The sequence below is a fragment of the Pyrobaculum neutrophilum V24Sta genome (assembly GCF_000019805.1).
GTDB classification, from domain to species: Archaea; Thermoproteota; Thermoprotei; order Thermoproteales; family Thermoproteaceae; genus Pyrobaculum; species Pyrobaculum neutrophilum.
The window spans coordinates 387344-443423 of record NC_010525.1; the positions used below are offsets into that span (position 1 = coordinate 387344).

A 56080-nucleotide genomic window follows, 5' to 3' on the forward strand; every position below is an offset into this window, starting at 1 on the left:
TTATAGGTCGTGGAGAGAACTAGGTACGTGATTTCAAGCTTGATCGCCATGCGTCTTCCTGAAGAAAATGCGGCCTTTCGTGCGGTGCCATGAAGACGTATACGGTAGTGTCGCTGTTTTCTGGGGCAGGTGGTCTAGACCTAGGCTTTGTCCAGTCAGGCAGGTACAGGATGTTGTTTGCGAATGACGTACTCTCATCTGCGCTCACAACCTACGCAAAAAACCTCGATTTGAAGCTGGAGCTGTGCTCATCTCGGCGGACAGAAGCGCGGCCAGGTGTAGCCCTGGTGTGCGATGTGGCTGAAGTGGACTTCGCCCCCCTTGGCGATGTGGATGTCATTGTTGGAGGGCCGCCCTGTCAGGACTTTTCTATAGTGAGGGGGCCATCCTGGGATAGGAGGGGGATTGAGGTTAGGAGGGGAAGGCTCTACGCTCACTTCGTGAGGGCGCTGGCTACGCTCAGGCCTAAGGCCTTTGTATTTGAAAATGTTCCAGGTCTCATCAGCACCAACGGTGGTCTTGCCTACAAGGTCATCCTCGACGATTTTTCAAACTTGAAGCTCCGCTGGGAAGAAGTTAGAAAGGTAGCCGGCGCGGACGGAACCGGCGTCAAGCCAGAGGGCTACGAGATAGTCTTCGCTGACGTTGTAGATTTTGCAAAGCTGGGCGTTCCACAGAGGCGAGAAAGGCTGATTATCGCAGGACTCAGGAGGGATATCGTAAAGAACAGAGACGTCTGGGACATAAGAGCGAAGTTTAGCAGAGCTGTGCACGGCGGAGGGCTTCTCTTCTTTAAGTACCCGCTGACAGCGATCGAAGCCTTTGAAGGATCTACGCTTGAGAATCTCGGCGATGTCTACAGAGAAGTAATGAGGGAGTGGGAAGGCGTGTGGAAGGAGGTAGGCACACCGCGGGCTTACGAATGGAAGGAAAGGGAGTGGGACAGGCTTACCTTTGATATAGTGAAGGACTATCTGACCGTCAGCGGGATAAGAGACGCGTCCGACTTCGACGAAGCCATGGAGCAACACAAGAGGGTGCTCACAGAGCTTGGATACTACGGCGTGCCGGTGTCGAGCCTTAAGCTCCAGGACGGAACCACCGAAGAGCCGAGCGAGGATCCGCGCGTCATTGAAAGGATGAGGATGATACCGCCTGGAGAAAACCACGAATTCGTGCGAGGCACAAAGTGGGAAGTGGAGGGCAGAGGCATCAGCCTAGTCTACAGGAGGCTCCACCCACTAAAGCCTTCATACACGATAGTGGCCTACGGTGGGGGAGGCACCCACGGCTACCACTACCGGCGCAACCGCGCCACCTTGACGCTCAGAGAGCGGGCGAGACTTCAGACCTTCCCCGATACTTTCCTCTTCTACGGCAAAAGGAGCGAAATTAGGGCACAGATTGGCGAGGCCGTGCCGCCCTTAGCCGGGAAAAAGATAGCACAAGCCCTAGCCGAAGTGCTCGACATGCTTTAAAGCTCCTCTACAAGTCTCTCCCACTCCCCCCTCCCACGCTTCAAAGCACCGCTACTTACTATGAAGTGAAGCGTGCGAGTGAAGTCGCCGATACCCTCAAACTCGATTTTTACATTCTCCGGGAGATCTGGATATCTCTCCCTCAACATCTGAAGAAGCTTTCCCCTATACTTTGGAAGCTCCCTTGTGCTCGGGTTCCAAAAACCAACGAATCTGTTTACAATAAACCTCTTCTTCTTCTGCACTCCATCGGCCAGCACTATTTCTTCACGGCTTTTCAGCCTATCGCCATAGACCCTCTTGTCAAAGAAGCCAGCAACGTAAGCCGGTATGTTCTCAAACTCCGGCATCTCTGACCAAAGCTCCTCTAAAAGTCCGCCATCTGCTATGCCAAGTCTAGTAGACATCTCAAATATCTTGTCCCTGATTACGCTTATTTTTTTGAGAAAAGCTAAGAAGTGCCATCTGGTCACCCCCACCCTAACCAGCACAAAAATATCACTGTGCTCTATCTGGGCATAGGGCACATCCAGCCATATTCCGCGCAACTTAGTAGTCTTGATGCTGACGTTAAGGTTTGGTCTTCTTCCATTAACCAGCTTAATATCGGAAGGAAGATAGTTAGAGATGCTACCCAGCCCGTAGTCCAGCTCGGCGTAGATGCCGAATCTCTCCCGCAACCATCGAACGAACGCAATCTCTCCAAGAAGTCCTCTAATGACGTCTGTCCACTGTTGCGCCAGATCCCTCTGTCTTGCTGTGCCGTAGTCAGTTGCAGATAGGCGCGGCGCAATCCTCAGCGCGTGCAACGCGGCTTCAAGATAATCTTTCTCATCCAGCACAATACTGCTCCATGCAAGCCATTGGATCCATTCCTGAACACCACCGAGGGATTCTATATCGCCCCCCTTTACAGCCCCTTCGCACAGAACCTCCACATGGCGTACACCCCTGCGATCCTCACAGCCGAGAAATTCTTTGGGAAGAAGCCCCCTTCCAACCCCCTCCTCTACAGACGCTATGCAGTCATTTACAGAGGCTCTCGTTCTCCCTGTACCTCTGCTAGACACGGTTCTAATACTTCATTAATATAAAAACATCGATTGACAGATACCGCAACTAAAATGGCAAATACTAGGCACTAATTGTTGTAGGGTTATCTTCGCTATACACTCCTGTATATACAAGAGCGCTTTAATGCTTTGGCATACCTTCAAGGTCTGGCACATATCCGCACCTCCCAAAGCGATAGCCGCGGTTTCTTCAACACCGCTTCACTTTCTCTGATCCTGTGCTCAATGTTAAAGATTTAACAAGCCGCTACCCTATCAAGTTGCAAAGATCGATAGAGATCCTCCGTTAATATTCTCTTAGAAAAAGAAAATTCAGTAGGAAATCTATAAATACTAGATTTTACGATTTAATGCTGTGGGCGCCAGATCAATGGCGCAGATAGCTGGTGGAGGCAGATGCGGTTATTTTCATCCAAAAAAGGAGCCAGATCCTCAGCGTCATTCTGAAACGGTAAGAAGATTGAGAGAGCGGCTTGAAGGGGTTGGATGTATATGCGAAGAAGAGGCAGAAGTCAAGTCTGGCCGCGCTGATTTAGTGTGCACATGTGGCGGTGAAATCTACAGGACTAGTCGTATCCGCAGATGTGCTGATGGTTGCCATATCTGCGTGAGGGCTCCGCGCTATGCGTGTGTTCTTCCGCCGGTTCATGAGGGCTTGACGGTGTCTAAAGCGCTGGCATGGAGGCTGGCAGAGAAGCTTGGGCTGTAGCTGTCAAGGCTGTAGCTGAGTGGTGCGTCGAGAGTTGCGACCGCAGTCTGCCGTGGCGCGTGTCGGGTTCGCCGTGGCATGTTCTGCTGGCTGCAGTGCTTTTAAGGAAAACCACGGTGGCTCAGGTTCTTAAAGTCTGGCCCCGCCTCGTGCAGAGGTACAGCTCGCCTTCCGCGCTCGCCGGAGCTGACAGGGAGCGGCTGGAGGAGGATCTCAAGCCGCTTGGCCTCGAGAGGGTCAGGGCGAGGTTGTTGCTGGAGCTGGCTGAGCTCCTCTGTAGCAGATATCGGTGTGAGGTGCCGTGCAGACGTGAAGATCTAGAGGGCCTGCCCGGGGTTGGGCCGTACATCGCAAGTGAGGTTCTGCTGTTGGGATGCGGCGTGCCTGCCCCCCTCCTTGACCGCAATGCAATTAGGGTTCTCGAAAGGGCTCTGGGCCTTAAGTCGGATAGGAGAAGGCCTCACACAGATCCAGCGCTGTGGAGGGCGGCCCAGATGTTGACGCCAGTCGAGCTACGGCTTGCAAGGTGCTTCTGGCTCGGCGTGGTAGACCTCGGGCGGAAGGTCTGCAGACCTAAGAATCCACGGTGCGGCGCATGTCCGCTTAAGGACGTGTGCAGATACAGGGGAGGGAATCGCAATGCTTAAAAGTTTTCAGTAAGTGGGCTGTATGAGGCTTGCTGTTAAGTGGAGGGCACCTGTCTGCGGAAGGGCGCTGGCTCGCTGGAGCCCGAGGGGTGGCCTTCTGGCTCTCATCTGCGAAAGCCTGGACCGGCGCGATAACTATATGGTTGCGGCTTACAGCGAGCAGGGCATAGCGCTGTGGAGGCAGGAGTTTTATTCTGTGGTAGATGCCGCCTTTTCGCCTGATGGTCGCCGCTTGGGAGTGCTCCGTGAAGGAGGCGAGCTAGAGATTCTGGACGCGGAGAGCGGGGCTCGCCAGAAAACTGTCGATCTCTCCAGGTTTATGTGGCAACACAAGCTTGGAACCGTTTTTGACGCCGCTTCTGTTTCGTGGTCTTCAGGTGGCGTAATTGGAGGGGTTTCATATGATGATAAGGTTCTTTTTGTTGAGGCTAAGCCAGGTGGTTCAGGTGGATCAGAGGAGGTGTTCCGAGCGCTGTGGGCGTGGAGGGTAGAGACGTCGGCGTCCTCCGGCGGCACTGGGGTGCCTCTTCTGCGCTTTAGCCCAGCGGATGCTAACTTGGCGGCCGTAGGCACCAGGAGCGGCGAGCTTATTTATGTCAACCTTGCCTCTAAGAGCATACAGAGAATACCTGCAACCGTGAGGTTTCTTGAGTGGAGCCCGGACGGGAGATGGCTTGTCGTAGGCGGTAGCGAAACCCTTAGGCTGTATGACAGTCATGGAAGAATAGCTGGTTCAGCCGCTGTATCTGCAGACGCCGCTGTCTGGATCTCTGAGGATGCTCTGCTTGTCTCCGGCGCCGCATTTACCGTCTACTCCTTGAAGGGGGATAGCCTTAGGCCTGTGAGGCACACTGTAGCTAGGGCTCCTCGGTGCGACTGCGCAGAGGGCGTTGCACATATGGCATACAGCCGCGCGGACAAAGCGCTGGCAGTGGTTTACAGAATTGAGAGATTCGGAAGACTCTGCGTATACAGCTTAGACGGAACAGTCGCAAGCTGAAAAGACGCTCTGGAATCCTACGCCCTGCGTCTGCTACCTCAAAGACTTCTGAGTTTAAGACGCCGGTTGCGGATATCATGAGCTGGCTCGTAAGCCTGCGGCACATGGCTCTGGTCTGCGGCTCCGCTCTGACGTGGATGAAACAGATGAGGCCCGCCGTAGTAAGCAACATGCTGTGGCTCCCCAACCCCACGCGTTAGGAGTCGTGAATATCCATGGGTTGGTAGGGACTGGGGGATGGCTTGAGGTTTCAAGCTGAGCAGGTCCTTGGCGGCACTGGTGACTCCATGTTGTCTGTGTCTTATTTTAACGGGTAGAAGGAGACGCTGAAGTGTGCCGATTTTATGCAGAATCTCTAATGTCTGCTCCAGGCGCGGGCTCTAGGCTAAAACTTTATACCTCCCTAGTTACTAGGGAGGTATGTTGTTTAGGGAGGGGCCTGTGGAGCGGCCCGACGAGCTTTTTGATAGAGAGGCCGAATTGGAAGAGCTGAGGAGGGCGCTGGGGGAGAGGAGGGTGGTGGCGCTTCTGGGGGTGAGGCGGGTGGGGAAGACGTCTCTGGCGAGGGCGGCGACGTGGGATCTGCCTAGGGTCTACGTAGACGTGAGGGAGTTCGAGTGGCGCACCTATGTCACCTGGGACGACTTCTACGGCGTTTTGAGGTCCGCCCTTCCGAGGTCTAGGAGGCTTTTGGAGGCGCTGTCTAAAATCTCCGGCGTCTCTGTGGCGGGTCTGGAGATTAGCTTTGCCGTTGGCAGGGGCAGGCCTCCGCCTGCCGAGTTGCTGAAGGCCTTGGATAGGTGGGCCGAGTCGGAGGGGGCCCGCATCGTCTTTGTCATAGACGAGGCGCAGGAGCTCCATAAGCTGAAGGGCGGCTCCTTCGCGCCTCTCCTCGCCTGGGCATACGACAACTTGTCCAACGTCGTCTTCCTCCTCACGGGCTCCAAGGTTGGGCTTATACACCGCCTCCTGAGGCCGGAAGACCCCCAGTCGCCGATGTACGGCCGCTACATATATACAATACACGTGGGGCCGCTCCCCAGAGATAGAGCTAGGGAGTTTCTCGCAAGGGGTTTAGAGGAGGCTGGCGTGAGATACGCCGAGGAGGCGCTGGAGGTTGCCGTCGATAAGCTAGGCGGCGTCATCGGCTGGCTGGCCTATCTAGGCCTCGAGGCGGTCAAGGCGGGGGGGCTTACAGAGACCCTCGTCGCCGAGGCGCTGGAGAAGGCGGCGCGTCTCGCCTGGGGCGAGTTCTGCAGATTTGTGCAGCTGAGGCAGAGCCGGAGGTACATCTACATAATGCAGGCGGCGGCCGAAGGAGCCGCGTGGTCTGAGATAAAGAGGTATCTAGAGATCAGAGAAGGCCCCCTCTACGACGCAGAGCTCTCCAGACTCCTAAAAACGCTGGTGGAGGAGGGCTGGCTGGAGAAAAACGACGTGTACAGGCCGGCAGATCCACTGCTTAGACACGCGGCGAAGACCGCCGCCTCTTGCCGGTAAAGCGGCTTCGACGCCCGGCCTTTCCGCCGTCCTAGAAAGCCACGTCTTGATCCCAGCCGTCCGCCGCCTCGAGCTCCTCCAGCGCGAGGGCCGTGAGCAGGGCTGTGTTTAGGATGCCGGCGGCGAGCATGAGGGGTATGGCGGGTTCGTAGAGCTGGAGGATCTGCTCCGCCTCCTCCTCCCTGCCCGCTCTTCTCAGCTCGGCGGCTTTTTCCACGTCCTCCCTGGCCTTCTCCCTCCACTGGGCTAGAGTCCTCCACCCCTGGGGGGTTAGGCTGTAGACCGTCTTTTTGGCGAGGAGCCCCCTCTGGGTCTTCTCCACGAGGCCGGCCTCGGCGAGGGCGGCCAGCACCGCCTCGGCGTCGTGGGGCTCGAGGTCGAGCTCCTCGGCCAGCTCCCCCGCGGTTTTGCCGCCCCGAGACAGCGACTCGAGAGCGGCGTAGTATATGGGCTTGAACTCCACGGGGAGAGGGGTCGAGGGATATAAAAAGTTTTAAGGCAGGGCGCAGAGGGGGACGTGGCGAGGAGGTTCCCTCCCCAGGTGGCCGAGGAGAGGCTGGAGAAGATCGTGGCGATGGCGGCTAGAGCTGGTAGAAACGTCCTGTGGCTGTCGAGAGACGCCTTCACGCTTAGGAGCTGGGAGCCGCATGTGAGGTTCCGGGCGAGGTACGTAGACGGGGCCTATGTCCTCGAGGAACAGCTGTAGCTCTGCGGTGGCCTCGCCGGATTAAACGCGGAACTTGAGAGAAGGGGCCTCGGCCGAGTTGTAATCGTAGGCGGCTTCGCCATGGAGCTCTACAGCGGCGGAGTGTATAGGACCGGAGACGTCGACTTTGTGCTAGATACGCACAGCCCCCAGACCGCTTTGGAGGTTTTCACGGCGTTGGCCAACGCGGCGGGTTGGCGGAGGGTGTCCAGAGTGTGGGAGGGGCCGAGCCCTCTTTACCTAGACCTCGTCGGTTTTGAATACTTGGGTAGGGTGAAAGAGCTGCGGGCCTGCGGCTCTAGGCTTTACGTCCAGTCGCCTGAGGACTCCGTCGTCTCAACTCTCGCCGCCTGCGTTTGGCGGAATTCGCCGGCTGACTGCGAAAGAGCGGCGGCTGTGCTCGCGGCCCAGTGGGAGCAGATCGACTGGGGCTACCTGAGGGAGAGGGCAGAGAAGGAGGAGGTCTTGGAAAAGCTCATGGAGTTGGCGGATAAGGTGGCGCGGCTCAGAGGTTAGGGCCGGCGCTTTGTACAGTCGGCGCGCGGGGCGCGGTCAGTTTTCCGCAACACGTCTGTGGACGTTTCAGCGCGGCGGGGGGTATAGAAACGTTTAAATATTTGTATCCTTCTCTTGTTATGGAGAGGTTTTTGAGGGATCTCAGGGAGTTCACCCAGATGTGGAACGAGAGGATCTTCGAGAGGCCTATGGTCTACCTCCCGGCTTGGGCCGGGGTGGACGACGTGTTGGCCATGAGCATCCTGTCCCCGCCGGACTACCTCCGGGTCCCCCTTGAGGAGGCCTTGACAAAATTGAGGAGACCTTCAGCGTTTCTGGGGTACGGGGGGAGGCTGGTGGAGAGGGGCGAGCCCCTCCCCGACGACGTGTTTGTGCTAGACCCGCCTAGGGGGGCGGCCGAGGCGGGCTTGCCCTCGTCGGCGGCCGGCGTAGCCCTCAGAGTTAGAGAGGCCGGCCGCGCCGCCAAGCCCAACAGAGACCTCAAACGGTGGGTTCAGGCGCTGGAGCTGTACAAGGCGGGGAGGAGCAACGACCCCGGCTTCACCTACGGCAGGTTACGGGTCTCCCTAGTTAGGTCGGTTCTGCTGGATTTCGCCTACGTCAACCCCAACCTCGACGCCTCAGTCTTCAACTTCTCCTTCAAGGCGGCCAAGGAGGCCGTTAGGGAGGCCCACAACGCGCTGGTCAACGCGGCGTGGGACGCCGCCTCCGACATCCCGTGGGGGGACCTCCCCATCGTCATCACCGAGGCGGCTCTCCACATGTTGACCCACCCCCCCGACGTGGCCAAGCGCCTGAAGCCGAAGCGCCGTCCCTGGGTGGGCCTCCTAGACGTGGTGTTCTACATATCCAAGGGGGAGAAGCTGTTCTACGAGGCGGCGAGGAACGTCTTCGACCTCATCGCCAGGGAGATCCTGAAGTTGCGCTGGAATTGGCGCCGCGCCGCGGCGGAGGTCTGGGTTAGGGGGGCGCCCTCAGCCGTGGAGGCCGTCTTAATACACACGAAGCTGAGACCCCACGTGGCTCTGGAGCTCTACCTAGAGATGGTTGGGCAGCCGGCGCAGCTCTACCTCTTCTACAGCCCCGACCTCCGCGACGAATACATCGCCATTACGCCCCTCCCACTGGACGCCCCCAGGTTGAGAGACGGGACATACGTCCTCAGATACGGGAGGGAGCTCGCCTCTCTGGCGGAGCCATGAAGGCGTGGGTGACCTACGGCGCACCTGACCCGAGAGACCTCTCCCAGCTACTGGGCATTAGGCTGGACCCGGAGAGGTTCCACAAGATGCTCCGCATGCGTCTGGAGGAGGAGCTGGAGCCCGTGGTGGCGTCCATACTGAACGCCCTCGGCGTGGAGGCGGAGGTGGAGTGGGTCCCCGAGCCGGCCTCGCCCGAGCTACCCCACAACCTCCCCGTGGACTACATGGAGAGGTACTGGGCCGTCCTGGGCGCGTATGTGGAGGAGGTGGTGAGACACATGAGGCTGAAGGTATACGACGACGCGCCCATAGCCTCAGTGGAGCTCGGCCACATAATCAAAAAAGATCGCTTCTACAGGTTTGACCTAGAGCTCATACTCTCAACCGCCCTTACGTGGGCAAGCGAAGACTCCACACCAGGTCGTTGAGCCATCCGCGCCACGGCGTAGCTAAGCCCCTCGCCGCCTCCCGCAGAGTCAGAACATGCAGATCCCGGGAAATCCCCGTGCCCACATGGGAGACCCATGAGCAACCACGTAGGGGGCGTCGGCGTCTCCCCTCTCGCCCCGGCGGCGTCGGCCTAAGCCGGCGCAGGTGTCGAATCCCAAAGCTCCCAAGTCGATGACCTCCTCCCCGCCCTAGAGGGCGGGGGCCGCACTGTGGGGGTCTCGGCCGTTGCCCCTCTTCGGGGTTAATCCGTTTGACGTGGGGTAGTACGTCTCTATCCTCCTCGGCGCCGGCGTTTCGAAGCCCAGGTTTGCGGCGATGTTTCTCGCGGCGTTTACATCGGCGTTCAGCGCAACGCCGAACTTCCTGCAGACGTACAGCCCTCTATACACTCTACCGTTTTCATGGATTTCGCCGCAGATGGAGCACGCCCTAGACGTGCTGTGTTCGTCTACAACGTACAGCTTTATCCCGTACTCCGCCAGCACCTCCGCCAGCCTCTGCACAAGCCTTCTGTACCCCCATACGCTGACCACGTACTCGCTCTGCTGATCGTGAGCTATGTCCTCTGGATAGCCGACGTAGACCTCCGACACTCCCGATTCCCACAGCATCTCGGCGAGTCCTCTGACCGCTGTATTTCGATAATGCCTCAGCCTCTCCCTCATCTTCCAGAGAGCCCTCAGATATCTCCTATGCCACTCCGCCCACGGCAGTCCCAAGTTCCTCCTCACATCCCGCACGCTCTGGTAGAGGGCCTTCTGCCTCTTCCACCAGAAGTACTCAGCCTTCAGCGGAGTCCCCTTGATTAGGATTGCCTTATCGCTACCTTCAATTACCACGGCGAAGAGGTTGCTTATGCCGACGTCTATGAACGCTCTTTTGTTGCCTCTGGGCTGCCTTATCTGTATTCTGTCGTATGTCCCCCTCACGTACTGCCTAGGCTTGGCCGGCTTTCCAACCTCCACGGTGAGGTAGGCGAACCACCTCCCCCGCTCGTATACGATCTCCAGTCTGCCCTGCTTCCCGCTCCACTTTATCACCCCGGCGTATCTTACGCGCATGCCGAAGTCCTTAAGGACGATGTAGCCCTCGCCGTCGTTGATGGGCTCCACGTAGTATCGGTCGCTTCTGACGATAAGGCGTTTCACCCTTTTGCCGAGGAGTCTGTCCTTCCAGTACCCCGGCGGCGAGACCTTCTTCATGTGGAGCTCGCCGGCGTTCAGCTTGGCCAGGAGGGCGAAGAAGCTGAGCCACGCCTCGTTGTTCTTGTTGAGCACCTGCCCCACGTTGACCTTCAGGACGTCTCTGTACTTCCTGTATACCTCTCTGTACGTGCCCCTTAGGTCTACGCCCTGCTTTGCGAAGAACTGTTGTCTCCTTAAGTAGTTCACCTCGTTCCACGCTTTGGCCGCGGCGTCTGCCAGCTTGTGTAGCTTCCTCTCCTGTGGAGTCGTGGGGAGGAGGCGCAGGCGGGCCGTCCGCGTGGAGGGCATCTGGGCGGGGTGTCCCCCCGCCGGGGCCATCCCACGCTTGGGTTCACCCCCCGCGCGGCGTCCGCCCCTCCCCCTCTTTTTCTCCGCTTTCTTCACCAACTCTGCCACCAAAAAATATAGATGGTTTAAAACCATCCCCGCCCTGATGGGCGGGGCTTGTTGTTTGCGTTGTCACGGGGCTGAGCCACACCCTCGCCGGCCGTGGCCCTCGCATCTCATCTAGTTACCGCCTCTGTAGCTCGAATAGTGCCGGAGTTTTTAGTAAAACTTTAAATATTGAACTGATGTTGAGATATGGCTGCGGGCTTGGAGGGCTTAAGACTGCTGAGGAGCGGGATTCAGTATCTCATCATCTCGGTTGTTTTATCGCTTGTGTTGTGGCTTCTGGGCCCGGTGTTTGGACTCATCGCCGCGGTGGCCGCGTTCGTCCTCGCGATCCTCGGGTTTGTGAAGATCTGGCGGGGCTTCACGGCGCTGGAGTCCGTGGTCGGTAGCACCACCTTGGGCAAGGTGGGCGTGATCTTGATAGTGACGGTGATTCTGGCGATCGTTGGCGTGGTGCTCCTGGGCATACAGCTCTATAAGATAGGCGCCCACTTCAACGAGGGGACTCTGAAGGCTGGGGGGATCGTAACCGCCATACCCCTCATCTCTTTCATAGGACTAATACTTGCATACGTCGGCCTCGGCAATCTGCTAAGCAGCCAGACCGCAAAAGCTTAACAACCCCCTTTTTACCACACACAGCTCCCCCCGACCTTAACCACGACAAGGTCGCGGTCGGCGTAAGTCCTCTTCGACATCCACAGCCGTCGGAAGACGGCGTTGCAACAGAAAGCCTCCCCTTTAGGGCAGGGGAGTAAGTCATCTGGGGATTGGTATGTAGAAACGGAGCGGTCCTCCCCCGCGCCGGGCAGACACTCGAGCTGCTGTGAGGCGCTCCCCGCGGGACCTCTGGACGACACAGCGCATTAACCCGCTCCATGATCACAATGCGGTTGCGCCGGCCTACCTGCCAGTCAGCTGTATATCCCCGAGCCGGCTTGCACCGCCGGCCCACAGGGCGCCGGGATTGTTTCCCACCTAGTTGGGAAATTTCCATCTTATGTGTCCCAACTTTTTGTGACAAATGCGCGGCGTGGGGGTCGTGGCGGGGGGCTTTAGCAGACGGGGCCGTCGATTGGTATATCTGCAGACGCCTAGCGGAGCTCTTCGAGGAAGGCCGCTCCCAACCTACGGATCTCGTCTACGGCGTCCCGCATCTCCTTTTCGATTTTCTTGAAGAGGGCAGTGCCCCCGATTCTCCTGGCGGTGGCTATCACGAGGCAGTCCGGGAGCGCTATCTTTAGCCTCTTCTTGAGCTCTCCGGCGAAGATCGACGTGTGTATGTCCACATCTACAACGTCGGCCCTCCTCGTGACCCACGTCGCGAAGTTTCTAGCCTCTCCGTTGGGGTCCTCTACGCCGGCCGTGTCGGAGATCCTTGACGCGACATACAGCGTCTCGGCTAAGGTGACGGCGTTTACGTAGAGCTCTAGCTCCCCCCTTGCGGCCCTCTGGAAGATGCTTTCGACGAGGCCCCTGTAGGGGGACCTGGCAACGATGTACTCAACTAGTACGCTAGTGTCAAGTACCAGCTTCTTTCCCAAGCGCATCTAGCCTTCTGTCCCACTCCCCCTTCTCCTCCTCAACTGCTTCTTCCACCTCTTCGGGGCTTACATCCACCACCCTGGGCTTAAGCGGCCTTATCACGATAGCCCCCCCGACGACCTCCGCCACGACCTCCTCGCCCTCTTTAATCCCCGCCTCCTCTCTCAGAGCCTTGGGCAGGACCACAACCCCCTTCTTATAGACCCTGAGCACGGCCCTAGACGCCCCGCGTCTCGCCACGACAAAGTTAAACCTCATATTTATAAGTTTAACTGTGGATATTAGGGCTAGCCGAAGCCGCTTGCTACACCGTTTGCCCCTGGGCCCCCTCCGCTGTTCACTGCTGACTCACGCCCGGGGGCTTTCTCCTCGCCCACGCCTTGGCCGGCGCCTACGGCGCGGGGTCGCCGAACAGGAGAAGCGACGGCGTAGCCCCCTCCTCCGGGTGCCGGCCTGAGTTGGGCTAAGACGCCGCCGTAGATGTGCGCTGTTAAGCCCTCCGCCTACGTCGAAAACGCAGAACTTTCATGACTGCAGCCCAGTTGCGCCGCCGTATTTCTTACGCCGGCGTAGCGTTGGTTTTGGTGTCGTACCTCTGGGCTCTCTAAACTCTGCCGTAGCCTCTGCGTGGGGTTCTGCACGTTGTGCTTGCTGGGGGCTCGGCCGCTCTATCCGCGGCCGCGGTTACTGTTATAAGGCGAGGCGTTTACTGCGGCGTGAGGGTTCTCCTCGTCTCCGTGTGGGGGCACCCGCCGGGGTGGAGGAAGGCGAGGTTTGTGGCTGAGGGGGTGGGGGGGAGGGCATTCCGGGGGAGGGCCCACGCCGGGGTGGGGTGCCTCCCCGCGCAGGTGCTGGCTACCTACCTCGCCAAGTCGGGGCTTGAGGTGGCGACGCTGGTGGTGGGCTTCGACTCCGCCGTGGATCCCGGCGGCGGAGACCTGAGGAGGAGGGCTGTGGAGCAGTACCTCATGTGGGCGGAGGAGGTGGAGCTACAGGCCGAGGTGGTGGCGGCGGCCGGCGTGGGGGTGCACCACGGCTGGCGCTTCGAGGGGACGCCGGAGGCTGTCTTCTCAGATGTCTTCAAGGCCGTCTGGGAGAGGTCGGAGGGGGTTTTCCAGATCTACCTCGACCTAACCCACGCCCCTCCCCACCTCGCCGCGCCTGTCTACTACGCCGCGGCGGCCGCGGCAGCGGGTAGGGGGGCCGAGGACAAGCTGGTGGTGGTGTCCGCCGAGGCGGCCGAGGTGGAGGGGGAGCCCTGTCTCCAGGAGGCGCCGAGGCCGCCGGTGGAGGGCACGCCTGTCCTTAGGCTACTCGACTCGTCTGAGCTACAGTCGGTGGTGCAGAGGGTGAGGGAGGCGGCGTCTCTCCGGTGGCTGTCTGCGCCGGGCCGGGCCAGGTGTAGCCGCCTCGGCCGCCTCGTTTGGCTCCTCTCCAACGGCCTGGGGCCGCTGGTGTATCCAGGCGCCGTCTTCGAGGGGTGGGAGCCTTCCTTCGGACCTCCCGAGGGGCCTCCCAAGCTGGAGGAGTCACGGCCGGTGGTGGAGGGGCGCGCCGTCCGCTACCAACACATGCGTCCCGACGCGGCTGTGGACGCCGCGCTTTATCAAGTGTGGAGGGAGCTGGGCCACCTCTTCCCCGGCGGCGCCCCCCTGGTGGACTTCCTCACGGCGGCGGCTGGGGAGCTGGAGAGGCGGGGCGCCCCGCGGGCCGCGGAGGCGCTGAGAGACGCCGCCCGCGAGGCGGCGCAACTGGAGAAGACCTTCACGGCGGTTAACGGCCCAGACTCCGCCATCTGGCCGGAGGTGTGGCACGCAGCAGAGAGGCTGGGCCCCCCGGCGGACCCCCGAGAGTACGTGGGGGAGCTCGCCGAAGCCCTCCCCCAGGCCAGGCGGGAGCTTGAGGAGGAGAGGCGGCGGGTGGCAGAGAGGGGGCCGGACCCCAGGCTGGTGAGGGACTTTCTAACGCGCGGAGGCCTCGCACCCCTCTTCATAAGGCGGATAGACCTCAGAGGAGGCAGAATAGTCAAGGTGGTGTACGACGGCAGAACGGTGGAGCGCCTCCTCAAACACCTGGAGCAGAAGGCCCCGCCCTGCTAAGCCCCCCCTGCGGCCCCCCGGGCCACCCCGCGGAGGCTCCCAGAGGCGGCCGCGGACGGGTCGTCGAGGGCCGGCGGTGCCAACTAGCCGTTCCCCGGGGGCTGGCTGCAGTGCACGAGATTAAAGCGAGGTCGAGAGGGGAAACGGCTGTTTCTCGAGTAGCCAGCACCTCTTCTTGGCCCCGGCTACGTGCTTCTCTGCGGCTTGAAAAGCCGTATGTTAGACAGCGCAGCCCTCTTTACAGCCATCTCCACGCCTACTCGGCACGGGGGACCGACCACGTCTAGAACCCCAGCGACGAGAGGATCTCCTCGATGCCGCGCAACAGCGTTTCGATGTCTCTCCTCGCCGCCTCGTCGCCCCTGTAGGGGCTCAGCACCCCCTCGGGGTCGGGCCCGTTGTACTGGTGTATCCAGAGCGCCTTGTCTGTTAAGGCGTCTACCCTCCCCCCTATCGCCATGGCCACCTCCTTGAGGTACGTCGTCGGCATAACTGCAATAACCCAATCTACCCTGTCCACCCTCGCCCCCTGCCCCTCAGCTTGACCTTGCCAGGGTAGAGCCTGGCCAGCTCCTCCCTCCTCTCCGCGGCAAGCGCCGCCACTAGAGCCTTCCAGGCCTGAAACGCCTTACCGGCGGCGTTTCGCAATAGACCTTGCTCAAGGAACTTTCTAGCCAACGCGGCCTCAGCCCTAGCCTCCTCAAGCCTCACCCTCCTGTACCCCGCCAGGTCGAGCCAAGGCTTAGGCAGAGCCCCCACGACGCCGCTGTAGTTGAAAATTATAAATCTGGCGCCGGACCTCAGAAGGCGTATAGCAGTCCCTAGAGGCGCTAGCCCGCAACCCGGACCGCGGGCTTGAGACGGCGCCGGTCAAGCGATGGGGGGCGACCCGCCGCACCGCATCTGCTCCGCCCGTTACAGCGGCGCTGTGCGCCACAGGTCGCCGGGGAGTGATGACGAAGACCGTGTATGTCCTCCGACGCGCGGCGAGAGTTAGAGAGACGCGTGGCCGACGTCGTGTATAGGGCAGTGCGCCGGCGGCTGTCGCGGCGTGTTAATGGGGGGCCGGCGCTAGGTGTCGCCGAGGAGCTCGGCTAGGAGGGGGTTTAGGGCTCTGTCTGGGGTGAGTAGGCCTATCGCCTCTAGGTGCTGTACATCGAGGCCTAGGGCTCTGGCGAGGAGCCCCTCGTCTATCTCGCCGCGGTGGAACTTCTTCACTGCGTCTGCGACGTCGAGTGGGGTCATGGGCAGTAGGACGGCCTCTCTGAAGGTCTCGTGTATGTAGGCTACTCCGTTGGCGCCGGCGAGATATGCGGCCGCGTAGGTGGACTCTGGCTTGAAGCCGCCGGTGGCTACTACGTAGGCTAGGGCGCCCCCGGCGCGGGCGGTTCGTACGTCTCTGGCCACCTCCTTGGCCAGGTTGAGGAGGCCCTTTTCGAAGTCTTTCCCCAGCTGCTGTATAACCTTGACCTGTGCCTTGACTTGGATGAGGCGCTCGACCGCCTGGGCGAGGGCCTCGGCGGCTCTCCTCCCATCGTCTGTGTCTGTGGCGTACAGCGCCGCCGCGGGCCTGGAGAAGAGGGCGGGCCACCTCTCTCTTAGGGAGAGGAGGGTGTTGAGCTCGGCGGAGGCCCTCCTGGGGTTCTGCACGGCGTACTCCACGATGTCCCGCGCGCCGTCTCTCTGGGCGTTGACCAGGAGGGAGATCCCGACCGTCACGGCGAAGAAGACAGGCCTCATGGCGGCAGATGGAGCGCGTTTTGAATAGTTGCCGCCGGGGTAGCACTTAAATAGTCCTTTCGGGTTTTTGCTATGCGGGTGACGATTCTCGTGGATAACTACCTCACGGATGTCAAATCCATTAGGCACAGGCTGAGGGGGGAGTGGGGGTTCGCGGCATATCTCCACGACCTCAAGATCCTCTACGACACCGGCCTCTCGGGGGATGTCCTCCTGCACAACATGAGGGAGCTGGGGATCGACCCGGACGAGCCGGATGTCCTCGTGCTCAGCCACCGCCACAGCGACCACACAGGCGGGGTGCTGGCTTTCCTAAAGGCGCGGAGGAGGCCCATCACGGTGTACGCCCACCGGCTGATCTTCGAGCGGGCGGCCGTGAGGGACTCGAAGGGGGAGGTGGACATCAGCGCGCCGTTTGACCTCCCGTTTCTCCAGAGACACGGCGCTAGGCTTGTGGCGGTGGAGGAGCCCCGGGAGATACTCCCCGGGGTCTACGTGTCGGGGGAGATCCCCAGGAGGTGGGGCCCCTCCCACGTGGGCGGCGTCTCCGACTTGGTGAGGGACGACATGGCGCTGTATATCTCCAGCGGCGGCCTGGTGGCTTTAACCGGCTGCGGCCACTCGGGGGTCGAGAACATCGTGGAGTACGGCCTTCAGGTGACGGGCGCCAAGAGGCTTAGGGGGGTCGTGGGGGGCCTCCACTTCATGGGCCTCCAGGGGGATAGGGTGGCGGAGGCCGCGAGGTACCTCGCCTCAAAGGGGCCGGAGCTCGTGGTGGGGACCCACTGCACCGGCGTGATGGGGGTTGCCAAGCTGGCGGAGGCGCTCGGCCCCGCGGCGCGGGTGGGGGGCGTCGGCGTGGAAATAGATATTTAGGGGGGCCCCCAGCCTCAAGTGTCCGAGGTAGACCTAGTACTGCTTGCGGTACTCCTCTTCGCAGGGTGGTACCTCGGCGCGTCGCTGGCGGCTAGGTGGATAAACAGGAGGGCGGTATCCCGATGCGGCTGCGAGGCGGCTAGGTGGCTAGGCGGCGCCTCCTCCCTCTACGTCGACTTGAGGTGCGGGGGGAGGCGGGTGGAGGTGTTCATCAACAGACTACCCTGGGACAACCCCCTCAACCTGGCCGCATCACTCGTCGCACGCAGGAGAGGCTACACGGCGGTTAGGCTTAAGGCGGACGCAGACCTCGGGGTCTTCGACGCGTCTAGGGTGGGGTCGGGGCGGCGGATAGGCGCCTTCTACGTCGTAAACACGTCGGGCCCCCGGTGGGCGGTGGAGGCGGCGGCTAAGGCGGGGGAGGAGGCGGGCGCCTGGAGGGTGACCGCCTCCGGCGGCGTCCTACAGCTACTGTTCCCCCACACTGACTGCGGAAGGGCTGTCCAGTCGGCGTTGACCTTCCTTGAAAAGCTACCGCGGGGCCCGCCCGCGGGCGGCTGAACTTCGGCGTCTGTCGAAACAACACTTTATTAGTCCATATTGCTGGGGGGATATGTTTAACACCCCCGCACCATACATACTCCTGGGCCTCGTGCTCTATTTTTTGACATACCGCTTCTACGCCAGGTGGGTAGATAAGAAGATTTGGGAGACCGACCCCAACAGACCCACCCCGGCGAGGCTCTACTTCGACGGCGTTGAGTTCTTCCCCGTCTCTAAATACGTCCTCTTCGGCTACCAGTTCAAGTCCGTAGCCGCGCTCGGCCCCATAGTTGGACCTGTCGTAGCTACTCTGTTTTTTGGCTGGGCGCCGGCGCTCTTGTGGGTTATATTTGGTAATATGTTCATCGGCTGGGTTCAGGACTACTCAGCAATGATGATGTCGATTAGAAGCGAGGGGAGGTCAATGGGCCCCATCACCTACAAGCTACTGGGAGATAAGGCGAGAAAGATCCTACTCATCTATATAATATTCTACCTCATTATCATTACTGCCGTATTTGAGTGGACGATCGTAGACGTGTTCAACCGTGTGCCGGGCACTTTTACAGCGGTATTGTTTGTACTAGCAGGTGGTGTGGTTTTCGGATTGTTGATTTTTAGGATGAGACTCGATGTTTTATTGGCTACGTTGGTTGCTTTAGCTATTGTCCTAGTTGGATATTTCACGGTGGTGCTTTTGCCTTATGCTAGACAGCCTGGGACTAACTTCCTTGATAGCTCTGAGTTTTTTGTTTCACATAATTTCGACAAGAGGTTAACCTATCCAGGCACTTTTACAGTTCTCTTTTGGCTAATAGTTGTATCAATCCTCTATTATATATCATCTATTACCCCAATGCCACGGTTTTTACTTCCGACAGTCTATGTTGGGTATTTGCCTTCAATAATCGCACTTGTATTAGTTCTAATAGCGGCGGTATTTACTCCTATAAGTGGATTAGCTATTCAACAACCTGCGATGAAGGAGTTCTACGTCGATCCTCTGAAGGATCCCCGCGGCGGTCCGCTTTGGCCTATTCTCTTTGTGACAATAGCCTGCGGCGCTATATCGGGCTGGCATAGTCTCGTCTCCTCCGGCTTAACCTCTAAGCAACTGGAGTATGAGACAGATGCCTTACCGGTGGGGGGAGGCGCCATGATGACTGAGGGAGCGGTAGCGCTTTCTTCCATAGCATCTGTTATGGTGTTGGAGCGTGTAACTGGGACAGCGGCAGACTATGTGCAAGGCGCGACTTTGCTCACAACCTCTCTGTACAGGATTCCAGCAGTTTATATGAGTATCCTGTATGGGATTTTCGTCGCCGTTATGGGGCTTATTACATCTATGCTATTTGTGAGGGTATTCAGACTTGTTATGGCTGAGCTGTTTGAAGATACACCGCTTGGCAACAAACATATTTCTACATTACTAATAATCATACTATCTGGGTTTTTGGCGTTTGTAGGTAGCTGGACTAATCTGTGGGTGTTCTTTGGAGGCACAAACCAACTGTTGGCTGCTCTTGCGCTACTTCTAGTCGCTATTTTCCTGGCAAGTATAAAGAAGCCAAATGCGTACGTCTTCATCCCGGGAATTTTCATGACGGTAACTACGCTTGCTGCATTAGCGTGGGAGACCTATGTCTACGGTCTCTACGGAGTTTTAAACACGCCAATGCCAGTGCAGAAGTCCGTAGCTGTACTTTACGGCAATACGCTAGTTCAAGTCGCAAATATTCTGTCAGCGGCCTTCGGTGCCTTATTGCTTGTACTTGGAGTGCTGATGAGCTATTATCTACTAGCCGGCTGGGCCAAGTATCGGAGGGGTCAAAAATAAATATCGGTATCGTTTTTCTGCCATGGGTTTTCTAGACAGGATTAGGGAGGTGGTGGAGGGGCTCACCGTCCATGGCCAATCCACCAGCATTTTGAAGATCAAGGCGCAGATCGACAACTTGTTTATGATTATTACGCTGGGGGACATGTTGGGTATTCCGATCCTCCCGCCTTACTACTCCCTTAGGCTTGTGCCGTATGTCTTCCCCAATATACAGAACTGGAAGAGGTATATGCTTAGGGAGAGGGACTTCACGGATCTGGTGTCATGATCGGCCTCGGCGGTCTCCTTGAGAGGAACCCCCGCCTCAAGGTCTTTATCTACGCGGGGAAGGGGGGGCTTGGGAAGACTACGCTTAGCGCGGCGACGTCGGTTAAGCTGTCTAGCCTTGGGAAGAAGACGCTTGTGTTTAGCACGGATCCTCAGGCGTCGCTGAGCGACGTGTTTGAGCAGAACGTGTTTGGGAGGGGGGAGGTTAAGCTGGCGGAGAACCTCTACGTGATGGAGATCGACGCCGACAAGAAGATTAACGAGTACGTGGCCTCCATCAAGAAGAAGATCGTCGATATGTACCGCCTTGATAAGCTTCCTCCAGACATCGAGGAGTATATCGACAGCGCGGCGGCTGAGCCGGCGATGTACGAAAGCGCTGTTTACGACGCCATGGTGGACGTGGTGTCTGAGGGGAGGTACGACTACTACGTCTTCGATATGCCTCCCTTTGGCCACGGGATTAGGATGATCGCCATCGCTGACGTCATCAGCAAGTGGGTGGAGAAGATCACCGAGCTTAGGAGGCAGGCCTACGAGTACGGCCGTGTGGCGGCTTCGCTTAAGAAGCAGAAGTTGACCTACGAGGACGAGATCTTGAGGGAGCTGGAGTACATCAGGGGGCGTATCCTCAAGTTCCGCGACATAGTTATGAACTCCGAGACGACGGCTTTTATGACGGTCATGACGCCGGAGAGGATGACCATCCTCGACACTGAGAAGGCGCTGGAGATGTTCGAGTCGCTGGGTCTGAGGCTGACGGGGATAGTGGTTAACCAGGTGTATCCGCCTGAGCTGGCTAAGAACCCCGACGCCCCGGCCTACATTAGGCGTAAGGTGGAGGAGCAGCGGAAGTACATGGCCGAGATCGCCGACAAGTTCGGGAAGTACATCATCGCGGTGGTGCCCATGTTGAACAGGGAGCCGAAGGGCCTCGACACGCTTAAGGCCGTGGCGGAGGAGCTCTGGAGGCCGAGCAGGAGGCTGGAGGAGTACATATGAGGCAGCTCCTAGACCAGAGGGTTAAGTACATCTTCTTTGGGGGGAAGGGGGGCGTGGGCAAGACCGTGGTGGCGGCGGCGACGGCGCTCTACCTGGCAGAGTCTGCGGGGGAGAGGACCCTCCTCGCCTCCTTCAACCCCGTGCACTCCCTATCCTCGGTCTTCGGCCAGGACCTCTCGGGGGGCGTAGTTAAGGAGGTTCGGGGGGTGAGGAACCTGTGGGCTGTGGAGGTGCAGTACGACGACATCGTGGAGAAGTACAAGGCGAGGATCTCGAACCTGCTTAGGGAGATGCTTAAGATGGCGGAGCTTTCTGTGGACATCAAACCGCTTATAGACATAGCCACCACCAACCCGGCCTTCCACGAGGCGGCCTCCTTCGACAAGATGATGGACGTGGTTCTCAAGGAGGGGTCGAAGTTCGACCGGGTTATCTTCGACATGGCGGCTGTGGCCAACGCGGTGCGGCTGATCGGCCTCTCCAAGCTCTACGGCGCCTGGCTTCAGAGGACTATAAAGATGAGGATGGAGACCCTCTCCCTGAAGGAGCAGCTGTCTTTCCGCAAGGAGAAGGTTAGGGAGGAGATAGAGAGGGACCCCGTGTTGGCCGAGCTGAAGGACTTATACAGCCGCTATATGGAGGTAAGGAAGGTGCTGACCGACCCGGCCCAGACGCGGTTTGTCTTCGTCACGATACCCACGGTGCTCTCCATCTCGGTGGTGCAGAGGTTTATAGAGATGGTGAAGGCGTACGAGATACCCTTCGGCGGGGTGGTTGTGAACATGGTGATTCCGGGGGAGGAGGCGGCTAGGGACGCCACGGGCTTCCTCAGGAGCAAGTACGAGGAGCAGCAGAGGAACCTCGAGGTGATTAGGCAGTCCTTCTCGCCGCATATCCTCGCCTCGGTTAGGCTTTTCCCCGAGGACATAGTAGGCCTTGAAAGGCTGAGGCAGTTCGTGGCCGAGCTCGTTAGATGAAGGCGCTTAGGGACTTCCTATTTGGGCTCCTCTTCCTCGACCTCTACCACGAGACTGCTAAGTTGAACAGGCAGCTTAACCTCCTCATGTCTATCCTCCTCTTCGGCGACTTCCTGGGGGTCCCCCTCCTCACGAGCTACTACTCCCTGCGTCTTCTGCCCTACGCCTACCCCGCCCTTTCCGAGTTTAGGAAGGAGGCTGTTAAGGAGCACGAGATCTTTGACCTGCTTTCGGAGTACCATGTCCACTGAGTTCAGCTGGCACGCCATTGCGGTGGGGAACAGGGTGCTGGGGCTCTACAACTTCCTGGTGCTGAGCGCCCCCCCGACCTGGCGTATCGTGGTTATGCCCATGGCCTCCGACGTGTTTAAACACAGGGAGGTAGACGGAGTTAAGTGGGTGAGAGATGGGGAGGTTATGCACTTCGTGAGAGACGGGGGGAGGGCCTACGTCCTCAAGATCAAGGCTAGGCCGGGGCGGAGGGTGGGGAAGGGCGAGCCCATCACGGTGGGGGGCCACCAGGGCGTCTACAGGACGTCCAAGGGGAGGGGAGGGCTGAGGCTGGCTGTGGAGTTCTACTGCGACGTAACAGACCGAACCCTCACCGTGGAGCTGGAGGGCCTCGACGGCCTTGACGTCCTCAACTACATAGGGGGGAGCCGGTGCCACTGAAGGTCGTCGTCGTTGCGGTCTTCGGGGGTAGGGCCGGCCCGTGCCGTAGTTGCGTATACGCCGCGGGGGCCGCTGGGGTGGACGCCACCGTGGAGATGCCCGGCGACGACCTCAGCTGGCTCCCCCGCCTCCTGAAGAGGCTGGGCGCCCCGGCGGAGGTCCACCTGGTCCACGCCCTATCGCTACGGGGGCTCTACTTCATGGTTAGGTACCGGACTGGGAAACTACCTCTCGTCCTTGTAGACGGGAGGAGGATAGAGCCGGGGGAGCTGAGGCGGCTCCTCCAGGCGTAAGTTGTTTAAATCGCCCCGGTTTATGTGTGGATCTTGGCGGCTCTGGCGCTTCTAGCTCTCCTCCTCCTCACGGGGGAGGGGGTCCTCGTGGGGCTGAGGTGGGGGGTCCCCGTTTTCCTCCCCCTGGATAGACACGTGGTGGTTCTCGGCCCCACGCGGAGCGGCAAGAGCCGCCTGGCGAAGAAGATAGTGAGGAGGTCCGGCCTGCCGGCGCTTATCCTGGACTGGGTTGGTGAGTACGACCTGGGGCTGAGGGTTGACGCGAGGCACCTGAGGTACGACCTCAGGGGCTTCGACAAGAAGCTCCTCGCCGAGATCATCGGCCTCTCGCTCAACTTAAACGAGCCCTCCATCTACTTCCTCTACAGGGCTGTGAGAAACGCCGAGGTGAAGAGGATAGGGGACGTGTTGGAGGCGCTTGAGAGCTTCCTAGTCACGTCTAGGGCTGAGGTGGAGATGCGGGCCGCCATCGCCAGGAGGCTGGAGTACATCGTGGAGGTTCTGGAGAGGGGGAGGGTGCCTCTGGACCTCCTCCTGAGGCTGAGGAGGACGGTGGTGATCGACCTCTCCAGGCTTAGGCTCTACGAGGAGAAGGTGCTGGTGTCCCTCTTCGTCCTCGCCCTCCTGTACGACAGGGTTCAGAAGGAGGGCGTCTCCCGCCAGCCGAGGAAGCTCCTCGTCGTAGACGAGGCCCAGAACGTGATCAAGAGGGGGGACGTGGTTAGGCACCTTGTGTTCGAAAGCGCAAAGTTCGGGCTGAGGGTTCTGCTCGTGACCAACGAGGTTCCTCCCGACGACGTCCTCGTCCACTCCTACATCATAATCACGAGGCCGCACATGATGTACAAGCTACAGACCAAGAGAAGCGCCCTGGTGATCGACAACAAGGTGGTGGAGATGAAGATAGTATAGGCGCCGTGTTTTTCGTATATTTTCCAGCACAGCCCGGGTCTTCGATGCACATAATCCAGCCAGTCCGCGGGAATTCCGGCGGCCTTTTCTATATATGCGGTGAATCTATGTAAATAGGGTGTCCGAAAAACATATATTCCCTCCATCTCCGCCGTCTATGCAGGTGGAAGGGATTGACGTCTGGAGGGTGCTAAAAGGCGCTGGGGTGAAATACGTCTACTTCGTGATAGTGGACATCTACGGGAGGCCGCGCGTAGACATAATGCCGATCGACATGGCCAAAGACGCGTTTATCGACGGCGTTCCCTACGACGGCTCCTCCATCCCCGCCTACAGCACCGTCAACAGAAGCGACTTCGTGGCGGTGGTTGACCCATCCGCCGTCTATGTGGAGAGCTGGAACGGCGGGAAGGCCGCCTACGTCTTCACCAACACCCTCGACGGCAACGCGCCATCTCCACTGGACCCACGTAACGTGCTTAAGCAGGTCCTCGAGAGGGCGGAGAAACGCGGCTACCAGTTCAAAATCGGCGTGGAGGTGGAGTACTTCGTCGTCAGGGGCAACCCGCCGGAGTTGCCCGAGAAGGCTGGCTACTTCGACGTGCCGCCTGACGCGACGAGGAAGGTGGTGGAGGAGATCATGGAGAACTTCGCCGCGGCGGGCCTCGGCGAGACCAAGACGCACCACGAGGTGGCGCCGTCCCAGTTCGAGGTAAATATCCCATACGGCAACCCGCTGAAGACGGCGGACTCCATACTGATGTTTAAGACCATGGCCAGGGCCGTGGCGGCTAAACACGGCTACACGGTGACGTTTATGCCCAAGCCCTTCTGGGGCATGAACGGAAGCGGCGCCCACACCCACATATCTGTGTGGAAGGACGGCAAGAACCTGATGGCCTCCGTGAAGGAGCCCACCCAGGAGCTCAAGTGGGTGGTGGGCGGCATATTGAACAACGCCATATCTATATCCGCGATCGTGGCGCCCACCGTCAACTCCTACAAACGCCTAGTGCCTCACCACGAAGCGCCCACCCGCGTCGTGTGGGGCCTCGGCAACCGCTCCGCCATGGTACGCGTGCCATACTACGGCGGGAAGATAAACAGGATTGAGTACAGACACCCAGATCCCTCCATGAACCCCTACCTGGCCTTCGCCGCCGTGGTGCTGGCTGGGCTGGAAGGCCTAGAGAACAGGATAGAGCCGCCGCCCCCGGTCCAGGAGGTGGCCTACGACCTCCAGGGCGTTAGGGAGACGCCGCCTAACCTCGGCGCCGCGCTGAAGTACATGGAGGAGGGCAAAATCGCGAGGGAGCTACCAAGCGACTTCGTGAAGGCGTACCTCGGCGTGAAGCAGGCCGAGTGGCAGAGCTACGCCCAGCAGTACCAGTGGGAGAAGACCTGGAACACCATCACGCCCTGGGAGTACGAGCAGTATCTAACCACCGTCTAATGTGTAGAATTCTTTTTTCCCTTGGAAAACCCCCCAGAGAGATCCTCCTCGATTTTGTCCAGGTGTCCAGGAGGGACCGGACAATGGGCTGGAGCCACGGGTCGGGCTGGGGCGCGCTCTGGGCCCGCCCGGGGTCCTACGGCCTGTATAAATCCACGAAGCCCATATGGGAGGACTATGTAGAGCCGCCGGACGGATATATGCTGTATATACTACACAGCAGGTTGGCCTCCGTGGGCGAGCCGGCTCTGGAGAACACCCACCCCATCGTGAGGGGTAGATACGCCATTGCCCACAACGGAACTATAGACAAGGAGAGGTACAGAGCGGCTCTGAGGGAGGCGGGCGTGGAGGTGGGGGAGCTAGACGGCTCCACAGACAGCGAACTGCTGCTCAAGGCCGTGGTGGCGCTGGGCGGAGACGAAGCCGCGGTTAAAAAAGCCGCCGAGTTGGCCAAGCCCCATCTCGACCCCCAGGAGCCAGTGCTCAACTTCGTCTTCGTAGACCTGGCCGGCTTGGCCATCTTCTACACCTACAGAGGGGAGGAGCACCCCCACTTCGTGCCGGTGGAGAAAGACGGCGTGGTCGCCTCGGAGCCCCTAGGCGACGGCGGAGGCTGGAGGCCGCTGGAAAACGGCAAAACAGTGGTGGCGAAATTCTAGGAGAAAAACCGTTTATCCGAGACAAAGTACTTACACACGGGGGGCAGATAGATAGGTGGTGCCTATGGTCAGGCGGCTTCTCTGTACTTTGTATACGTAGTGTAGAAAACGGTGGCTGTGTTGCCCCATATGCTTCCGCTTGCCAAGCTCATCCTTAGGCTTAGGGGGCTCTACTTCGGAATAAGGGGCTTCAAGGAGTTTTTCGAGGACTACCCAGTGGACGAGATAGCCCACCGGGCGCTCCGGGGGAAAGAGGCGGTGTATCCCTTCGGCCTCCTCGCCTCCTATGGAAGCGCCGTGCTCGGCGCTGGGGTACACAGGAGGGGGTGCCCCCGCTTCTACACCCTCGACGACATCCAGCTGATGCCCCCCGCCTTCACCCCCCTTAGGCTTAAGAAAGCCGCCGAGTTGCTCCGGGAGCCGACCTTCGCCGACGTCAGCACCGAGACCTGGGTGGGGGGCTTCCCCGCGTCTATGCCCGTGGCGGTGGGGTCCATGGGCTCCACAGACGTCGCCAGCAAAACAGCCATCGCTATTGCTAAGGCGGCGGCCAAGGCGGGCATCCCCCTCGGCATCGGGGAAAACGTCGCCACAGTGAGGGGGTACTCCAGGAGGATCACCAGAGGCCACCCCTCCTTCAAGGAGCGCCTCCTGGCCTATTTGACCAACATGGGGAAACACGGGGGTGTGTTTATCCAACAGAGCGTGGAGGACGCCTACGACGAGCTGTGGAACAGAGTCTACAGCGATAAGGACTTGGAGCAGTACGTGGAGGAGGGGAGGATCGGCTTCGAGATAAAGGTGGGCCAGGGGGCCAAGCCCGGCCTCGGCGGCGTCATCAAGATCCCCAGGGAGCAGGCGGAAAAGCTGAGGCAGAAGTATCTAATAGATTACGACGGCGGGAAATACGCCACGCGCTACTCCGTCCCAGGCACCTTCACAAGGGAGATACTGGCGGGCGCCATAAGGTTTATGAAGACTGCCTATCCAAAGGCAAAGATCTGGATCAAGCTAGGGCCCTTTAGAGACGCCGCCGAGGTGATAGAGGTGGCGAGCAGAGAGGGGGCAGACGCCGTGGTGGTAGACGGGAAGGAGGGCGGCACGGGGATGGCCCCCACCGTCGCCCTAAAGGACCTGGGCTACCCCACGGTAGTGGGGCTGAAGTACATAAAAGCGGCTAGAGAGGCGGGGGTGAAGACCTCCCTCCTCATCGCCGGCCGGCTCTACAACGGCGGACACGTGGCCAAGGCGGTTGCCCTAGGCGCAACGGCGGTCTACATGTCAAGACCCTTCCTAATAGCGGCGTTGACAAAGGGAGAAGAGGGCGTGTTGAGGTACATAGAGTCGCTCAAGGTGGAGCTCCAGATGGCCGTCTCCGCCCTCGGCAAATACGACGTCAAAGACCTAGCCCCCGAGGACGTAGCCGCCGCTGCCAAGGACCTCGCCGAGATGCTGTCAATCCCCTATATATACGCTAGCCCTCCAAAACCTTTAGAAGCCTTTCAGCAAGCCTAACCCCGTCGAACCTCCTAAGGGCGTACTCCCTATTTCTAGCCCCAAGCTCCGCCGCGTCCGCCGCCAGAGCCCACTCCAGAGCCTCCGCCAGCGCGTCGGCGTCCCCCGGAGGGACAAGCCTAGCCCCGGGCGCGCCCCCCACCACCTCGGGAAGACCTCCGACGTCTGAAGCCACGACCACCCGCCCCCTCACCAAGCCCTCCAGAGCGGCGTAGCCAAAGGGCTCCCACCAGAGGGAGGGGACAGCCACCACGGAGACTGACCTGTGCACCTCCTCCAGCTCCCACGGCGTTAGGTCCCCAAGCGCCACCACGCCAGGGGGGCGGCTTCTCAGAGCGGAGGCCCGCGTCATATACAGCCTCGCCCCCCCGCCGAGGCGCGCCCACGCGCGCAACAGCACGTAGACCCCCTTCCATGGGCTCAGCCCGCCGAAGTAGCCCACCGCCCTACCCCCCGGCGGGAGATACTGCAGAGGAGGCGCCGGGTTGTACACCACGTGGCTCCTGGGCACGTCGCCGAAGTGTTCGGCGAAGAGCCTACGCTGCGCCTCAGATACGAACACCAGCGCATCCGCCCGCCTCACGGCCTCGGCAAACAGCGGGTTGAACAAGCCGTTTAACACCTGCGAGGCAACCGCCCTCCAGAGGGGCCGCCCCAGCCACCTCTCCTGGAGGTGTATACACCCCCAGCAACTCCTCGTCTCAGGGCGGCAGACGGAGCCCCCCCTCGCGTTGTAAAGCGTCCCCACGGGACAGGCTGGGTCGTAGCTGTGTAGGTGGACAACCGCCCTCCTACCCATCCTCTTCGCCAGAGGCACCAGCTCCCAGTAGGCCGAGGCGAAGTAGGCCACGTCGCACCACTCCAGCGCCCTCCTAGCCCCAAGCGGCGGGGCGTGGAACTTCCTCGTCCCCGCGCCCCCCAGCTCCGCCACATCAAGCCCCTCCCACCTCGCGCCCCCCCGCCTCACGTAGACCCTAACTCTGACCCCCAGCTCAGCGAGCAACCTCGCGTAGAGGTACGTGGCGAGCTCCGCGCCCCCCTCCCCCAGCGGCCAGAGGGATTCGGAAAAAACGGCGACCTTCACCCCCTATACAGCGCGGTGCTGCCCCAGCTGGCGACCCTCACGCCCGGCGGCGGGCCCACCTCGCGTATACACGGCATATACCACTGGCGGGGGTCGGGAGGCGTATACACGTAGAAGTCGGCCCGCGTCCACCGACAGGCCGTCAAATTCACCCTAACGTCGGGCCTGTAGGCGTAGGCCAGGGGGAGGAGCCACGGGTCAAGGCTCCACTGCACCTCCACTGTAGAGTTGCTGGGGAGAGCCGCCAGCACGGCGCGGTAGGCGTCGAGCTGGCCCGGCGTGATCCTATCCACCGGCTGGTAAAGCCCAGGCAGAGCCCCGAGAGCCCACGCCCAGCCTCCCGCGGCTGGGAAGGCTGAATACGCCGCAAGGGCCAGCCCCGTCCAGCCGGAAGCCGCCGCCGAGGCCGGCAACAGAAGAGCCGCCACTCTGTACAGCCTCTCCCCGTAGGCGGAGCTCGCCGCCCCAATGACGAGCAACAGAAGAGACGCCGCGGCCAGAGGAGCTACAGCCCTCTTCCTAAGCCCCAGGAGGGCGAGCGGTATTAGGACCGCAGGCGAGGAGCCGTAGAAGGCGTAGACCAACCCCCACCCGGGGTCCCAGGGCATCGGCGGCGCAGAGGCCGCCTGCCCCGCCAGCTCCAGCACTGAGAGGGCCTTGTGCCAGAGGAGCACGGCGACGAGGGCGATGTAGACGGCGAGGGCCAGCCGGGCCCTCCTCCCGCCGTAGACTGCGTACATCACCGAGAGAAGCCCGCCGTAGGCAACGCCGAGGTAGTTGGTAAAGATAGAGGGCGCCAGCGCGGCGACGGCGGCGGCCGGCCGCCCCCTGGCGTAGAGGTAGAGCGACAGCGGGACAAACACCAGGAGGACCGTCTTATCCGCGATCTGGCCGTCGACGAGGCCGGCCAGAGTTCTCACCGAGGCCGTCACGAGGTAGAACGATGCGAGGAACGGCGCCGGGACCCCCGCCGCCTTGAAGTAGAGCCCGTAGAGCGCCACGCCCAGGAGCGCCAGCGCGGCGGCGTATACGGCGAAGGCCCTCCCCAGCGCCAGGGGGTCCCCCCAGAGGAGACCCAGGAGGTGGGGGATGCCGGGGTACTCCCAGGGAGTTGTGAAAACGGCGGCTGGGTCACCCCTGAGGAGAAGGGCGAAGTAGACGTGTATGGGGTAGTCGTCTCCCCGTGGGAGCCATGACGCGTTGAGCCACAGCTGCTGTAAGTAGAAACACAGATAAGGGATATATAGGGGGAGCATTACATAGCCAATGCGGGGCCACCTCATCACGGCAGCCACAGCAGCCGCCTTCACCGCGGCCGCCCTAATAGCGGTCCTAGCGCCGCCCATAGACCTCCTGGAGCGGCTGAGGGCCGGGGTCTACACCGCCTACTTCTCCTGGGGCCTCGTGGCGGCTGACGGAAGCCACGCCTACGGCGTAGTCCACGGCTACAAATTCGCGGTGAACCTCTGGCGGGCTGTGATATGCGACCCCGAGGGCCGCTGCACCTCGCAGGAGATAAACGCCATATCGCTCTACCTCAGCCTCAAGGCCGCGGGGAAGCTCAACATAGAGGACCTCGGCGGTGGGTGCTACAAGGTCCTCCTCAAGCCGACGCAACTCGCCGGGAGAACCATCGCCTTCGACGGGAGGCTCTGCCTCGCCCCAGACGGATCGCCGAGGGAGGTGTCCGGGGTGCTCCAGATAGACGGCCGCCCCCTGGACGTATCCGGCACACCGCAACGGGTTATCCATGACTTCCCTATGTCTGACTTCCTCGCTGTCCACGGCGGCTGACCACCGCGGCGTCGACGAGTAGCGCAACGACGGCGCCCGCCAAGGCGTAGTAGGCCCACTCGGCCAGCTTGTTAGCTGTTGCGGCGTCGCCGACCCCCAGGTAGTACGCCGCTACGGCTAGAAGCGCCATGAAGGACAAGACAAGCCCCCTCCCCACGTGGAGAAGCGGCGTCTCCGCCTCGCTCCCCTCAGCCGAGGCCGGCGCCGCCGGCGGCGCTGGCTCGGGCATGGGAGGGAGGCAGTCGGTGGGGAGGCGTAGATCCCTCCTCCTCACGGCGGCTTGAAGCCTCAACACCGCCGTGGCCAGCGGGAGCAACGCCACAGATAGGGCGCCGAGCATCAACAGGATCAGGGAGAGGAGGCCCAGCATGTAGTGGGGGACGCCTTGGTAGAAGAACCTATACGCCACCCACGACCCCAGCGCGACGCCAGGCACGAGGAGAAGCGCGCCGAGGAGGGATAGGGAAAGGGTGGGGTTGAGGCGGTATGCAAGCGAGAGGGACTTCAACGCGATGGATAGGCCGTGCCAAGGCCTCAGCTTCTTCTTTCCGACCCTCCTCCTGTACCCGATCTCCACCTCGGCCACCCTAGCCCCGGCCGCCAGAGCCTTCGCGAGGAGGTCAACCTCTAGGTCGAAGCCCCTGGCCTCGAGAGCGGCGTCTCTAAGCACCTCCGTCTTGGCGGCGTACATCCCAGTGAGGGGGTCCCTTATGTCTACGCCGAAGAGAAGCCTGAAGAGCCAGCCCAAGGCCCCGTTGCCCAGCTTGTACACAAGGGGCATCTCGCCCCTTCTAGCGCCGAGGACGACGTCGTAGTGGCGGAGGAGGGGCAACAGCTTTTTGAGGTCCTCAGCCGGATATGTATAATCGGCGTCTAGAAAAGCCACGTAGGGGGTGTCGACGTACATGAGGGCCGTCCTCACGGCCATCCCCTTCCCCCTGCCCATCTGGGGGACCACTCTAACGCCAAGCCTCTTCGCCACCTCGACGCTACCGTCTGTGGAGCCGCCGTCTACCACCAAGATGTTGCTGAACCCCGCCGCCCTAAGCTCCTCAACTACCCGGGGGAGGGCCTCGGCCTCGTTTAAAACTGGAAGCACAACGGTTATACACACGTCGTGCCGAAAACTCACCCTTTTAAGTATATAAGCCTGTAGGCCGACTCGACAGGCCCCTCCAGGGGGCAACCGCAGGCGAAGGAGCGGGCGTACCTCAACGCCCACCCCCAGTCTAGGCCGAAGAAGTAGACCTGGATAAGGTACGGAACTGCGGCGAGAAGCGCGAAGGCCCAGAGGGGCCTCAGCCTGGCGAAGGGGAGAACAGCGGCGAAGTGCCTATATACAAACCCGGCGTATTCCTCCGGCGCCCGCGCCGTGAGGAGAGCCCCCAAGACGCCCGCCAGAGGCACCACGCCGGCTCTACCCGCCGAGACCGCGGCGGACAACACAACGGCCAGCTCCAGCGCCAGCTTTATGTACCAGAACCACTCCGCCCTAAAAGCCAGCTTCTCCACGACCGAGAGGAGGTCCGTCCCCGGTATACGCCAGAGGAGCGACGTGAGAACCCAAGACTGGGGAGCCAGGAGGGCCAGAGGCGCCAGGAGCAGCGACCAGGGCGCGCCGTACAGCGCCACGAAGAGCAGAGCCACCGCCCCCCCGTAGATGTGAAACCCGGCGGCAAGAGCCGCAGAGAGGAGGGCTAACCCCCAGCGCCTCTGCTGGGCGAAATACGCCGCCGTCCACGCCAGAGGCATGGCCATGGCGAAATGCCCAAACACCAGGGGCTCCGGCGCCAGCAGAGGCCACAGGACGGCCCCCCTCCCCCACGCCTCCGCCAAAGCCCTAGAGGCCAGGGCCGCTACGCCAACTGCGAAAAGCGTGCCCTCAACCGCCAGCTCAAGCGGCGGCATGTGAGGGAGGTAGGTAAGCGGGGCGTAGGTCCTCCACACCGGCGAAATCTGCGCCGCGTACCAGAGAGCCTCGTAGTAGGGGATGGGGCGGCCCGCCAGATACGGCAGGAGGAGGAATTTGCCGAAAGCCGCCGCGAGGGCGTAGAGGGCAAGTCTGTCGAGCTTAAGGCCGCGCGCCGCCGCCACAGCCGCCAGAGCCGCGGCGGCGCCGAGAGGCGGGCTAAAGCCGTACAGGACGTATAGGAGGTAGGCGGCGAGGACGCCGTAGGCCGCGCCCCACCTCCCCCCGACCGCCAAGCCGCCCAGTAGGGCTAAGACGATCACGGCGCTTTAGACAGCACCATCTTCACCAGACGGGCGTAGTCCCCCACGCGGAAAAGCCCAGATATGTGCAAAACGGCCACCGCCCCGGCCGCCGCCGCAAGCCCCCCCACGGGGCCTAGGAGGTAGGCAAGGGGCGCCAGCGCCGCCGTTAGGACGAGACCCCCCGCGAGGGGCCGCCTGGGCAGAGACCTCAGCGAGAGGAGGAAGGGCGGGAGGAAGCCGGCCGTCAGCGCTATGCCGGGAGGAAGCAGAGCGGAGGCTGTCGCCACCGAGGCCGAGCCAACCGCGCCGAGCACGGCCAGATCGCCCCACCGCCTCTCCACGTTGTACACAGCCGACGCCATAGACACGGCCGTCAGCTCCACCACAGCCGGCATCGCCGCCGCCAGCGACGCCGCCTCCCCCGCATATTCTCTGCCAAGTAGCGACATCAGGAGGGGGGAGGCGCCGGCCGCCGCCACAGCCAGCGGGACGTTTACGCCGAGGGCCGCCCTGAGCCCCCTCTCCGCCAGCGACGTGCCGCCCTCCACCATCACAGGCACGCTGGCCTGGGCCAAGGCGCCGGCCACCGAGGAGGCGGCGAGAACCGCCATGGCGAGGAGATACAAAACCCCGGCCTGCCCAGTGTTCCCAAGCGCCCCCGCCACCACGACGCCCAGCGAAACGGCGAACCCAACCGAGAAGTTCACAGCGTAGTTGCTGAGGCCAGCCGCGAGGAAGTCCCCCCAGCCCCCCGGCCTAGAGAGGCCCACCCGCGCAGCCGCGTAGATCCCCGCCGCAACCGCCGAGGCCAGAGAGGCGGCTGTGAAGGCAAAAAGCGGGGGGGCGGCGAATGGAAGAGCCAACTTCAGCACAGCCCCCACCAGAGCCGAGTAGAAGTACCCCGCAGAGGAGCCGGAAGCCACCAGAGCCCCGGCGGCCGCCCCAAAGAAGAGGGAGGAGGCGAGGAGCAACGGCGCCCAGTCGAACCCCAGCGCCGCCAGGGCCCCGCCCCCCGCCAGCGAGAGGAGGGCAGCGGCCACATAGGCTGTGGCCAAAGCGGAGCCGCCCCTCTCCGGCACAAACCTAAGCGTGTAGCTCTGGAGACCGATGTTCAAAAGCGCAGAGGCCACGTTGGCCGCCGCCACCTCATACGCCGCCGCCCCCAGGCCAGCCCTCCCCCCCAGCCTCGCGGCGATGCTCCAAAACACAAGGCCAGACAACGTAGTAGCCGCCGTGGCTGCCGTGATCCAAGCCGCGCTTTTTACAGCCCTCTCCACGCCCCAGAGACGCCCCCTATATAAATAGGTAGACGAAGCCCGTTGCCGTTATGAGTAGTCCCATGGCGGCGTCTAGGAGGCGCTGGTTTCCGGAGCAGCTGACGAGGCGTTGGCCTAGGAATATCCCCAGCCCCGCCACGAAGCCCCCCATCACCACCCGGTGCTTAAGCTCCACGCTTAACGCCACCTCACTAACCCTAGCCGCCGGGAGGAGAGCCTCAAGCTCTCTAACAAACGCCCTAGCGAGGGCAAAACTAGCCGCTGTTCCAATAAACACATCTAGCACGCCAACTAGGAAGTTTAACGCAACTCGGGCCGCCGGGTGCTTGAGGTGGAACTCCCTCGGCCCCCACGCGGCGTCTGCCAGCAACCTCCCGCCGGTGGCGAACATGGCGGCGGCTACGAGGTATTTGAGGATGGGAAGGGGGAGGAGTAGGAAGGCTAGGAATCCGGCGGCTATGCCGGCTAGCGCCGTGAGCGACCCCACCCGGAATATAGGCCCCTGCACCGCTTTTCGAGACGCGGCTAGGTTCAGCGCTATGGCTACAGCCGCCGCGATGGCGAAGCCAAGCAACACGGCGAAGGGGTCCTCCCCCGCGAAAATCAACACAGGAAAGAGGACGATGCTTGCGTAGGCCCCCTCTCTACTAGCCGTAGAAAGAGCGCCGGCAAAAAACCCAGCGTAAAACCACAAGGCAACCCTCCCCCAATCCACAGCGGCGGGAGAAAACGAATATAAAACAATTTCGCAAAGGTTTTATCCCCGCGACTCTTTACAGAAATGCCGCGGCGGATCGTGGCGGTGGACGTCGGGGGGACCTTCACGGACTTCGTCGCAGTGGACGAGACGGGGGCGGTGAAAACCCTCAAGATGTTGTCCACGCCGAGGGAGCCGGAGAGGGCCGTGGCGGAGGGGCTGTCCAGGCTGGACTTCGGCGAGGTTCTCCACGCCTCCACCATCGGCACAAACGCCCTCCTCGGCCAGATGGGGCTGGAGCTTCCCAAGGTTGCGCTCTTCACCACGAGGGGCTTCCGCGACGTGATAGAGATAGGGCGGCAGAACAGGCCTAGGCTGTACGACCTCTACTTCGCCAAGCCACGCCAGCTTGTGCCAAGGGAGCTCAGGTTCGAGGTAGACGAGAGAACGCTGGCAGACGGCACAGTGGAGAAGGCCGTCGAGCCCACTGAGGTGGAGGCGCTGGCCGCCCGCGCCCGATCCATGGGCGCCGTAAGCGCCGCGGTGGCCTTCCTCCACTCCTACGCAAACCCCAGCAACGAGAAAGCCGCCAAGGAGGTGCTCCAGAGGTGGTTCAGCTACGTCACCGCGTCGCACGAGGCGGCGCAGGAGCCTAGGGAGTACGAGCGCTTCTCCACAGCCGTCGTCAACGCGGCTTTGATGCCGCTGGTAGGACGCTACCTGTCCCGCCTGAGGGAGTTCGTAGAGGGCAGAGGCGGGTCGCTCTACGTCATGTCCAGCTCCGGCGGACTTGTGACAGTTGAGGAGGCCGCCAGGAGGCCTGTGCAACTGGTAGAGTCGGGCCCCGCGGCCGGCGTCGTCGCCGCGGCTGAGCTGGCCAAGCTGGCGGGTGAGGCCAGAGTAATCTCCTTCGACATGGGAGGAACGACGGCGAAGGCCGGCACGGTGGTGGACTTCCAGCCGTCCATCACCACAGAGTACGAGGTAGGCGGGGAGAGCCACAGAGGGAGGCTTGTCAAAGGCTCGGGCTACCCTGTGAGGTTCCCCTTCGTAGATCTGGCCGAGGTGTCGGCGGGCGGGGGGACGGTCATATGGAGAGACGCGGGAGGCGCCCTCAGGGTGGGGCCCATAAGCGCGGGGGCGGACCCAGGGCCCGTCTCCTACGGCAGGGGAGGCACCCAGCCAACGGTCACAGACGCAAACCTAGCCCTGGGCAGAATCCCGGAGGCCTTGGCCGGCGGCGCGCTGAAGCTCAACGCCAAAGCCGCATTAGAGGCGTTGGGCAAGCTGGGCGACCCAGTCGACGTAGCTGCAGACGCGGTAAAGCTTGTGGATGTGGAGATGGCGAGAGCCATAAGGCTGGTCACGGTGGAGCGGGGTCTAAACCCGGGGGACTTCGCGCTTATGGCCTTCGGCGGGGCGGGGCCGCAACACGCCGCGGAGCTCGCCGAGGAGGTCGGCATAAGCCGCGTGTTGGTGCCCCCCCTCCCGGGGGTATTCACCTCGCTGGGCATGCTCATGGCCGACTTCCGGTTCGAGGCCAGGATGGCCTACCCCAGAGACCTGGAGGGCGGGTTTAGACGGCTGGAGGAGGAGCTGGCCCGGTACCGCCCCGACTACTACGTGAGATATGCCGACGTTAGATATGTGGGGCAGGGCTGGGAGCTCACGATCCCACTAGGCCAAGATCTCACGCCACAGGCCGTCAGGCGGGCCTTCGAGGAGAAACACAAGGCGACCTACGGATTTGTCCTAGACAGGCCGGTGGAGGTTGTGACGATACGCGTGTTCGCCGTCGTGAAGAGGCAGAAGCCGAAGCTCCCACAGCCGCCGGAGGGGGGAGACCCCGCGCCGCAGGAGAAGGAGGTCTACTTCGACGGCTGGACTAAAGCCGCAGTTTACAACAGGTCGGAGCTACCGCTGGGCTACCGGGTGAGGGGCCCAGCGCTGATCGTCGAAGACTACTCCACCACGGTGGTGCCGCCGAGGTGGGAGGCGGAGGTGAAGAGGTACGGACTTGAGCTGAGGCTATGAGGTGGGAGATCATCTACAAAGCCACTGAGTACATCGCCGAGGAGGCCGGGATCGCGCTGAGGAACTCCGCATTCTCGCCCAACATCAGAGAGCGCATGGACCACAGCGTCGCTGTGGTAGACGCAGAAGGCCGCGTCGTGGCGCAGGCCGAGCACATACCGGTCCACCTGGGGTCCCTCCACGTCGGAGTTAGAAACCTGCTGGGGGCCGTCGAGGAGCTGGGGGAGGGCGACGCCGTTTTAACCAACGACCCGTACATCGCCGGGACACACCTCAACGATGTCCTCCTGTTGTACCCAGTCCACTGGCGGGGGAGGCTCGTCGCCTACATAGCCTCGAAGGCGCACTACGTAGATGTGGGAGGGCCCCTCCCCGCGTCGCTTAACCCACGGGCGGAGACCATATACGAGGAGGGGGTCGTCATACCGCCCGTGAAAATACTGAGGCGGGGGGAGCTAAATAGGGAGGCCCTGTCTTTCATCCTGGAGAACTTCAAAACGCCGGAGGCCGCGCGGGGCGACCTAGAGGCTCAGCTCGCAGCCTCGCGCGTCGGCGCGGCTAAGGTGAGAGAGCTCTTCGAGCGCTACGGCGAGAGGGTGCTAGACGCCTGGAGAGAGGCCGTGGAATACGGCAGGAGGCTGGCCCTAGGCGAGATTTCCAGGTGGCCCCGGGGGAGGTACGAGGCCGTCGACTATCTCGACTGGAGGGGGGAGCTACTGCCCATTAGAGTTGCGCTCGAGGTGGGAGAGGGCGGGGTGAGGGCGGATTTCACGGGGACGGCGAGGCAGGCCGAGGCCCCCATAAACGCCGTCTTCGGGGTGACCTACTCCGCGGCGGCTTTCGCGGTTAGGGCGGCGCTGGCCGCCGACGTGCCGACAAACCACGGCTTCTACAGCGTTGTGGAGGTGGAGGCCCCCCTGGGCACCATAGTCAACCCCGTGAAACCCGCGGCGGTGGGCGCCGGCAACCTGGAGACAAGCCAGAGGGTGGCGGACGCCGTCTTCATGGCCCTCTCCAGGGCACTGCCGGGGAGGATCCCCGCGGCGGGCTCCGGCACAATGATGAACGTGATGATCGGAGGCGTCTGGAGAGGCAGATACTGGTCCTACTACGAGACAATAGGCGGCGGGACAGGCGGGCGGCCCAACAGCCCAGGCGTCTCCGGCGTCCACGTCAACATGACAAACACCCTAAACACCCCCATAGAAATAGCGGAGAGGACATACCCCATCAAGTTCACCGCCTACAAGATACGCGAGGGGAGCGGAGGCCCCGGCAGATACAGAGGCGGAGACGGAATAGTCCGGGCCTTCAAGACGCTGGCCCCCGCCACCCTCTCGATAATAGCCAGCCGCTTCGACACCCGGCCGTGGGGGCTAGAGGGCGGCTGCCCCGGAAAGCCGGCAAAAGCCCTAGTCAAGAGGCGGGGCGGAGAATTCGCCATAAGGTCAGACACGGTGTACCTCGACGAAGGCGACGAAGTCGTGATAGAGACGCCAGGCGGAGGAGGCTACGGCCCCCCAGACCAGCCCTGCGATTAAGGCTTGACGTATATATAGCCCTGCTGAACCAACTCCACAATTTTCACGATGCCCGCAGGCACAACCTCCGCCTCTGCCACAAGAGACGAGGGGTCAATCCCCAAGTTCCTAAGCGCGTTGCTACAGACGTAGAACCTCACCCCCCTCCTAGCCAGCGACGCGATCCTCTCCCCAAACTGGGACCCCCTAACGAAGTGCCTCACCCCAGGCCCGTTAGCCACCAGAGCCACCTCCCCCCGCCCAACAGCCGCGAGAAAGTTCTCCGCATTAGACAACGCAATAGACATCGGCCCCACATCATCGCTATCCACATGAAGCAACAGCCTATACACGACCCAAAACACCCACACCCAAATAAACGTTACCGCCTACAAAACGCCACCCCCCGAAAAACCCACTACACCCCTCACCCGCCGAAGCCCAACGCCCTCCTTAGGCCGGCCAAAGCCTCCCCAAGCTCAGACGTCCACCCCACCCTCGTCCTCAAACCCTCCACCCCCTTCGCCAGTTCCGATATTAGCAAGACGACGTCTCTCGCCGCCTCCTCCCTAGAAGTGTACTTCGAGAGGGCGCCGTCCGGGTCCGGCCCGTGGTACTGGTAGTCGTGGAGATCGAGGGCTACAGCCGTATAAGGCGAAACGCCAGCGTGCCCCACCTCTTCGAGCATCTGTGAGAGTCTTTTCATTTTGGTTGTGGGGAGGCGGGGGACGGCCGTGGACTCCAGCCAGCGCCTCTCCTCCTCGCTCTTGGCGGCGGCCTTGAGTCTTTCCAGCTCTAGCCTCATGAGAGCCGCCATGTACGCCCTCCACGCCTGGAAAGCCTTCCCCGCCGCATTCCTCACGAGACCGCGTTGTAGGAAGTCAAGGGCTAGCTTGGCTTCGACGAGAGCCTCAAGAAGACGCGCCGCGACGTACCCCTCCTCCGTGGGCCTAGGAAGAGGTCTCTCCAAAAACTCGGCAGACACCACAAAAAGATACACAGCTTTTAAAAAACTATAGACCTAGGACAACTGCGTCACAAGCCCCGATTGGCGCGCTCAGCCACGGCTTGAGACTCACGGGCTGGCGACACATCAACTACAGGGCCGACGCACCTGAACGCCTTAAACCTCAGAGAACTTCCGCATAGCCGGTTATAGAGTCGTTGCAGTATAGTATTCTCAGCTGTGTGCCGCTTGGCTTGTATCTAGAGCGCTCTCTACGCACGAGCGTAGCGACCCTCTGGAACACCTCCATCGGGATCACTACTACGCAGTTCTTGACAACCCCCACCCCCCTCCTACTAGGCGAGTTGAACCTGTTTACCACCTCCTCGGCCCACCTGAGGCAACTCTCGCACTTCTGCCTAAGCGTATCGGGGTTCAGCGCATCATCTGCTTTATTCTTATCGACAGCTATTCTTTTGAGCTCAACTGAGTAGATCTCCACATAGTTGTCTCTTCTAAGGACAACGACGCAGTCGCAATGCGGCCCCTCAGCTACTGCCTCCTCGCCGTCTGCAAACAGAATCGTGACTCCCCTATCCGACAGCGCCACTGAGCAGTCGTTTTCTCCGCAGATGCAACAGCGCCTACCCACGTTGGGCGTCTGAAGGCAGTCAGGCCGCAGACCCGGCATATTTGCTCACCTCCGGCGGCTCGCAAGGCGAAAGGCCCAATCGGTGAGCTCGTCGATTACCCTGCTTATCCCAGGTACCTCCTTGCCGAGCACGTCCTCCGGCCTCACAGCCGCCACCCTGCCCTCTCTTGTGAATTCGTAGATCCTCAGGTCTACGGCGGCCTCCGCCACGGCCCCAGCCAACACGTCAACGCCCTCCTTCACATGGGGCAGAACCCTCGCCAGCAGCTCCACAACCCATTGCCTGTCCGGCCTCTGCACCGCCAGCTGGCTCATGGTGATGGCCAACAGATCGCTGTGTGTGGTAGCCACGACCCTACACCCGCACAGAGCCGGTAGCGAGACTAAGAAGAGCGCCATCGCTATCTGCGCCCCGGGGTGCAACTGGGCCTCGGGCTCCTCGACAAGCACCAGAGATCTACCGCCCACGCTCAGCAGGGAGAAGAGAAGGCCGGCGACCTCGCCCACAAGAGCGGAAGACAGCCGAATCTCGACAAGCGACCCACGCCAGTCCCTGTACATCACCCTCCCTGCGGCGCCCGGCACCAGCCTGCCCTCCAGCAGAGGCGCGGCGGCGTCGAGAACCCTCGCCCCCGCCTCGTCGAGCCACTCCAACAGACGCCTCCGCCCCTCGCTCGCCCAGTAGACATAGCTCGCCAACACGCCTGGATAGAACTCCTCAACCAACCTACGCAGGTACACAGGCCTGGCATACGGCTCCCTAGAGGCGCTCTCCAGCGCCAAGACGAGCACACTTCTGCCAAAAGGAACAAAACGCAGCCCCTCAAAACCAAGGCGGCTCCTCAAAGCGCCGCGGACGCCCCCCACCACAGCACTAGAAAGATAGGCAGCCGACCTGCGCACAACCTTAGACACCAACTCCTCCACATACTCGTCCAACGCCTTGGACAAACCCCCATCGGTTTTCTCCACGCGGCCGGCGCCCCCCGGCGAGAAAGCCCGCGTATCTATGCGGAACTCAAGCCACACACTCGACCTCCCACCCACCCCAACATCAAAGTGAAGACTCACCGAGGACGAGAACAGCAGACGCTCCAACTCATCACCCCCACAACCCAACCTCCTAAGTACTTCACCTGCCTGCCCAAACCACCCCAACGGATACCGGCGCTCCGCCTCAACACGGAGTCTCTGCGCGCCCACAACATCAAGCGGCTCGAGCGGCTCAAGCCGCACCGCGTCCACCCCCCTCACAGGCACAAGCTCGGCCATAAAGCCGTAAAACGCGTCCACAGCCATCTGCCTCAAGACACCCACGTCCACCGCCCACTCCATCGGCGGACCTCTAACGACAACAGAGCCCCCGGCCTCAGCCACCTTAAGACCCACCTCGCCCATCCGCCCCAAAACGGTACGAGCCTCTTCAACCCCACCCGACCTCAAAGCCGCAACCAGCTCAACCACCCCAGAAACCAACCTCCGGACGCTCGACGACGCCTCCGCCCGGAACTCGCGCTCTAGATACTCCGCAATCCTAGCCGACAGCCTCCTCTCCACACGCCCAGCGGCGTACCTGTCAAGAGGCGACAGCTTCGCATAGATTGCCCGCAGAGCGTTTACAATGGGCCTGGGCTCCGCCGTCTGCAAACCGGCGAATCGCCCTCAGAGAGCTACAAAGATATTAATACGTGTAGCGTGGGGAAGTTCAATGTCGGCTCTGACCCTCCCGCGCAACATCGCCGAGCGCGTCAGGGAGGAGGCGAGGAGGCTTGGGATGAGCGTCGAGGAGTACCTCGTCGACCTGCTCACCCAGGGCCTCGACCCCCGATCCCGCGCCGAGGAGTACATAAACGCGGCGAGGGACCTCCTGGAGCAGGCCAGGGAGGAGCTGGAGAGAGGCGACGTGAGGCAGGCCGCTGAGAAGCTGTGGGGCGCCGCCGCCCTAGCCGTGAAGGCCTACGCGGCGTGGAGAGAGGGGCGGAGGCTCGCCAGCCACGGCGAGCTGTGGGAATACAGCACAGTCCTCCGCAGAGACCTCGGCAGGTGGGCCGCAGACGCGTGGAACGCCGGAAACGCCATGCACACGTGCTTCTACGAGGGCTGGTGCAGGAAGGAGCACGTGGAGGACGCCATTGAGGAGGTGGGGAAGCTGGTAAGAGAAGTAGAAACCAGAATCAAGACCGGCCAGACGCAGTAGCGCCAGGCACCCCTCACCCGAAGGCAGACCCCAGCCACCGGCGGCAACCGCCACAAACAACAAACCCAGCTACAGAAACGGCGGAGCCCCCACGAGGCCCCCCTCAGCCACCGCAACCGCCGAGATGCCACCGAGACGACAAGGCCACCGCCCTACAGAACCCCAAACCACCCGGAGCTACCCAACGCCACCCCCCGAAGGCCCCCCAAGGGCCCCCTTGACCTCCTCCAAAGCCCTCTCCAGCTCCCCCGTCCACTTGACCCTTGTCTTCAGGGCCTCCACACGCCTGGCCAGCTCGCGCAACAGCGCCACGACGTCTCTCGCCGCCTCCTCCCTAGAAGTGTACTTCGAGAGGGCGGCGTCTGGGTCCGGCCCGTGGTACTGATAGTCGTGGAGGTCAAGAGCCTTGTCCACAACAAAAGACAAGCCGACATGCCCCACGTCCTCGAGCATCTGTGAGAGCTTTTTCATCTTGGTTGTGGGGAGGCGGGGGACGGCTGTGGATTCGAGCCAGCGCCTCTCCTCTTCGCTCTTGGCGGCGGCCTTTAGCTTCCCGAGCTCAAGCCTTAGGAGGGCCGCCATGTACGCCCTCCACGCCTGGAAGGCCTTCCCCGCCGCGTTCCTCACCAGGCCGCGCCGCAGAAACTCCAGCGCAAGCCCAGCCTCCACAAGAGCCTCAAGAAGACGCACCGCCACATACTCCTCGCCGGTAGGCTTAGGAAGAGGCCGCTCCAAAACCTCCCCAGACACCACAAAAAGATACACAGCTTTTAAAAACTTTAGAGCTCGGCCATCCACCTCATCCACGCACAAGTCGGGAACTGAAAGCCCTGCCCTAGGACGAGGCTGGACTATCTAAACCACCCACTTCTGGCTAAGCCCGCCCCGCCTTCAACAGCTCCACCAAGAGGCGCTGGATCTCCAGCAGGGTCTTCTGCACGTCGTCTATACGGGCGCTTAGGGCGTCAATCCGCCTGTTTGTCTCATCAATTCTCCTGCTTAGGCTCTCCGCCACCGTGTCTATCCTCTTGTTTAGGCTTTCTGCCAGCGCGTCAATCCTCTGGTTTGTGGCGTCGATCCTCTGTTCTAGGCGTGTGATTTCTCCTCTTATCCCTCCCAGCTCGTTTACGATGGTGCCGAGGTACAACAGAAAGATGTCTTCTGTGGAGAGCTTTTTGCCCTCTCTTAGCTTCTCCACCACCTTGTCCACGGCTGTTCTGAGAGCCTCCTGCGCAACGGCGCCATGGAGTCCATAGCACACCCCCCACGGCCACATATAGACATAACGCCGGCGAGGAGGAGGAAGGCCGCCTTTATAAGCCGCTGTAGGACCGGGCTGGCGCGGAGACCGGAAGAGCCAAGCGCGAGGCCCAGGAAGGGGCGAGCGGTCGACGCGGGCGCCTGGAGACTGGCCCGGGGGCACGTATGCGGCACAGAGCCGACGACCTCGCCCGCGATCTGTAGGCCCCGGGCGACGCCCTTGACGCCGTCTTTACGGCAGTCGGTTATAACCGGGGCCGCTTCTCCGCCAAAAACAAGGCCGTCCTTAGGGCTTACGTCCTCTACAAAGCGAGGTTACGTAGACGCTACGGGTAACCCCGCCGCCACAGCGCCCGGAGGCCCCAGGCCCAATGCGGTCAGCCATACTCACCACATCGCCCGAGCCGGCCGCGCCCCCACAGGCGCATCTGCACGGCCACCACTCCTCACACCACAGTTGACAGCTCGAAAAACCGCGCGGGCGTCTATGTGAGGATTCCCAAAGAGCGCCAAACGCTATCCAGAGCCCACAAGCCCCCGAGCGCCTTTAAAAGGATAACCAACCGACCGACGAACAAAGCCCCAGACTCCGCCCTCGCCAAATCCCCATTTTTAAAAACCTCGCCCCCATCCGCCTCAAAGCTCCTCCGATCATTGGCTCCCGCTGAAGAAAAACGAGGCAATTTCGCCGTCACCTAGAGAAATGTCGGAGAAGAGCCTGCCCCTCCCCAAGTTGGCGATGCTGTTTCGGCAACCACTCCTATAGGCGCATCTACAACCACAAGGCATCTCCGCAATTCACCAATTGTTAGACAGGTGGTGGATAGAACCCCCAGTAATTCTCTATATCGGCGTAAAATCTCAATTCTATTATTTTTTCTCTCATTCGTTCATATTCTCCACTCGGTATTGAATGCCAAAGCAGTAGGCTTATGTAATTAGTATAGACGGCAAACGCTCTCGGAGCCCACGTTTTCGCACCATGCATAAACTCGTTTCTCCAATTGCGAAGTATAGCACGCCAATTTGAACCGTAAATATCCCAAATCCCCTCAATAACCTTATTCATTTCTTGGATATCTTCTCGGAGAGTTTGTGGAAGACGCGGCACGACCTTCTCCTCAAATATTGATAGTATTCGCCCCAGAGTTTTCTTTCCCCCGATCTCTCTTTTAGTCTCGTCGTCTCCATACAATTCGATGAGTAGCTTGACAACCGTTTCGAAGGTAGCCGCCGCTATTGGTATTCCAATGACGAACTTATTTGAAATAATCTGTTTGACATGTCTATTTACAACCGAATCTACTACCCTATTAAGGATAACCCCCTCACGTGTCTGCGGCGTATAGCCTAACCTCGATAAACACAAGTGAAATAGAAGGTATAGAAGTTCAATAGACTCTCTTTCACGAAGAGCCTTAAGCAAGGGAGAGCTGTTTTCAAAAAATCTAAACACCTCTGCGCTCCAAGCCCAGTACTCATAATGATCCCAATTGATTTGTATCTCAAGAGTTTTTGTTAAATATATCGCAAGCCTTCTAAGTATACGCAAGGGAAGCAGAGGTATTGCAGGCGGAATAGCTGGGTTTTCCCTATTAAGAACGGGAAGTCTCGCCCTAAGAGTGAATTCATGTTCTATAGGAGTTACATTATCCTCAGCATACATCTGCTCAAAACTTGAAACATTAATGTATCTCTTACCCTCAGTTTTCCATTTTTCAACGTATTCATTACATACACTCCTTATAACAACTTCAAGACCAAAGTCGTCATTCAAACTTCCCATATATAGCTACAATATTTAAAAGCCTCCCCTCCAGCGTCTCTGTGTAATCCACAACAAGCCTGATTGTGTTGGACACAATCACCACAGTAGAGGAGAAAAAGAGTCATATGGGGTATTCGAAGTTGGTCTCTGCCTCCCTAAGCGGCGGGCACCTCCGGTCCTTCTCGCTGAGGATTGCGTCTCCTATGGGCCAGGGGATGCCCACCTCGGGGTCATCCCACCTCACGCAGCGCTCGTGCTGCGGGCTGTACTCCTTAGTCATGAGGTACATGAAGAGGGTGCCGTCTTCCAGCGCCTGGAAGCCGTGGGCGAAGCCCGGCGGAATCCACAGAAGCCTCGGCTCGTCGGCAGACAGCTCCACCGCCACGTACCTCCCAAACCAAGGCGACCCCCTCCTAACGTCGACGGCCACGTCCAGGACCCGCCCCCTGAGGACAGTCACCAGCTTCCCCTGCTCAGCCGGCTTAAGCTGGTAGTGGAGCCCCCTCACCACCCCCCGCCGCGACATGCTCACGCTCACCTGCACAAAGTCGTAGGGCACGCCCCCCGCCAGGAAGTCGGTGCGCTTGTAAAGCTCGGCGAAGAACCCCCTCTGGTCGGGGAAGACCACAGGCTCTATGAGAATTACGTCCGGGATCTCAAGCCTCTTGAAGCTCCTAAACGGCATACTTCACGAAGTGCCTAAGGGCCTCCCTCAGCGGAGGCAGGGACAGCCCCATAGACGCCGCCCTAGACGTGTCCAGGCTGGAGTCCCGAGGCCGCCTAGCCGCCAGCCGCGCCTCAGACAGCCTCGCCGGCTTCACAAGGCCCCTGTCCACCCCCAGGGCCTCCGCCAGAGCCACCGCGAACTCGAACCGGGTGGCGGGCTCCCCAGCGATGTGGAGAACCCCCTCCACATCCCGCTCCAGAAGATCCGCGAGGCGCTCCGCCAGAAACGGCACATACGTCGGCGAAAGCCTCTGATCCACAAAAGCCCTCACCTCCTCCCCCCGCCTGAGCCTCAGAAGAGCCTCAACCCCAAAGTTCCTCTTCCCATGAGGGCTCACCCCAAAGAGCCCGCTCACCCTCACCACCACCCCACCCCTCGCCAACACAGGCCCCTCCCCCAGCAGCTTAGACAAGCCGTAGTAGTTCACGGGGTTGGGGACGTCCCCCTCCCTATACATCCCCCTCTCCCCGTCGAACACGTAATCCGTCGAGATGTACACCACCCGCCTAGCCGCCCTAGCCACCGCCAACGTCGCCAGGAAGTTAGCCCTATACGCCCTCGCCCGATCCACCTCACACCCATCCACGTCCGTATAGGCAGCCGCGTGGACCACCACGTCAGCCTGACGCACCACCTCCGGAACCCCAGCCTCAAGATCAGCCCTCACCCACTCCACCCCCTCCAGCCCCCCGCCCCTCTCCCGGTACACCCCATACACCCTATACCCCCTCTCCGCCAGCTCCCTCGCCACCCACCACCCCAGCAGCCCCCCAGCCCCCGTCACCACTACCTCCATGGCTCATCCGCAAGCACGTACTCGTCCAGGAGGGGGCGCCACCACCACTCGTTCTCCCTATACCACTCCACGGTCCTCCTAAGCCCCTCCTCAAGAGACACCTCAGGCCTCCACCCCAGCCCCCTCAGCCTGTCGCAACGCATGGCGTACCTCATATCCTCCCCCGGCCTCCCCCGCACGTACTTCACAGACCCACCCAGCGCAGAGGCGATCCTCTCCACCACCTCCCGCACAGACGCCGGCTGCCCCGCACAGACGTTGTAGATGCCCCCGTCCACCCCCCGCTCGATGACCACCTCCAGCGCCCGCACGAAATCCCCCACATAAAGCCAATCCCTCACCTGCCGCCCATCCCCATAGATCGTGGCGGGCCTACCCAACAGGAGCCGCACAATGGTGCGGGGGATCAGCTTCTCCGGATGCTGAAACGGCCCGTAGTTGTTACAAGGCCTAACAATCCTAAACCTAACCCCATACGTCCTCCCATACGCCTGCACCAGCAGGTCCCCAGCGGCCTTAGAGGCGGAGTAGGGGCTACTGGGCCTCATAGGCCAAGACTCGTCCGCCTCGCCGCCGCCTGCGAGATCCCCATACACCTCGTCCGTAGAGATGTGGACATAGAGAAAGCCAAGCCTCCGCGCCGCCTCCAGAACCGAATACACCCCCCAGACGTTAGTCGTAAGAAAAGGCGCCGGGTCGTTAATAGAGCGGTCCACGTGCGTCTCCGCCGCAAAGTTAACCACCACATCCGGCCTAAACCGCGACAAGACGTAGAAGAGGAGCTCGAAATTCGCCACGTCCCCCCTCACAAACTCCACCTCCACCCCCCTAAGGTTCTCGAGACGCCCCGCATACGTCAGCTTATCGTAGACAAGCACCTCGCCGCGGCCCGCCACATGCCTCACGAAGTTACTCCCCATAAACCCAGCCCCTCCGATGACCACCACCCTCATAGCTCCACCCGGCTAAAGTCCGAGATTATAAGCCTTGCCTCCCCCCTAAGATCCCGCCGCGACCTCACCACGCTACGCCTACCCAACACGCTGTCCACAAGCCTAAGCCCGCCCACCTCCACCTCCGCCTCGCTGAGAAGAAGAGACCGCGACGCGCCTCCCGACGCCAGGCGCGCCCCCGACTCCAGCGACACGTAGTGCTCCACCACCGCCCCCCGCCCCACGTACGCCCCCGGCCCCACGTAAGCCGGGCCGAACACCCTCCCCTCAACCACGGCCCCCTTTTCCACGACCACCCGCCCCAGCACCTCCCCCCGGACCTCCCCCTCCACCCTCGCCCCCGCGTGGTCAAGGAGAAGATACACCGCCTCCAGAAGGCCCTCCGGCGTCCCCACGTCCTTCCACCAGCCGTCAACGAAGTCAAACCCCACCCTCCTCCCCCGGTCGATAAACCACTGGATGAGATCCGTCACCTCGTACTCCCCCCTCCACGACGGCTTAAGCGACGAGAAAGCCCTCGCCACGTCCTCCGGATCCCTAAACATATACACGCCGACCACCGCCAAGTCCGAAATCGGCTCCCTAGGCTTCTCCACCAGCTTAACCACCCGGCCGTCCCTAAGGACGGCCACCCCAAACCGGCTCGGGTCGGGCACCCTCGCCAGGAGGATGTAGACGTCGAAATCCCCCTCCAAAAAGGCACGCACGTGGCGCTTGATGCCCCCCGCCAAGATGTTATCCCCCAGATAAACCACAAAGGGGCCCTTTAACTCGGGCAACGCCAGGCTGATGGCGTGGGCGATCCCCAGCCGGCGCTCCTGCCAGAAGTAGCGCACCCGCACCCCCAGGCGAGAGCCGTCCCCCAGATGCTCCTGAATCAGATGCCCCAGATACCCCACAACCACCCCCACCTCCGAAACCCCAGCCTCAGCAAGGTGGACGATGGGGTATTCGATCATCGCCCTACCCAGAAGCGGAATGAGGTGCTTCGGAGTAGAAAAAGTAAACGGCCTAAGACGCGAGCCCTCACCCCCGGCAAGAACAAGTCCGAACATGCTACTTAGGACTTTTCAAAAAATATTTAAGCGCGAAATGAGCAACTTTCCGTCTCCCAAGAATAGGTATGAGTAATAATGCAATGAATGACCTAGGTGTTGGATATTGATTCATAAATATACCCTTAAGAAGTCTAGATATTAATCTATAATACGATATATTATATACCCTTCTACATGTGAAAATAGTGTTAAATATATAGACAGGTATAGCGTTACTAAAGTAAAATTTTAATATCAATTTTCTTAGGTTATTGTCATGAATTTCCTTTAAAAGCAAATCTAGATCTAATGAATATCTATTAAGAGTACATATGATCTTATTCATAGTTGTTAAATCACCGTTTTGTAATTGAGAATTGCCAGCACCAATTCTATAAAATGTCAATCTATCAGGGATATGCTTAACTCTTCCTAACGATAGCGATGTTATAAATAGTGTAAAATCTAATAATAAATCTATATTAACAAATAAATCTTTATATTCATAAAAAACTTCTTTTTTTATTAACATAGAGGAAGGATTATGATGTATTGCAGGAAATTTCTTAAATATCTTAGATGCGTTAAATTTATTTATCGTGAGTTCAACCTGTGGTTGACCTATCTCATAGGAATGTACCAACGATCCATCCTTGATAATGTTTCCATTCACATCGATATACACCTGCTTATGATGTAACGCTACTGTGCCGCCTTCTTTAAACGCCTTCTCCGCTATCTTTAGTTTGTCTTCGTGAAATATATCATCGTCTTCTAAAAATGCAATGATATCACTATCAAGAGCTCTTATTCCCTCTGCCACCATCTCCCCATATTTTTCAGCTTTGCTTTCAACTATATACACAGGATAACTCTTTACCTTTTCTGCATCGTCAACAACGACCACAACCTCGTCTGCCTTTCTTGTCTGCTTCAAAACTGACTCAATAGCTTGCGGCAGAAAATGATAACGCCTATACGCCGAAATAATAACCCCTATCTTCATTGTATCTCGCCCAGTTTTATCTTTTCTATCTTTTCCGCGGTTTGTTTTGCGTTGGTGTATACCTTGTCCATGTTCCAGTAGTGCCAAGCGCCCCATCTCCCGGCGGTGAATATGCCCACCTCCTCGAGCCACCTCTGTACAACCTCGCGGGCCTCCCGGTGGCCTCTGGTGTAGACAGGGTAGCCGAAGGGGTGTAGCCAAGCCTCAGTAAACAACACCCTCCTGCCCTCGAGGATCCCCAGTCTCTCAAAGCCCTCCAGCACCTCCCCCTTTATCTTCTCCAGATCCACCGGCCTCCCCTTGGGGATAGTCACCTCGGCGATAACCGCAGACCTCCCAGGCGGGGCGTTGGCCGGGCTGTAGTTAGAGATCCACGCATAGCGGTGGAAGACCACACCCCTATCTGGCACATACACCCAGTGCTGATCAGGCGCAGGCCCCTCCAGCGCCACCCCCACCACAGCCACGGCGTTCCAGTCGAGCCGACCCACCGCCCTATAAACCTCCTCAGGCGGCGTGGGGCTCGCCACCGCCTCCACAAGCCTAGGCAGAGGAATAGTGGCCACCACCACCTCTGCCTCATACCGCCCGTTAACCACCCACCTCCCCCCGACCCTCCTCAACTCCCTAACCTCCACCCCCCACGCCACCTCAGACCCAGACGCAAGCGCCCTCTTCAACGCCCCATCGTATAGAGCCTGTATGCCGCCAGACGCCGGGTAGTAGAAGACGCTCTGCTCTCTATAGCCCACAGTCTCCACACCCGCGGCGCTCCTAGCCACATCCCTCCAGTCAGGCACAGGCAGCCGACCCGGGATGTAGACCCAGTCCACGTCGATCTCCTCAAGAGGCCTCTTCCAAATCTTCTCGTTGTAGGGAGCAAGGTAGTTGTCGGCAAGCCACCTGCCGAAAAAGCCGTAGACCCACTCCCTCAAATTCGAAGGCCTCCACTCCCCAGACCTCCCCATCCAAGTCTCCATAAACGACACCAAAGCCTCAGCCCTATCGCCCGGCTCCAAAACCCAAAGCCCATTCTCAAAGGGATAAGGCACAAACCTACCCCTAAAATAGACAAAAGCCCTCCTCACCCCCCTCACAACACCATCGACAAGAGAAAGAAGACCAGAGAGGGCCTCCCCATCTCTGGAATAGATAATATGCGTACCTCCTATATCAAAAGCGAATCCATGAATTATTTCTGTTCTTAACAATCCCCCCCTTCTATCGTACGTTGATTTTTCCAAGACTAAACACCCCCTAAGATTTCCAGCAATAAGAACGCCAGTAAACCCCCCACCAAGGATGATACACCTCACAACACCGAAAAATTCCAAAGAGTTAATAAGCATTACTACGACACTACTTAGTGAGACTCATTTAGTATATGGATGCGATAGCCCTTTACAGCATAGAGCGTCTTAACATCAGTAAAATTAACTAAAGTACATCCATTGCTGTAGCTTATGAGAGATTCAATAGATAGAAGAAACGGATATCGATGTTCACCATAATAATAAAACTGATATAAAGGAAGCTCATAAATTTTACCATTAATAAGACATTTATAAGATACTAAAAAACCAAAATTAGGTATATAAATCAGATATCTATATCCTTGTGCTAATATAGACGTAAGATTAACTGTAGTTGAATTCAAACGTACTTTACCAGCAAGCTCTACACTACCGATTTTAGTTAAATTTCCATATGTTTTATTATCTAAAACAAGAATAATCTTTACATTGTTATAACGATTCTGTATTTTTAAAAGTTCAATATAGAAATCAGAACCCAAATACGGAGTAGGTAGCACCGGAGTCCTTATGCCCATTATTTTTAAATTCTTACTGTAGTTCGATATAATATATACATATATTTTATATCCATTAAGATCATATATATATATTGGATTAAAGTATTTAGAAAAATTAACATATTGGTCGCCGGCGATCAAGATGCTGGGCAAGTATATTGCTGTATTCTTGTAATAGAATGGAATTGAATCATCCATTATGGTAACAGGCGTATAATAAGGAGTACCGAGTTTAAGCCCGAGTAGTATGTCTGACACAAAAGGAGCATCAACTAAAGCATGAACCCAAGGCGTTACAGTCAATTCGTTTATTGCTTTCGAAGAAAACGAAGAGAGCACATAATTCATGCATGTAGCTGTCATACATGGACCAACATCGGCCCAAGGATTACGGTAGTAATATCCCCAATAGAGTGTCCAAAATACAAAAACCAAAAAAGAAATAATTAAAAAGAAATATTTTACTTTTTCAGACTTATCGATAAATAAAACAACGGGAAGAAAAGAAATAAAAATAAAAGCCGGAACAACAAATGAGCGGGACAAAACTTCGGTATATCTACCGACTAGACCAAGAGGTTGACCTACACTTACCATATAATTATAAAACAAAAAGGAAAATAAAACAACAACAACACTAAGTAAAGTAGGAATAAATAGTAATTTATATATAAAATTATCGTTCTTAGAATACATAAGATATATAGGAAACACGTAAAAGTGGAAAAGCAATAAAGATCTTAAATCTAAACAATATGGATTAAAATATATTCTAAATGGAAACAATGTGATAAATATTATGAAAATTGCTGTGAATAAGATATAAAACTTTTTAGTTATTTTCTTTAATATAAACACCAATATATAGATTCCTAATAAATATATTATCAAAAAAACAAATATAATAGGTATTGAAAGTGAAAAAACAGCAAGCGGATATAAAATTTGCCTTCCAAATAAGAGGTACAGTAAAAATATCATTAGTAAGGATAATGAAATAAATTTGATATAATCTATAACATTTAATACTTTATTAAATAAAATAATTATTAGTACAATTACTACAAAAATCATATATAACCCTTCTTGAATATGAACTAATAATCCTAGTGTAAATACTAATGCTACATAAAATAAATTCCTTAATTCTTTTAAGTTTTTTACTAAAACTGCTGATAAAACTAATAAATCACTAATATTTTTTAATAAATTTGGGTTTATTGTTATAATTCTGGGCAAAATAGAATATTCAAAAGTGTAAATCATTGTGCCATTAACGTTTCTAAAATCATGTATTAGCATAAATAAAAATAACAAAGATGTTAAATTTGGAATATAAATCAAAATAAATGCTGATATATATACATGCTTTAAATTTAATGTTTTTAATAAAATTATAATAATCAATGTAAATACATATAATGAAATAATTAAATTAAACCAATAACTTGACAAAATATTAATATTAAACATCTTAGATATTTCTATAACTAATATACCACTAAGTGAAAAAAACCCATTTGGCTTAAGTAATGCTGCACCGATATATCTTATATCATCACCTAGAGGAAGGCTAGACCAAAAAAGGAAAAAATATAAGGGAGAAATTAGTATTAAACCGATAAAATAGTCAAAAATACTAATTTTTAATTCTAAAGATGAAGAAGTCAACCAAAAAATTAGTATAAAAATAAAACTAAACAATATCCATCGAATCCATATATTCAGATTAATGAAGTACATGACCAAAGAACCAATTAATCCAGCAATAATATACGTCAAAAAAATTACAAAGCCTAGATTAATTAATTTATTTATTATAATTCTGTGTGTAGACGAGGGTATCATGGGAGCGGGAACAGGTAGCCTTTTATTTTTTCGCGTTATTATCAGCGCAGCTCCTCTGGCTACGTCTATTCCTCTTGTGGTGTTGTATATCGGTTGACAGTGGGGTTGTCGTCTCTTCTTAGGTAGCACGTGAGTATCACCGTGGCTAAAGCATCAAGGGGGTGGTATAGAAACGCTAGCCAAAAGGAAAGACCCACATATGCAAGACCCGGTGCCCCCCTCCTAGCCAGAAGGGCCGTAAGCGGCAAGAAACAGTATTAAGGAAAGGTTCGGTATGAAGATTGCAAGAAAGGTTCCCAAGTATACATGTCTAACGTCCATTGATCTAAGGATCGCAATTATCGTCAGTGTAAATGTAAATATTGTCAAAAAGACACTAACCCAATAGGCCTCTAAAACCCCCACACCTAGTTTAGATATGGATATCACAGACACGCCGACTAGCGAGAAGAACCCGTTTGGCTTGAGTTCAGCCGACCCAATATAGCGTAGATCATCAACAAGCGGCAACCTAGAAAAAACAGTAGAGAGATAACTGGAAGAGAGAGGACGAGACTAATTAGGAAATCACGCCAGACAAGTTTAACATCTACGACATGTGCCAGATATATGTACATCGCCGGAGTCTAAAGAAATACGAGCAATAAGACTAGGTACTTCCCTACAATATAGTAAACTATTGATAACAATGAAAAAGAAAAGATAAACGACAATAATATCTTATATATGGAATCAGCCCTCAACATCCTTAGTCACTCTTGTAATTTCTGATCTAACGTCATTAAGCAAGCTTTTCATGGACAGATATTTCATCCATGAAGTTTTTACTACAGGGACCCCCCCTGCTCTTCTGCTACCAACGGAGGCGGTAAATCCCTCGTATAGAGCTCTGACTAGATGTCTCAGAACCTCAAGGTACTCCCTAATGCCCCACCTCGGCGTAGGTACACCTGGAGCGGTAATTTCTATATATCTATCTAAAGCCGAGATCTTCTGGTCGAAAACCCGAAGAGGATAGGAGACTATCCAGAGCAGAAATTTTAGAAGCGGTAATGCGCCCAAGTACTCTCTTATGATAAGTAGTCTATTCCTATAGGACAGAAATGTCACCTTATAGACTGATCTACCCGTGCTAGCACTTCGGTAGTGTCTGCCGATCACTAGAGGTATAAGAAGAGAAGGAAATCTCGCCCTCCACGCCCTCAGAGAAAACTCCACATCTTCGTAATACAAGAAATACTTGGGGTCAAACCAACCTATAGTCTCAACAACATTTCTATGTACTATCTGAAACGCCCCATCTGCATAACTGATCGGAGTGAGGCGGCGTATTTCCCGTGGAGTTAAAGCCGCCAGGCGCAGGCCCCAAGTTCCTCCACTGTCGTCGATGAAGTATCCACCGTAATCTATTAGCCCATCGTTTCCGTTTAATAGCAACGGCGCCGCAATGAACCCCTTGGGATAGGCCTTCTCCAGCGCTCTGAGATAGGAGAGCAGTTCGCCGATCTTTTGGGGAAAGAGCTCAATATCGTTATTGCTACAGACGTAATAGTCGTACTCCAGCCCCATTAATCTTGTATATCTGTAGGCGAGGCTACACGCGGCCCCGTAGCCGAGATTCTTAGGGAGGGCCAAGAACTTCAGCATCCCGCCGTAGCGTTGCGAAAGTACGCTGTAAGATCCGTCAGTTGACCCATTATCAACTAGCCACACATCTACGTCCTGGTCCACGACATCTACAAATGTATCAAGAAAATTGAATACCCTCTGGCCCATAGTTGACACTGAATTATAATTTACAACAAATATGGCCATAGATTTTTTCATATTTTTTCAATTAATTTATAATATAATTTTTCAAATTGTTTAATAATATTTTCTATGTCAAATCTCTGCGCCAGATTTCTTAGCCTAGACTCATTGTACTTCTGCAGATCGAATTCCAGTATTGTCTTGGCCAACGTCATTACGTCGTCCTTGGGGATAACGATGCCTGTTACGTCGGGTATGGCTAGCTCATTCAATGGGGGGATGTCGTAGGTGATTACGGGGGTTCCCATGGCTATTGCCTCGAGTATGGCTATCCCGAAGCCCTCTGGGTAGCCTAGGTGTATTAAGGCGGCGGCTCTGGACATGAGGTCAAGTTTCTCCTCCTCTGTGATGCGGCCTAGGAGGTGGACTGTTCGCTCCAGGCCTAGCCGCTTGATTAGTTTCTCGAGTTCAGCCCTCTGGGGGCCGTCTCCGACTATCAACAGTCTGTAGTTTGGCTTTACCTCTTTTACTATTCTGAAGGCGGCTATTGCGTGGTCGTAGTGCTTTCTAGGCTCTAGGCGCCCCACCATGAGGTAGAGCCCCTCTTCTGGCCTCCTTGTGTACTTCCTATATTTTTCTGCGTATATCCCAGGTGGTATGACGTAGATTGGGTTACGGAGTAGCCTTAGTCTCTCCACCTGTCTTTTTACTGATCTACTGAGCACGTGTATGGCAGTGCATGTGGAGTTTGTCTCTGCTAGTTGTACAAGGGGGAGCCCCACGCGAGGCGCTACTCCAGTAATGACGTCCGGACTTTCAAAGTGGTATATGCTACAGACCTTTGGTGTTTTGTTGGGGGATAGCAGTGGCAGTAGGTTTGGAAAATGGCTATCGGTGTGGACTACGTCGTAGTGGTCGCCCATATCTCTGAGGATGCTTGTGGCTTTCCGGAGGTAGCGGATTACGTTGAGCGGCTGCATATATGGGAGCAGGCCGCCACGGTAGATCCTTAGGTCGACTACTTTGATATTCGGCGGAGTTCTGTCGTAGGTTGCGCCTGTTATAACCGCCACCTCGTGGCCTCTCTGAGCCATTCCCTCGGCTATCTGCATTAGGAAACGCGGCCCCCCCGTGTGGTATGTGATGTAGTTGGTGAAGTACGCTATCTTCATAATAGCCTGATGTACTGTTGGACGACGTTGGATATGTGGTACTGCATGAGTTTTTCCGGCTCCAGGGGGCTGGGCCTCGCCTCCTCTATTGCCTTGACGACTTCGGCCGGAGTCTTTGCCACATAGCCGTAGTTGAGGTTTTCTACTATCTCTCTCGCGGCGTTGTAACCCTCCGCGTCTAGGACAATGGGGTAGGCGCCTAGGGCTATGGCCTCCAGCGTGGCTATGCTGAAGCCTTCTGTCTTTGACAGGTTTAGG

Annotated in this window: 59 protein-coding genes (1 of these 59 only partly in view); 28 read left to right on the plus strand and 31 right to left on the minus strand. The window is 58.4% G+C overall.

All coding sequences use genetic code 11. From position 1 onward, the window contains the following. Nucleotides 1-89: 89 nt before the first annotated feature. On the plus strand, nt 90-1478 hold the full coding sequence (locus tag TNEU_RS02135; protein ID WP_012349797.1) for a DNA cytosine methyltransferase: 1389 nt from the start codon (nt 90-92) through the stop codon (nt 1476-1478). On the opposite strand, the gene TNEU_RS02140 is transcribed toward TNEU_RS02135, so the two are convergent. Next, complete coding sequence (locus TNEU_RS02140) at nt 1475-2548, minus strand: hypothetical protein (protein WP_012349798.1); 1074 nt, start codon at nt 2546-2548, stop codon at nt 1475-1477. The two genes, TNEU_RS02135 and TNEU_RS02140, sit on opposite strands and share 4 nt — an antisense overlap. Nucleotides 2549-3229: 681 nt before the next feature. On the opposite strand from TNEU_RS02140, the gene TNEU_RS02145 reads away from it, so the two are divergent. The 4 genes from TNEU_RS02145 (at nt 3230) to TNEU_RS02155 (ending at nt 6407) form a co-directional block, all read left to right on the plus strand. Next, the gene (locus TNEU_RS02145) at nt 3230-3907 is read left to right on the plus strand and encodes an endonuclease III domain-containing protein (protein ID WP_012349799.1); all 678 of its coding nucleotides are present in this window, start codon (nt 3230-3232) and stop codon (nt 3905-3907) included. A 22-nt stretch (nt 3908-3929) separates the two neighbouring features. Next, nucleotides 3930-4907, plus strand: a complete 978-nt coding sequence (locus tag TNEU_RS02150; RefSeq protein ID WP_012349800.1) for a WD40 repeat domain-containing protein — start codon at nt 3930-3932, stop codon at nt 4905-4907. A 77-nt stretch (nt 4908-4984) separates the two neighbouring features. Beyond that, nucleotides 4985-5107 carry a hypothetical protein gene (locus TNEU_RS10470; protein WP_281011709.1) on the plus strand — a complete coding sequence of 41 codons (123 nt, stop codon included), beginning with the start codon at nt 4985-4987 and terminating at the stop codon, nt 5105-5107. 220 nt (nt 5108-5327) lie between these two features. Continuing rightward, complete coding sequence (locus TNEU_RS02155; protein ID WP_012349801.1) at nt 5328-6407, plus strand: AAA family ATPase; 1080 nt, start codon at nt 5328-5330, stop codon at nt 6405-6407. 31 nt (nt 6408-6438) lie between these two features. Here TNEU_RS02155 and TNEU_RS02160 read toward each other — a convergent pair whose 3' ends face one another. Beyond that, the gene (locus tag TNEU_RS02160) at nt 6439-6870 is read right to left on the minus strand and encodes a MarR family transcriptional regulator (protein ID WP_012349802.1); all 432 of its coding nucleotides are present in this window, start codon (nt 6868-6870) and stop codon (nt 6439-6441) included. A gap of 54 nt (nt 6871-6924) precedes the next feature. Here TNEU_RS02160 and TNEU_RS02165 point away from each other — a divergent pair, with 54 nt between their 5' ends. The 4 genes from TNEU_RS02165 (at nt 6925) to TNEU_RS02180 (ending at nt 9259) form a co-directional block, all read left to right on the plus strand. Continuing rightward, nucleotides 6925-7113, plus strand: a complete 189-nt coding sequence (locus tag TNEU_RS02165; protein ID WP_012349803.1) for a hypothetical protein — start codon at nt 6925-6927, stop codon at nt 7111-7113. Between the two features lie 81 nt (nt 7114-7194). Beyond that, a complete protein-coding gene (locus TNEU_RS02170; protein ID WP_012349804.1) occupies nt 7195-7629 on the plus strand; it encodes a hypothetical protein in 435 nt (144 codons plus the stop codon). Between the two features lie 119 nt (nt 7630-7748). Further along, on the plus strand, nt 7749-8831 hold the full coding sequence (locus tag TNEU_RS02175; protein ID WP_012349805.1) for a hypothetical protein: 1083 nt from the start codon (nt 7749-7751) through the stop codon (nt 8829-8831). Continuing rightward, a complete protein-coding gene (locus TNEU_RS02180) occupies nt 8828-9259 on the plus strand; it encodes a hypothetical protein (protein WP_012349806.1) in 432 nt (143 codons plus the stop codon). The genes TNEU_RS02175 and TNEU_RS02180 overlap by 4 nt, the downstream gene beginning before the upstream one ends. Nucleotides 9260-9469: 210 nt before the next feature. On the opposite strand, the gene TNEU_RS02185 is transcribed toward TNEU_RS02180, so the two are convergent. After that, entirely contained in the window at nt 9470-10870 is a 1401-nt protein-coding gene (locus TNEU_RS02185) for an RNA-guided endonuclease InsQ/TnpB family protein (protein ID WP_245521972.1), read from the minus strand. A 198-nt stretch (nt 10871-11068) separates the two neighbouring features. On the opposite strand from TNEU_RS02185, the gene TNEU_RS02190 reads away from it, so the two are divergent. Further along, entirely contained in the window at nt 11069-11497 is a 429-nt protein-coding gene (locus TNEU_RS02190) for a DUF973 family protein (protein WP_012349808.1), read from the plus strand. 476 nt (nt 11498-11973) lie between these two features. Here the strand turns inward: TNEU_RS02190 and TNEU_RS02195 are convergent, their stop codons facing one another. Both TNEU_RS02195 and TNEU_RS02200 read right to left on the minus strand, forming a co-directional pair. Then, complete coding sequence (locus TNEU_RS02195; RefSeq protein ID WP_012349809.1) at nt 11974-12429, minus strand: type II toxin-antitoxin system VapC family toxin; 456 nt, start codon at nt 12427-12429, stop codon at nt 11974-11976. Continuing rightward, nucleotides 12401-12682: an AbrB/MazE/SpoVT family DNA-binding domain-containing protein gene (locus TNEU_RS02200; RefSeq protein WP_245521973.1), complete on the minus strand. Its 282-nt coding sequence runs from the start codon at nt 12680-12682 to the stop codon at nt 12401-12403. Before TNEU_RS02200 ends, TNEU_RS02195 begins: the two co-directional genes overlap by 29 nt. Before the next feature lie 458 nt (nt 12683-13140). Here TNEU_RS02200 and TNEU_RS10185 point away from each other — a divergent pair, with 458 nt between their 5' ends. Beyond that, entirely contained in the window at nt 13141-14523 is a 1383-nt protein-coding gene (locus TNEU_RS10185) for a CRISPR-associated protein (RefSeq protein WP_187146729.1), read from the plus strand. Between the two features lie 283 nt (nt 14524-14806). Here TNEU_RS10185 and TNEU_RS10500 read toward each other — a convergent pair whose 3' ends face one another. The 3 genes from TNEU_RS10500 to TNEU_RS02215 all read right to left on the minus strand — a co-directional run bounded on the left by TNEU_RS10500 (nt 14807) and on the right by TNEU_RS02215 (nt 16263). Beyond that, nucleotides 14807-15043: a hypothetical protein gene (locus tag TNEU_RS10500; RefSeq protein ID WP_342606872.1), complete on the minus strand. Its 237-nt coding sequence runs from the start codon at nt 15041-15043 to the stop codon at nt 14807-14809. Continuing rightward, nucleotides 15031-15282 (minus strand): PaREP1 family protein, encoded by a 252-nt coding sequence (locus tag TNEU_RS10505; RefSeq protein ID WP_342606873.1) that lies wholly within the window; start codon nt 15280-15282, stop codon nt 15031-15033. The genes TNEU_RS10500 and TNEU_RS10505 overlap by 13 nt, the downstream gene beginning before the upstream one ends. Before the next feature lie 312 nt (nt 15283-15594). Continuing rightward, complete coding sequence (locus TNEU_RS02215) at nt 15595-16263, minus strand: putative CRISPR-associated protein (protein WP_012349812.1); 669 nt, start codon at nt 16261-16263, stop codon at nt 15595-15597. Nucleotides 16264-16335: 72 nt separating this feature from the next. Between TNEU_RS02215 and TNEU_RS02220 the strand changes: the two genes are divergently transcribed. From TNEU_RS02220 to TNEU_RS02280, 13 genes are all read left to right on the plus strand, one after another. Beyond that, nucleotides 16336-17139 carry an MBL fold metallo-hydrolase gene (locus TNEU_RS02220; protein WP_012349813.1) on the plus strand — a complete coding sequence of 268 codons (804 nt, stop codon included), beginning with the start codon at nt 16336-16338 and terminating at the stop codon, nt 17137-17139. 18 nt (nt 17140-17157) lie between these two features. Further along, nucleotides 17158-17700 carry a hypothetical protein gene (locus tag TNEU_RS02225; protein WP_012349814.1) on the plus strand — a complete coding sequence of 181 codons (543 nt, stop codon included), beginning with the start codon at nt 17158-17160 and terminating at the stop codon, nt 17698-17700. 52 nt (nt 17701-17752) lie between these two features. After that, nucleotides 17753-19519, plus strand: a complete 1767-nt coding sequence (locus tag TNEU_RS02230; protein WP_012349815.1) for a carbon starvation CstA family protein — start codon at nt 17753-17755, stop codon at nt 19517-19519. A 22-nt stretch (nt 19520-19541) separates the two neighbouring features. Beyond that, the gene (locus tag TNEU_RS02235; RefSeq protein WP_012349816.1) at nt 19542-19790 is read left to right on the plus strand and encodes a DUF7990 family protein; all 249 of its coding nucleotides are present in this window, start codon (nt 19542-19544) and stop codon (nt 19788-19790) included. Further along, complete coding sequence (locus TNEU_RS02240) at nt 19787-20791, plus strand: ArsA family ATPase (RefSeq protein ID WP_012349817.1); 1005 nt, start codon at nt 19787-19789, stop codon at nt 20789-20791. The genes TNEU_RS02235 and TNEU_RS02240 overlap by 4 nt, the downstream gene beginning before the upstream one ends. Further along, nucleotides 20788-21768 (plus strand): ArsA family ATPase, encoded by a 981-nt coding sequence (locus tag TNEU_RS02245; protein WP_012349818.1) that lies wholly within the window; start codon nt 20788-20790, stop codon nt 21766-21768. Before TNEU_RS02240 ends, TNEU_RS02245 begins: the two co-directional genes overlap by 4 nt. After that, complete coding sequence (locus TNEU_RS02250; protein ID WP_012349819.1) at nt 21765-22019, plus strand: DUF7990 family protein; 255 nt, start codon at nt 21765-21767, stop codon at nt 22017-22019. The genes TNEU_RS02245 and TNEU_RS02250 overlap by 4 nt, the downstream gene beginning before the upstream one ends. Beyond that, entirely contained in the window at nt 22009-22440 is a 432-nt protein-coding gene (locus tag TNEU_RS02255; RefSeq protein WP_012349820.1) for a hypothetical protein, read from the plus strand. Before TNEU_RS02250 ends, TNEU_RS02255 begins: the two co-directional genes overlap by 11 nt. Beyond that, on the plus strand, nt 22431-22733 hold the full coding sequence (locus TNEU_RS02260; RefSeq protein WP_012349821.1) for a hypothetical protein: 303 nt from the start codon (nt 22431-22433) through the stop codon (nt 22731-22733). The genes TNEU_RS02255 and TNEU_RS02260 overlap by 10 nt, the downstream gene beginning before the upstream one ends. Before the next feature lie 24 nt (nt 22734-22757). Continuing rightward, nucleotides 22758-23645, plus strand: a complete 888-nt coding sequence (locus tag TNEU_RS02265) for a helicase HerA domain-containing protein (RefSeq protein ID WP_012349822.1) — start codon at nt 22758-22760, stop codon at nt 23643-23645. A 157-nt stretch (nt 23646-23802) separates the two neighbouring features. Continuing rightward, nucleotides 23803-25098, plus strand: a complete 1296-nt coding sequence (locus TNEU_RS02270; protein WP_012349823.1) for a glutamine synthetase family protein — start codon at nt 23803-23805, stop codon at nt 25096-25098. Beyond that, nucleotides 25098-25760: a class II glutamine amidotransferase gene (locus TNEU_RS02275; protein ID WP_012349824.1), complete on the plus strand. Its 663-nt coding sequence runs from the start codon at nt 25098-25100 to the stop codon at nt 25758-25760. Before TNEU_RS02270 ends, TNEU_RS02275 begins: the two co-directional genes overlap by 1 nt. A 129-nt stretch (nt 25761-25889) precedes the next feature. Beyond that, nucleotides 25890-27275 (plus strand): glutamate synthase-related protein, encoded by a 1386-nt coding sequence (locus TNEU_RS02280; RefSeq protein WP_012349825.1) that lies wholly within the window; start codon nt 25890-25892, stop codon nt 27273-27275. Here TNEU_RS02280 and TNEU_RS02285 read toward each other — a convergent pair. After that, on the minus strand, nt 27235-28359 hold the full coding sequence (locus TNEU_RS02285; protein ID WP_012349826.1) for a glycosyltransferase: 1125 nt from the start codon (nt 28357-28359) through the stop codon (nt 27235-27237). The two genes, TNEU_RS02280 and TNEU_RS02285, sit on opposite strands and share 41 nt — an antisense overlap. Then, nucleotides 28356-29654 carry a hypothetical protein gene (locus TNEU_RS02290; protein WP_245521974.1) on the minus strand — a complete coding sequence of 433 codons (1299 nt, stop codon included), beginning with the start codon at nt 29652-29654 and terminating at the stop codon, nt 28356-28358. Before TNEU_RS02290 ends, TNEU_RS02285 begins: the two co-directional genes overlap by 4 nt. Between TNEU_RS02290 and TNEU_RS02295 the strand changes: the two genes are divergently transcribed. Next, nucleotides 29626-30153 carry a hypothetical protein gene (locus tag TNEU_RS02295; protein ID WP_012349828.1) on the plus strand — a complete coding sequence of 176 codons (528 nt, stop codon included), beginning with the start codon at nt 29626-29628 and terminating at the stop codon, nt 30151-30153. The two genes, TNEU_RS02290 and TNEU_RS02295, sit on opposite strands and share 29 nt — an antisense overlap. Here TNEU_RS02295 and TNEU_RS02300 read toward each other — a convergent pair. From TNEU_RS02300 to TNEU_RS02315, 4 genes are read right to left on the minus strand one after another with little or no spacing between them, the layout of a single operon-like run. Beyond that, nucleotides 30119-31267, minus strand: a complete 1149-nt coding sequence (locus tag TNEU_RS02300) for a glycosyltransferase family 2 protein (RefSeq protein WP_148682279.1) — start codon at nt 31265-31267, stop codon at nt 30119-30121. The genes TNEU_RS02295 and TNEU_RS02300 overlap by 35 nt on opposite strands. Before the next feature lie 14 nt (nt 31268-31281). Next, a complete protein-coding gene (locus tag TNEU_RS02305) occupies nt 31282-32385 on the minus strand; it encodes a hypothetical protein (protein WP_012349830.1) in 1104 nt (367 codons plus the stop codon). Then, nucleotides 32382-33644, minus strand: coding sequence for a hypothetical protein (locus TNEU_RS02310; RefSeq protein ID WP_012349831.1), 1263 nt, complete (start codon nt 33642-33644; stop codon nt 32382-32384). The genes TNEU_RS02305 and TNEU_RS02310 overlap by 4 nt, the downstream gene beginning before the upstream one ends. 16 nt (nt 33645-33660) lie before the next feature. Beyond that, nucleotides 33661-34359, minus strand: coding sequence for a hypothetical protein (locus TNEU_RS02315; RefSeq protein ID WP_012349832.1), 699 nt, complete (start codon nt 34357-34359; stop codon nt 33661-33663). Between the two features lie 66 nt (nt 34360-34425). Between TNEU_RS02315 and TNEU_RS02320 the strand changes: the two genes are divergently transcribed. Together TNEU_RS02320 and TNEU_RS02325 are read left to right on the plus strand one after the other, a co-directional pair. Further along, nucleotides 34426-36375, plus strand: a complete 1950-nt coding sequence (locus TNEU_RS02320) for a hydantoinase/oxoprolinase family protein (protein ID WP_012349833.1) — start codon at nt 34426-34428, stop codon at nt 36373-36375. Then, complete coding sequence (locus TNEU_RS02325; protein WP_012349834.1) at nt 36372-37916, plus strand: hydantoinase B/oxoprolinase family protein; 1545 nt, start codon at nt 36372-36374, stop codon at nt 37914-37916. The genes TNEU_RS02320 and TNEU_RS02325 overlap by 4 nt, the downstream gene beginning before the upstream one ends. Here TNEU_RS02325 and TNEU_RS02330 read toward each other — a convergent pair. The 4 genes from TNEU_RS02330 to TNEU_RS02345 all read right to left on the minus strand — a co-directional run bounded on the left by TNEU_RS02330 (nt 37913) and on the right by TNEU_RS02345 (nt 41140). Continuing rightward, on the minus strand, nt 37913-38248 hold the full coding sequence (locus TNEU_RS02330) for a DsrE family protein (RefSeq protein WP_012349835.1): 336 nt from the start codon (nt 38246-38248) through the stop codon (nt 37913-37915). The two genes, TNEU_RS02325 and TNEU_RS02330, sit on opposite strands and share 4 nt — an antisense overlap. 74 nt (nt 38249-38322) lie before the next feature. Then, a complete protein-coding gene (locus tag TNEU_RS02335) occupies nt 38323-38883 on the minus strand; it encodes a PaREP1 family protein (protein WP_148682473.1) in 561 nt (186 codons plus the stop codon). A gap of 142 nt (nt 38884-39025) precedes the next feature. Then, complete coding sequence (locus TNEU_RS02340) at nt 39026-39493, minus strand: hypothetical protein (RefSeq protein WP_245521975.1); 468 nt, start codon at nt 39491-39493, stop codon at nt 39026-39028. Between the two features lie 45 nt (nt 39494-39538). Continuing rightward, a complete protein-coding gene (locus tag TNEU_RS02345; RefSeq protein ID WP_012349838.1) occupies nt 39539-41140 on the minus strand; it encodes an AAA family ATPase in 1602 nt (533 codons plus the stop codon). Between the two features lie 61 nt (nt 41141-41201). On the opposite strand from TNEU_RS02345, the gene TNEU_RS02350 reads away from it, so the two are divergent. Beyond that, a complete protein-coding gene (locus TNEU_RS02350) occupies nt 41202-41690 on the plus strand; it encodes a PaREP1 family protein (RefSeq protein ID WP_012349839.1) in 489 nt (162 codons plus the stop codon). A 177-nt stretch (nt 41691-41867) separates the two neighbouring features. On the opposite strand, the gene TNEU_RS02355 is transcribed toward TNEU_RS02350, so the two are convergent. The 13 genes from TNEU_RS02355 to TNEU_RS02415 form a co-directional block, all read right to left on the minus strand. Beyond that, nucleotides 41868-42443, minus strand: a complete 576-nt coding sequence (locus TNEU_RS02355) for a PaREP1 family protein (protein WP_245522001.1) — start codon at nt 42441-42443, stop codon at nt 41868-41870. Between the two features lie 121 nt (nt 42444-42564). Then, entirely contained in the window at nt 42565-42966 is a 402-nt protein-coding gene (locus TNEU_RS02360) for a syntaxin domain-containing protein (RefSeq protein ID WP_012349841.1), read from the minus strand. 792 nt (nt 42967-43758) lie between these two features. Then, nucleotides 43759-44727, minus strand: coding sequence for a hypothetical protein (locus TNEU_RS02365; RefSeq protein WP_148682281.1), 969 nt, complete (start codon nt 44725-44727; stop codon nt 43759-43761). Nucleotides 44728-44839: 112 nt separating this feature from the next. Further along, nucleotides 44840-45403, minus strand: a complete 564-nt coding sequence (rfbC, locus tag TNEU_RS02370; RefSeq protein WP_012349843.1) for a dTDP-4-dehydrorhamnose 3,5-epimerase — start codon at nt 45401-45403, stop codon at nt 44840-44842. After that, nucleotides 45393-46241: a dTDP-4-dehydrorhamnose reductase gene (gene rfbD / locus TNEU_RS02375; RefSeq protein ID WP_187146730.1), complete on the minus strand. Its 849-nt coding sequence runs from the start codon at nt 46239-46241 to the stop codon at nt 45393-45395. The genes rfbC and rfbD overlap by 11 nt, the downstream gene beginning before the upstream one ends. Next, nucleotides 46232-47194 carry a dTDP-glucose 4,6-dehydratase gene (gene rfbB, locus TNEU_RS02380; RefSeq protein ID WP_012349845.1) on the minus strand — a complete coding sequence of 321 codons (963 nt, stop codon included), beginning with the start codon at nt 47192-47194 and terminating at the stop codon, nt 46232-46234. The genes rfbD and rfbB overlap by 10 nt, the downstream gene beginning before the upstream one ends. After that, the gene (locus tag TNEU_RS02385) at nt 47191-48249 is read right to left on the minus strand and encodes a glucose-1-phosphate thymidylyltransferase (RefSeq protein ID WP_148682282.1); all 1059 of its coding nucleotides are present in this window, start codon (nt 48247-48249) and stop codon (nt 47191-47193) included. Before TNEU_RS02385 ends, rfbB begins: the two co-directional genes overlap by 4 nt. 1 nt (nt 48250) lies before the next feature. Further along, the gene (locus tag TNEU_RS02390; protein WP_012349847.1) at nt 48251-49237 is read right to left on the minus strand and encodes a glycosyltransferase family 2 protein; all 987 of its coding nucleotides are present in this window, start codon (nt 49235-49237) and stop codon (nt 48251-48253) included. Then, the gene (locus TNEU_RS02395; protein ID WP_245521976.1) at nt 49234-50334 is read right to left on the minus strand and encodes a protoporphyrinogen/coproporphyrinogen oxidase; all 1101 of its coding nucleotides are present in this window, start codon (nt 50332-50334) and stop codon (nt 49234-49236) included. Before TNEU_RS02395 ends, TNEU_RS02390 begins: the two co-directional genes overlap by 4 nt. Nucleotides 50335-50600: 266 nt before the next feature. Beyond that, on the minus strand, nt 50601-52898 hold the full coding sequence (locus TNEU_RS02400) for a hypothetical protein (RefSeq protein WP_148682285.1): 2298 nt from the start codon (nt 52896-52898) through the stop codon (nt 50601-50603). 732 nt (nt 52899-53630) lie between these two features. Continuing rightward, nucleotides 53631-54713 (minus strand): glycosyltransferase family 2 protein, encoded by a 1083-nt coding sequence (locus TNEU_RS02405; protein ID WP_187146731.1) that lies wholly within the window; start codon nt 54711-54713, stop codon nt 53631-53633. 8 nt (nt 54714-54721) lie between these two features. Then, on the minus strand, nt 54722-55822 hold the full coding sequence (locus TNEU_RS02410) for a glycosyltransferase family 4 protein (protein WP_012349852.1): 1101 nt from the start codon (nt 55820-55822) through the stop codon (nt 54722-54724). Further along, on the minus strand, nt 55819-56080 hold the 3' portion of the coding sequence (locus TNEU_RS02415; protein WP_148682286.1) for a glycosyltransferase family 4 protein. Its footprint extends 824 nt past the window's final position; the window shows 262 of its 1086 coding nt (coding positions 825-1086); its start codon lies off the right edge, out of view; it ends in the stop codon at nt 55819-55821. The genes TNEU_RS02410 and TNEU_RS02415 overlap by 4 nt, the downstream gene beginning before the upstream one ends.

What these genes read in the sequence shown, in the direction of transcription:
- TNEU_RS02135 (WP_012349797.1), top strand. Translation starts at nt 90, where the DNA reads ATGAAGACGTATACGGTAGTGTCGCTGTTTTCTGGGGCAGGTGGTCTA.
- TNEU_RS02145 (WP_012349799.1), top strand. Translation starts at nt 3,230, where the DNA reads ATGGAGGCTGGCAGAGAAGCTTGGGCTGTAGCTGTCAAGGCTGTAGCT.
- TNEU_RS02150 (WP_012349800.1), top strand. Translation starts at nt 3,930, where the DNA reads ATGAGGCTTGCTGTTAAGTGGAGGGCACCTGTCTGCGGAAGGGCGCTG.
- TNEU_RS10470 (WP_281011709.1), top strand. Translation starts at nt 4,985, where the DNA reads ATGAGCTGGCTCGTAAGCCTGCGGCACATGGCTCTGGTCTGCGGCTCC.
- TNEU_RS02155 (WP_012349801.1), top strand. Translation starts at nt 5,328, where the DNA reads ATGTTGTTTAGGGAGGGGCCTGTGGAGCGGCCCGACGAGCTTTTTGAT.
- TNEU_RS02170 (WP_012349804.1), top strand. Translation starts at nt 7,195, where the DNA reads ATGGAGCTCTACAGCGGCGGAGTGTATAGGACCGGAGACGTCGACTTT.
- TNEU_RS02175 (WP_012349805.1), top strand. Translation starts at nt 7,749, where the DNA reads ATGGAGAGGTTTTTGAGGGATCTCAGGGAGTTCACCCAGATGTGGAAC.
- TNEU_RS02180 (WP_012349806.1), top strand. Translation starts at nt 8,828, where the DNA reads ATGAAGGCGTGGGTGACCTACGGCGCACCTGACCCGAGAGACCTCTCC.
- TNEU_RS02190 (WP_012349808.1), top strand. Translation starts at nt 11,069, where the DNA reads ATGGCTGCGGGCTTGGAGGGCTTAAGACTGCTGAGGAGCGGGATTCAG.
- TNEU_RS02195 (WP_012349809.1), bottom strand. Translation starts at nt 12,429, where the DNA reads ATGCGCTTGGGAAAGAAGCTGGTACTTGACACTAGCGTACTAGTTGAG.
- TNEU_RS02200 (WP_245521973.1), bottom strand. Translation starts at nt 12,682, where the DNA reads ATGAGGTTTAACTTTGTCGTGGCGAGACGCGGGGCGTCTAGGGCCGTG.
- TNEU_RS02215 (WP_012349812.1), bottom strand. Translation starts at nt 16,263, where the DNA reads ATGAGGCCTGTCTTCTTCGCCGTGACGGTCGGGATCTCCCTCCTGGTC.
- TNEU_RS02220 (WP_012349813.1), top strand. Translation starts at nt 16,336, where the DNA reads ATGCGGGTGACGATTCTCGTGGATAACTACCTCACGGATGTCAAATCC.
- TNEU_RS02230 (WP_012349815.1), top strand. Translation starts at nt 17,753, where the DNA reads ATGTTTAACACCCCCGCACCATACATACTCCTGGGCCTCGTGCTCTAT.
- TNEU_RS02235 (WP_012349816.1), top strand. Translation starts at nt 19,542, where the DNA reads ATGGGTTTTCTAGACAGGATTAGGGAGGTGGTGGAGGGGCTCACCGTC.
- TNEU_RS02240 (WP_012349817.1), top strand. Translation starts at nt 19,787, where the DNA reads ATGATCGGCCTCGGCGGTCTCCTTGAGAGGAACCCCCGCCTCAAGGTC.
- TNEU_RS02245 (WP_012349818.1), top strand. Translation starts at nt 20,788, where the DNA reads ATGAGGCAGCTCCTAGACCAGAGGGTTAAGTACATCTTCTTTGGGGGG.
- TNEU_RS02250 (WP_012349819.1), top strand. Translation starts at nt 21,765, where the DNA reads ATGAAGGCGCTTAGGGACTTCCTATTTGGGCTCCTCTTCCTCGACCTC.
- TNEU_RS02255 (WP_012349820.1), top strand. Translation starts at nt 22,009, where the DNA reads ATGTCCACTGAGTTCAGCTGGCACGCCATTGCGGTGGGGAACAGGGTG.
- TNEU_RS02270 (WP_012349823.1), top strand. Translation starts at nt 23,803, where the DNA reads ATGCAGGTGGAAGGGATTGACGTCTGGAGGGTGCTAAAAGGCGCTGGG.
- TNEU_RS02275 (WP_012349824.1), top strand. Translation starts at nt 25,098, where the DNA reads ATGTGTAGAATTCTTTTTTCCCTTGGAAAACCCCCCAGAGAGATCCTC.
- TNEU_RS02280 (WP_012349825.1), top strand. Translation starts at nt 25,890, where the DNA reads ATGCTTCCGCTTGCCAAGCTCATCCTTAGGCTTAGGGGGCTCTACTTC.
- TNEU_RS02295 (WP_012349828.1), top strand. Translation starts at nt 29,626, where the DNA reads ATGCGGGGCCACCTCATCACGGCAGCCACAGCAGCCGCCTTCACCGCG.
- TNEU_RS02320 (WP_012349833.1), top strand. Translation starts at nt 34,426, where the DNA reads ATGCCGCGGCGGATCGTGGCGGTGGACGTCGGGGGGACCTTCACGGAC.
- TNEU_RS02325 (WP_012349834.1), top strand. Translation starts at nt 36,372, where the DNA reads ATGAGGTGGGAGATCATCTACAAAGCCACTGAGTACATCGCCGAGGAG.
- TNEU_RS02350 (WP_012349839.1), top strand. Translation starts at nt 41,202, where the DNA reads ATGTCGGCTCTGACCCTCCCGCGCAACATCGCCGAGCGCGTCAGGGAG.
- TNEU_RS02360 (WP_012349841.1), bottom strand. Translation starts at nt 42,966, where the DNA reads ATGTGGCCGTGGGGGGTGTGCTATGGACTCCATGGCGCCGTTGCGCAG.
- rfbC (WP_012349843.1), bottom strand. Translation starts at nt 45,403, where the DNA reads ATGCCGTTTAGGAGCTTCAAGAGGCTTGAGATCCCGGACGTAATTCTC.
- rfbD (WP_187146730.1), bottom strand. Translation starts at nt 46,241, where the DNA reads ATGGAGGTAGTGGTGACGGGGGCTGGGGGGCTGCTGGGGTGGTGGGTG.
- rfbB (WP_012349845.1), bottom strand. Translation starts at nt 47,194, where the DNA reads ATGAGGGTGGTGGTCATCGGAGGGGCTGGGTTTATGGGGAGTAACTTC.
- TNEU_RS02385 (WP_148682282.1), bottom strand. Translation starts at nt 48,249, where the DNA reads ATGTTCGGACTTGTTCTTGCCGGGGGTGAGGGCTCGCGTCTTAGGCCG.
- TNEU_RS02390 (WP_012349847.1), bottom strand. Translation starts at nt 49,237, where the DNA reads ATGAAGATAGGGGTTATTATTTCGGCGTATAGGCGTTATCATTTTCTG.
- TNEU_RS02400 (WP_148682285.1), bottom strand. Translation starts at nt 52,898, where the DNA reads ATGATACCCTCGTCTACACACAGAATTATAATAAATAAATTAATTAAT.
- TNEU_RS02405 (WP_187146731.1), bottom strand. Translation starts at nt 54,713, where the DNA reads ATGGCCATATTTGTTGTAAATTATAATTCAGTGTCAACTATGGGCCAG.
- TNEU_RS02410 (WP_012349852.1), bottom strand. Translation starts at nt 55,822, where the DNA reads ATGAAGATAGCGTACTTCACCAACTACATCACATACCACACGGGGGGG.